Consider the following 54,645-nt stretch of genomic DNA (forward strand, 5'->3'; position numbering starts at 1 on the left):
ATCGCAGGTGCCGCCGCGCCTCAGGAAGGCGCGCCCGCCGGCTGCAAAGCCCCCGCCCCGAGCCCCAGTTCAGCCTCCGCCACGGTCCTGGCCAAGTGGGTGATCGGGACTCCGCGCTGCTCGGCGCTGGTGTTGATGTAGGCGCTGGCCCCGTCGATCGCCACCAGGACGCGGACGGCCGCGGCCCGTGGGTCGGCGCAGACGAACTCCCCCGATTCCGTACCGGCGGTGATCGCCTTCTCGATGCGCGTGCACCACAGCAGCTCCTGCGCCACGACGTGCTCGCGCAGCCCGGGCCGGTAGCGCGAGAGGTGCCGGGCGTTGAGCCACAGCCTGCTCACGTTGTCGAACTCGGCGCTGGACATCAGGGTGAAGAACCGCCGCAGGACCGCCCGCGCGGAGCCGTCACCGAAGTCGTCGCCGGAGCCGTCACCGGAGTCGTCGCCGGAGCCGTCGCCGGAGCCGTCCGGCCGCTCGGGCAGCAGGGTGTCCAGGTCGGCCATGGTGGCGGCCGTGAAGGCCTCGGCCACCAGGGTGTCGGCCGCCGGGAAGTAGTGGCCGACGAGTCCGGGCCGGACGCCGAGTTCGTCGGCGACCCTGCGCAGGGTGATGCACTCAAGACCTTCGACGAGGCCGACCTGCGCGGCAGCCGCGACGATCTCGTGGCGGCGCTCCGCGGGAGCCTTGCGCACCCGCTTGCCCGGACCTCTTGACGTCATGCCGTGAATGTTATTGAGTATGCGACCAATAAGCAATTGGTCATGTGCCCAATAAGCGTTGCTGTCCGAATCCCGTCGGCCGCGGTCCGAGAACCGCCCCTCCTCGCCCCCCGCCGACCGGTGGCCGCACGCAGCACTGTCAGGAAGCGTCAGGAGACCAACGTGGACGACACCCGCACCGATGCCGGTGAACTCGCCGAGTACGGCTATCAGCAGGAGCTGAAACGGACCCTGTCCGCGTGGGCCGTCTTCGCGATCGGGTTCGCGACGATCTCGCCCGTGGTCGGCATCTACGCCGTCGTGCAGCTGGGCTTCGTCTTCGCGGGACCCACCTGGATCTGGGCGGTCGTCGTGGCCTTCCTCGGCCAGCTGCTGGTCGCCGTGGTCTACGCCGAACTGTCCTCCCAGTTCCCGATCACGGGAGGCGTCTACCAGTGGGTGCGCAGACTGGGCGGCCCACGCCAGGGCTGGCTCGTGGGCTGGATCTACCTCGCCTCGGCCGTCGCCTCGCTGACGACCGTGGCCTACCTGGGAGCGACCTGGCTGTACATGCTGGCGGGCGACGGCGTCCCCTCGCCCGCCCTGCACGTGCTGCTCGGCGTGGTCTTCGTCGCCGTCGCGCTCGGCATCAACCTGCTCGGCGTCAACCCGGTGAAGCACTTCCTGAACGCCGGCATCATCGCCGAGGGCGTCGCCTCCATCGCGGTGAGCCTGATCCTCCTGCTCTTCGTGCGGCACAACGGCTTCGGGATCCTCTTCGAGACCCTGGGCGCGCAGGACGTCTCGGGCGGATCCGTCACGGCCGGACTGCTGACCTGCCTCGCGGTCGCCGGCTGGGCCTTCCTCGGCTTCGACGCGACCACACAGGTCGCCGAGGAGACCGAACAGCCCCGCCGCAGCGTGCCGCGCGCCCTGCTGCGCGCGTACCTCTTCGTCGCCTTCACCGTCCTGCTGACCGGTCTCGCCGTGACGCTCGCGCTGCGCCGCCCCGAGGACGCCGTCTCCGGAGCGGTCGTCGACCCCGTCTTCGAGGCCGTGACCCAGGGGCTCGGCGGCTGGAGCGAGAAGCCGTTCATCGTCGTCGTCCTGATCGCGTTCTTCGCGTGCGCCATCTCCATCCAGACCTACATCGGCCGCGCCGTCTACGCCTTCGCCCGCGACCGCCAGCTGCCCTTCTCCACGACGCTCGCGACCGTCGGCCCCCGCCAGATCCCGTACGTCTCCCTCATCGCGACCGCCGTCCTCGCCGGGCTCGGCCTGCTGCTGGGGCTGAACGGCAACGCGGCGGCCACCCTGATCGCGTTCGGCTCGGGCGGCTTCTACTTCGTCTTCCTGGCGGTCGCGGTGGTGGCTCTCGTCGCCCGGCTCTCCGGACGCTGGAACCCGGCCGCGGGCCAACTGCGGCTCGGCCGCACCGGGCTCGTCGTCAACGTGCTCGCCGTGCTGTGGCTGCTGTTCGAGGCGGTCAACATCGCCTGGCCGCGCACCGAACTCGCCCCCGTCGGCGGCAGCTGGATGCAGGTCTGGGCCGTGATCCTGGTCTTCTCCGCGCTGTTCGTCATCGGCCTCGTGTACGTCGTGGTCGCCAAGCCCCACACCAAGCTCGCCCCGCGTCCGGCCACCGACGGCCCGACCGCAGAAGAAGTGAAGGCGTCCTGATGCCGTCGAAGTCCTCCCCGGCCGTGTCCTCCACCGCCATCGTCTTCGACCCCGAGGCCGGCCTCGGTACGCGCGAGGTCACCCTGCGCCCCGCAGGTCCCGGCGAGGTCGAGATCGAGGTCCGCGCCGCCGGCGTGTGCCACTCGGACCTGCACATCGTGTCCGGCGACTGGCCCACCGACCGCCCGCTCGTCCTCGGGCACGAGGCGGCGGGCGTGGTCACCGGCGTCGGCCCCGGTGTCACCTCCGTACGGCCCGGCGACCATGTGGTGCTGTCCTGGTTCGCGCCGTGCCGCCGCTGCCGCAAGTGCGTGGCCGGGCAGGGCTGGCTGTGCACCGGCACCAAGGCCGTCGCGAACACCCTCCCCGACGGCACGACCCCCTTCACCGACGCCGAAGGCCGGGAGGTCTGGCCCTACCTGGGGCTCGGTGCCTTCACCGGCCGGCTGGTCGTCCCGGAGACGGCCGCGGTGAAGGTCCCCGAGGAACTGCCGTTCGGGATCGGTGCGTTGCTCGGCTGCTCCATCACCACCGGGATCGGCGCGGTCGTCAACACCGCAGGCGTACGGCCCGGTGAGTCCGCGGTCGTCATCGGCACCGGCGGAGTCGGGCTCTCCGTGGTGATGGGCCTGGCCCTGGTCGGCGCCGACCCCGTCGTCGCCGTCGACCTCTCGCCCGAACGCCTCGCAGCGGCACGGAGGTTCGGCGCCACCCACACCCTCGACGGGGCGCGCGACGACGTGGCCGCCTGGTGCCAGGACGAGCTCGGGGGAGTGGACTACGCCTTCGAGGCGATCGGCAGCCCGAAGGTCGTCGAGACGCTTCCGGCCATGCTCACCTCCGGCGGCGCCGCCGTCCTCGTCGGTATGGCGGCCACCGGCGCGACCGGCTCGTTCGACCTCTTCGACCTCGCCGACCAGGGCAAACGTATCCTTGGCTGCAATTATGGTTCCAGCGTCGGCGAGCTGGACATCCCGAAGCTGGCTCGCCTGTACCTCGCCGGGCGCCTGCCGCTGGACGACCTTGTCGGGAAGGTCCGCCCGCTGAAGGAGGCACCGCTCGCGTTCGACGACCTCCGGTCCAGCACCGGAGTGCGGACGATCCTCGAACCATGACGGTACGGCGGCCCGGCCCATGACTCGCGGGCCGGGCCGCGGCCCGGTAACCCTGCCCGACCCTCACCACGCAGCACCTGGAGAAAAGCATGTACGCCGTCACCGACCCGGCCACCGCAGAGGTCGTCGAGACCTACCCGACCGCCACCGACTCCCAGGTCGCCGCGGCCGTCGACACCGCCCACACCGCTGCCGCGTGGGGCCGCTCCAGTACGGTCGCCGAGCGTGCGGCGCTGCTGCGCAGGCTCGGTGACCTGCACGCCGAGCACCAGGACGAGCTGGCCGCGAGCATCGTCCGCGAGATGGGCAAGCCCCTCGCGGAGGCGGAGGGCGAGGTCGGTTTCTGCACCGAGATCTACCACTACTACGCCGACCACGCCGAGGAGTTCCTCGCCGACGAACCGCTCGACGTGACGTCCGGAGCGGGCAGCGCCGTCATCCGGCGCAGCCCGGTGGGTGTCCTGCTCGGCATCATGCCGTGGAACTTCCCCGCCTATCAGGTCGCCCGCTTCGCCGCCCCGAACCTGGCGATCGGCAACACCATCGTCCTCAAGCACGCCCCGCAGTGCCCCGCCACGGCCGCCCTGCTGGAGAAGCTGTTCGCCGAGGCGGGCTTCCCGGCCGGGGCGTACGTCAACGTCTACGCCACCAACGAGCAGATCGCCGACGTGATCGCCGATCCGCGCGTCCAGGGCGTCTCGCTCACCGGCTCCGAGCGCGCGGGCTCCGCCGTCGCCGAGATCGCCGGCCGCCACCTCAAGAAAGTTGTCCTCGAACTCGGCGGCTCCGACCCGTTCGTCGTCCTGTCCACCGACGACCTCGACGCCGTCGTCGACTCCGCCGTGGCCGCCCGCCTCGACAACACCGGCCAGGCCTGCAACGCGGCCAAGCGTTTCGTGGTCGTCGAGGACCTGTACGAGGAGTTCGTCGACAAGTTCAGCGCACGGCTCCTCGCCGGGGAAACGGGCGCGCCCCTGTCGTCCGTGGCCGCCGCCGAGAATCTCGCCCGCCAGGTGGACGCGGCCGTCGCCGAGGGTGCGACCCTGCACAGCACCGGCCGGCGCGAAGGGGCCCACTTCCCGGCCGGTGTCCTCACCGGACTCACCACCGAGGACACCGCGGCCCGCCAGGAACTGTTCGGTCCGGTCGCCATGGTCTTCGCCGCCACCGACGAGGACGACGCCGTCCGCATCGCCAACGACACCCCGTACGGCCTCGGCTCCTACGTCTTCACCACCGACCCGGCCCAGGCCGCGCGCGTCGCCGACCGGATCGAGGCGGGCATGGTCTTCGTCAACGGTGTCGGCGCCGAGGGTGCCGAACTGCCCTTCGGCGGCATCAAGCGCTCGGGCTTCGGGCGTGAACTGGGGCGGCCGGGCATCGAGGAGTTCGTCAACAAGAAGCTGATCCGCACGGTGGCGTAGCCGACCGCGACCGGTGAACCGTGACGGGAGGGTGGCGGCCTTCGGTGAAGGAGCGCCGTCCTCCTGTCACGCGCCGACCATGTTGTAGCCGCCGTCGGCGATCAGGAAGCCGCCGGTGATGTGGTGCGCGTCCTCCGTGGCCAGGAAGAGCGCGGCCCCCGCCAGCTCCTCCGGGCCCGGGATGCGCCCCATCGGAGTCGCCCTGCGCAGTTGTTCGCCGCGCCCGTTCTTCCAGTCCTCCCGGCCCAGCGTCGCGGGCGTCTCGATGAAGCCGGGCGCAAAGACGTTGACCCGGACGACGGGGGCGAAGGCCTGCGCGTACGACTTGGTCAGGCCGATGATCCCGTACTTCGCGGCGGCGTACTGAGGGGCCCGCGCGCTGCCCCGCGCCACCACCGTCGAACCGATGTTGACGATCGAGCCGCCCCCTTCCTGCTCCAGCATCCGTGCGCCGAACTCGTGCGTGCACAGCAGCGTGCCCTTGATGTCGACCGCGAGGACATGGTCGACGGACTCCTCGGTGAGGTCCCGCCAGGACATCTGCTCGCGGGCCACGTCACCGACGTTGTTGACCGCCACGTCGAGCCGGCCGAACGCCTCCCACACCTCGTCCGCCATCCGCCGGATCTGCTCGTGCCCGGCTATGTCGGCCTGGACGAGCACGGCCTTGCGGCCCAGCGCGGTCACGCGCTCGGCGGTGGCCGCCGCGCCCGCCCGCGAACTGCGGTAGTGGATCGCCACATCGGCGCCCTCCTGAGCGGCCCGGACGGCGATCTCGGCACCGAATCCGGTTCCGGCGCCGGTGACGAGGACGGTCTTGTCGGTGAAGCGCTGGGAGGTGGTCACGTCGGCTCCTTGGGGTCGCACGCCTGGAATGCCTGTGGACCGTTCCCCACGCCCTTGGAAGCGGCCCGGTGCCTGTCCGAGCCGACGCGCCGGACGAGGGTCCGGCCGCCGTCCGCGTACAGCACCTGTCCCGTGATGAAAGCGGCCTCGCCACAGGAGAGGAACAGGGCGGGACCGATCAGATCCCCAGTCCGCTCAGCCTGGCGCCCGTCCCCACACCGTTGAGGAGATCAGGGGGCGCCCAGATACTCGGTGGCCTCGACCTCGTTCAGATGGATGAGGATGTCGTGCGCCTTGCCGAGACCGATCTTGTACGTCATCGGGTCGGGCCAGCCCGCGCCGATGTTGTACGTGGCACGCGGCTTCGCCAGCCAGGCGCGGGCGGCGTTCGGAGCCGTACGCATGTCCAGGATGTAGTTCTCCTGGCGGACCTTGTCCAGGGTGTCCTCGTTGGAGCCCGCCGGAGCCGCCCCCACCCGGTAGGTCCGCATCACGTTGTCGTCGGCGCCGAACGCCGCGAACGCGCCCTGGTGGAAGCTGAATCCGATGCTGACGTAGTCCTTGCCCAACACGTCGTGCAGGAAGGCCCCTTGGGTCTTGGGGTACCGCTCGTCGAACGAGTCGTAGGACACATGGGTGTTGTGCGCCGACAACAGGACCTTGTCGCCGGTGTGCCTGCGCCACCACGCCACGTTCTCCGCCATCACCTCGTCGCGCATCCTCATCATCTTCGTGACCTCGGCCTCGTCGGTGATGTCGAGGGAGTACCCCTTGGCCATCTGGTGGATGGCCCTGGCGTGCTGCACGGCCCACAGGTGCGCCTGCCGGTCGCCGCGCGCCGGCTCCCGGTCCCGCAGCAGCTCGTACACCTTCCGGGTGCGCTCGGACCGCTCCGCGCGCTCGGCGAGAGGCAGTTGCAGGTACTGATCGCTGTAGGTGCCGGCGTCGGTCGTCGGAGCCAGTCCGCGGTACAACTCCGTGACGCGCTGCAGCAGTTGCGGGTGTTCGCGGGCCACGTACTCCGTCACCCGCTCGTACGACTCCGGACCCACGTAACCCATGTCGTTGCCCATGAACCGCACCGGGTCCTTCGGGTGACTGCGGTTGTGGTCACGCATCCACTCGATGAGGTCGATGTAGTCTTGGTTGTTCCAGATCCGGTACGCGCCCTGGAACTCCTCGCGCGCTATGTCCTTCAACTCGCCCTTGCCGTACAGCACGTACTCGTTGACCCGTACGCCGCTGCTCCAGGCCAGTTCAAGGGAGAAGGTCCGGAAACCCTTCTTCTCGACCAGGTAGCGGAAGACCCGGTGCTTCATGTGGAAGAACTCCTGCGAACCATGGGTGGCTTCACCCAGGCCCACCACATCGGCGTCCCCGACCATGCGGCCCAGCGCGTCGAGATCCCGCAGACCGCCCTGGGGATTCGTGCTCCTGAGGGTACGGGCACTGCGCTCGATGGCGGCCACCACACTCTCCAGGCTCTGCCCGGAAGCCATGCCCTGGGACGTGGTCGTGGTGGCCGGGACCGGAGCCGGGTCAGGTGTGCCCTTCACCGCGTCCGCGAGGGCGGGGGTGGCGACCGCCAGGGCACCGAGGGAGAGGAGGACCGAGGGAATGATTACTGCCTTGCTTCGCGTCATGCCCTCAGATTCCCGTGCGGACAGGGGGTGTCACGAACCCATGTGCTGCCCACTCCGAGGTACCGCAGGCACTACCGCCGACCCCCGGCAGACCCCACGTACGAGAGCCGGGCCCGGTGTCGACCGGGCCCGGCGTCACGTCACTTCACCTCATCACAGGGTCACGTGAGCGGCTCCAGGGTGATGTTGCGGAACCTCACCTTGTTCCCGTGGTCCTGCAGCCGGATCGGCCCCGTCGACGGCGTCTCCGCCCGGCCCGAGGCGGTGGGGCTGTCGAGGGTGATGTCGTCGTGGACCTTCTGGCCGTTCCACACCACGGTCAGCCGGGCGTCCGCCGTCTTCTTGCCGCTGTCGTCGTAGCGGGCGGCACGGAAGACGATGTCGTACGTCTGCCAGGTCTCGGGCGCCTTGGCGGCGTTGACGTCGGGCGCCTTCTTCCGATAGATGGCTCCGGCCTCGTTGGTGTCGAGGGTGGTGTCACCGTAGGAGTCGAGGATCTGCAGCTCATAGCGGTCCTGGATGAAGATGCCGCTGTTGCCGCGGTTCTGCCCTGTGACGTCGTCGGGCAGCAGCGGGACCCGGAACTCGGCGTGCAGCTTGAAGTCCTGGTACGCGTCGATGGTCCGGATGTCACCGCAGCACACCTCCATGGACTTCTCGTCGGCGAGCGGCCACTGAAGCCGTCGGCCGTCCGTGTGCTGCCACTGCGACTGCGAGGCCGCGGTCCCGTCGAAGAGAGCGAGGGACGCACCCTGGGGGCGGACGGTGATCAGGTCGAGGTTGACATGGCCGGTGTCCCCGGCCTCGTAACGGTAGGAGATGGTGTTGTCGCCCTTGCGCAGCTTCACCTGGTCGGTCTGCGTGGACCAGGTGTCCCAGTTGCTGGTGGAGGCGAGCTTCACCTGCCGCAGTTTCTTCCCGTTGGCGTACAGGGAGAGCGACTTGGTCCCCTCGAACGGGTTCGGGCCGTTGGAGTAGCGCAGGTTGACGTCGTACGTGCCCGACTTCTTGACCTGCACGTCGAAGGTCGTACCGACCTTGCCCTCCGTGTTGTACCGCGCGACGAAGCCGCTGCCGGAGTAGCCGACGTGATCCGTGGCGACACCGGCCACGCCCGTGAGCCGGGCCTCCTCGGCCTCGTACTGGACGGCGGCCGGCGGCTGCTTGCCGGGCATGGCGTTGAGCGTGTACCAGGCCTCGGTGTTCCACAGCGACTCACCGGACTCGGAGGTGAAGGGGCGCGGGGAGCGCAGGTGGACCACCCGGCCGGGCTTCAGGTCGTCGAGCCGCAGTTTCACGGTGCGCTTGTCCTTGGACAGCTCGGCCGACCGGACGGGAAGCACCTCCTCGGCGATCTTCGGGCCGCCGTAGTCGCTGGTCGGGGTGTACCGCCACTGCTCGGCCTTGTAGTGCTTGGCAAGCTCCTCGGCCGTCTTCGCCGACACCGGCTGGGTGTAGGTCAGGTCGAAGCCGCCCGGTACGGCACGCATCGTCTTGATGTCGAAGGTGTTGCCGCCGTTGGGCGTGAGCTTCTGCAGACCGAACTTGAGCTTGCCCTCCTGGCCCCAGTTGCCGTCCGCGCCCAGACCACCGGCGTAGATCGAGCCGTCGGGACCGTAGGTGAGGCGGTTCACCCCGGCTTCGAGGCCCTGCGTGTAGCGGAACACGGCGCCCTGGTACTGGCCCTTCACCTTCTCCAGGTACGCGCGCTGCAGACCGCCGTAGGTCACGTCACCGATCAGCATCTGGCCCTTGAACTGGCCCTTCTTCACATACAGGGGCGTCGAGGGCGAGTTGGCTATCTCGTTCTGCGGCAGCCACAGCACCGGCGCGGTCGGAGTGGCCGCGTCGAAGGCACCGGACGGCTCGGTGTAGTGGTTGAAGAAGCGGCCCTGCTTGACGTGCACGAGCTTCGACGAGGGCAGCCAGCCGCCCTGGTTGTCCGTGGCGAAGATCTCGCCCTCCGGCCCCCAGCCGATCCCGTTCGGCGTCCGCAGACCGCCCGCGATCGGACTGATCTTCCCGGTCTTCTTGCTGACCTTGTACGTGGTCCCGCGGCCCGGCGCCGGCTGCGGAACGGTGGTCGCGCCGCCGAGGTTGATGGAGACGGACAGGTTCACGTAGAAGTAGCCGTCGCGGTAGAGCAGTCCGAAGGCGAACTCGTGGAAGTTCTTGCCGTACGGCCAGGTCGCGATCTCGCGGTACTCGTCGGTGACGTCGTCGTGGTTCTTGTCGACGAGCCGGGTCAGCTGGTGCTTCTGCGAGACGTACAGCGAGCCGTCCACGTACTTGATGCCCATGGGCTCCCGCAGCCCGCTCGCCACCTTCTTGACGGTGACCTTGTCCTTGCTGGTCTCGCCGGTCACGTTGTCGAGCAGGTACACCTCTCCGGCAACGTTGTCGGAGCCGCCCCAGGTGCTGATCGCCAGCCGTCCGTCGGGCAGCCAGTCCATCCCGGTGACCTGCGGTTCGAAACCGTCGGGGCGCAGATCGGTGAGGTCCAGGTCGGGGCGTACGTCGGTGAGCGGGAGTCCGTCGCCGGGGGTGTCGCCGCTCGCCTCGCACTCCTTGCGTCCGGGGGCCGTGACCCGTACGACACCGGCGTCCGTGCTCAGCGCCTCGCGGGGCACGGTCGTGAAGTCGCTCGCGCCCGGCGGCTTCCAGGCGAGGCGCAGCTCCTGCCCGCCGTCCCGCTCGAAGTGGTCGATGCGCAGAGGGTGGGAGCCCGCCGTGAGCTGGACGGAGGCGTCCTTCGGCTCCGCGCCGTGGAGTCCGTCGTGGTCGATGACGGTGGCGCCGTCGATGCTCAGCCGGGACCCGTCGTCGCTGGTGAGACGCAGACCGTAGGTGCCGTCGCTGGGCACGACCAGATAGCCGGTCACCTCCGAGACGAACCGGTCGGAGAAACCGCCGAAGTCATCGGTCGTGGACCAATCCACCGTCGACTTGAGCGCGTCGTGGTTGGGGGTCTGGCCGGGCTTGAGGGTGCACAGCTTGCTCAGCGGTGTCTGCACGTCGAACACGCGCAGGGTGACGCCGGGCTCCTGGGGCGGGATGGCCGCGGCGGCGGGCGTGGCGGCCGAGGACCCCGGTGCGGCGAGGAGGCCGCCGGTCAGTACGGCCCCGGTCAGTAGGGAGGTGAGAAGTCTTCGGGCACGCAGGAACTGATGGTGGGACAACGGTCCTCCATGAAGCGGGACCGGACCGTGCCGGATTGCGTTCCGGTCTTCTCTGACGTGGCTGCGGTGCGCCGCCAACCTACGGGGCTTTCACTTGGCATGTCCATACTTTGTACTGTGAGTGTTCAAAGTCTTGCCGGCCGAACGAAACATGAGGGCACCGCGGTTGCGCGGTGCCCCCATGGGGCCGGTCATCGAGGTGCTGTCCGGGGTCCGGCGGACGTCAGGAGGCGCAGACCGGCACGTCGGGCAGCTTGTTGTCGGGGGAGCTGACATAGATGTTGGACATGTAGCCGCCGTACTGGGGCAGGTACGCCCACCAGTTGTTGGTGTACGGCGGTACGGAGACGGTCTCGCCCTGCTTCTGGCAGCTGATCAGGACCTCCACACCGGCGGGCAGCCGGGTCTTGGAGTCCGACCCGGTGGTGGTCGCCGTCCGGACGGCGACCCGCTCGCCCCAGGTGCCGTACCACTTCCCGGCCGGCCGGGTCGCGCCGGGCACGTCGAGACTGCGGGTCAGCCTGCCGATGTCGGTGTAGGCCTGGCCGTAGGTGGTGCCGAGCGGGTGCAGGGTGAGGACGGCGACGATGGTCCGGTCGCCCGAGCCGACCGTGCCGGTGGTGTGCAGGGCGGGCCGGGACAGGTTCACCGCCGCCGCGGCCTTCGTACCTGCGGCCTTCGTGCCCGCGGACTTCGCGTCCGTGGACTGCGTACCCGCAGACCTCGTGTCCGCCGACTTCGCTCCGGCGGCTTCCCGGCCCGCGGACTGCGACGCCGCCTTCGCGTTCCTCGCGCTGTCCGGACCGCAGGTGCCGTCCTCGTACTCGCCCGACCAGCCCTGCTTGACGGCCCAGGGCTTCTCGAAGGCGCCGGGAATGCCGAAGTGCTGGTCGAAGGAGTCCGAGGCGCAGCGCGTCGACTGCCGCAGGTTGGACATGATGAACTCCCGTACGGGCGTGGCGGCCTGTTCCAGGATGTAGCGGTAGATCTTGACCGTGTCCCGGGCCGAGATGGCCGTGTAGCCCCAGTAGCCCTCGTATCCGGCGGGCGGACCGGCAGTGTCGGTGAGACCGAGGTCGTCCTTCATGCGCCCGATGATCGCCGCGCCGCCGTTGACCTCCCAGTAGTGGCTCGCCGCGTCGTCGTCGCTGCTGCGGAGCATCGGTTCCAGCAGGGCGCGGTCGGCGGCAGGGATCGTGTAGTTCGGACCGCGGTTCCGGAAGAAGTCGAGCGCCAGCAGCAGCTTGACGACGGACGCCGACCGGAACTGCATGCTCGCGTTCAGCTGCTCGGTGAAGGCCCCCGTCTGCCGGTCGTAGACCGCGACACCGGCGGTGACGTCGGCCGGGACCTCGACCTGGGCGGTCGCGGGGGACACCGTGCCCCCGGCATCGGCGGTCGGGCCGCCCGGTGCGGCCGGAGCGGCGGAGGCGGAGGTGCCCGCTGTCGCCAGACAGAGCAGCAGGGCGCTCACCGAGAACAGTGCCCGCCGCGCCGTCTTCGGCCCGCTGCGGACGGCCGCGCCCGGCCCGCTGCGGAGGGATGAGAAGTGCCGCATGATCAGATGCCCCCTGGTGCGTACGGTGACGGAACGATCCGCCGACGCTAAGCGGGGGACGGCCGGGACCGCTCCTGACGCATGTCAGGGGCGGCCCCGGGCCCGATGTGTCAGGCCGTGTACTCCTTGAGGTTGGCGAGGACCTCGTCCACGTACGGCTGCACGGCCTTCGGTACGCCACCGGCCTCGATGACGGTCCGGTCGCTGGTGCGGTAACCGGCGGCGATCAGCGCGGGCAGGTTCTCCCGCAGGTCGTTCTGCTTGAAGCGCTGGTCGAGCCAGCAGGTGAACACGGACATCGTGCCGATGGCGTCGGCAGGTGACATGTAGTCCTTGTCCCCGTCGCGGTCGCCGTCCACCGCCCATGCCTTGAACACCGCGGGCGTCCACATGGCGATGCCGTGCTCGCCGGTGGCGGGCCGGGACGCCTTCGGGTCGAAACCGCTCTCGGCCTTGAGCATCGCGGCCAGCAACGCCGGGGTGACCTCCTCGTCGGTGCACCGCTTCGCGGCGTCGGTGATGATCCGCCGCAGCGAGACGGGCACATCGGAGTCGGCCGGGATGGCCCCGGGCAGCGCGGTGTCGGAGAGCGCGGTCGCGGTCGCCGAGGACTTCGACTTCTGCGGGGCGACCTTGCCGTCGGAGGGTACGAAGGCCACTAAGGTGCCGGCGACGGCGGCACAGGCGGTGAGACCGGCGGCGAGCAGGAACGCCGGACGCCGGTAGACGGGTCTGGGGAGGCGTTCGGCGTGCAACGCCCCGACCCGGCGCGACAGTTCACCCGCGTCCAGGGCCGCTCGGGAGGCGTGATCGGGAGCCAGACACTCCACGATCAGCTTGCGCCACTCCGGTTCGAGGGAGTCGTCCAGACGCAGCGGGGCCGAACCGTTGGCATACGCCTGGGCGGCCAGGGAGCGGGCCCGGGCCGTCCCGCCCGGGAACGGATGCAGGCCTCCCGTCAGCACCTGGTGCGCCAGTACGCCGAACGCCCAGATGTCCGCCGTCTTGCGCACGGTCGTGCCGTGGACGCCGGTGCGCTCCGACCACCACTCCGGCGGCACGTGGTCGAGCGACCCCAGTGGCGGAACGTACGCGTGCGTGCCCTCCAGCTCCACGGTGAGCCCGAAGTCCGCGAGCCACACGGCCCGTTCGGGGCCGAGGAGGATGTTCGCGGGCTTGAGGTCCGCGTGGATCCAGCCGTGCGTGTGCATGTGCGCCAGTCCGGACGCCACCCCGCTGAGGATCCGCTCGGCCTCCGGCAGCGGGCGCCCGGTCCCGCCCGCGGCCAGCAGATCCTGGAGGCTGCGCTCCGCACGGTCCATCACCAGTGCCGTCATGCCGTCCAGCTCGGGCCGCTCGGGATCCCGCAGGGTCACGACCGCATGGGTGCGTACGAGGTGGGGGTGGTCCGCCTCCGTACTGAACTGTGCCTCCTTACGGGCCAGTTCCTCCATCGACGCGCGCTGGCCCGGGGTCAGCAGGTCGGTGCGCAGGAGCTTGATGGCCACGGCCGAGCCGCCCGCGGCACTGTCGACGACCTTCTCGGCGGCGTACACACTGCCCCAGCTGCCCGAGCCGATCAGGCCGGTGATCTCCCAGTCCGAGATCCGGTATCCGGGCGCGGGGTCGAGCGGGGGAGTGGGCTGCGAGTGGTTCATCCTGGGTGAGCCTTTCGGTTCAGCGTCTGGCGGCTGGGGGGAGCAGGGCCAAGTGCTCTTCACGGACGAGATTGAACCGGAGCGCGAGGCTGACCAGCCGCTCGCGCTTGCCTCCCGCCTCGCCGTACGAACCCCCCGGGCCCTCCCGCAGCCGCAGTTTCGTGTCGGCGAGATAGTCGATGTGGTAATTGAGCGCGGACCGGGTCAGATCGTGGCAACTCGGCAGCTCCCGCAGCCGTTCGAGGACCTCGCCCACGCCCGGGACGGCCGCGCTCGAAGGAAAGCGCAGCCGCGGCTCGCACAGCGCCAGCAGGACCAGGAAATACTTGGCCGTGGGGTTCAGCGAGAAGGGGCTCGTGGTCGGTTCCCCGGCGGCGCCGTCGCACCCGGCTTCCGTATACGCATGCTGGGGTGCGAACACCTTGAATTCCATAGGGTTTTCGGCCGATGGCAGAATTACCCGGGACAGCTCGAACGGGACGGGTGCACCAATCCGTCCCGGTGCGACACGGATGTGTTCCCCCGCGCCTTCGAGGTTCTCCACGACGTACGTGGCCTCGGCGCTGTAATTCGAAAGCCGCCAGTAGTCCTCCACCGCGGTGACCTGTCCGGCGCAGCGCGACACCGCGGGGTCGCGCAAGGGGATGGGCAGCGGTGTCCCGGGGTTCCCCCGCCCGAACTCGGCGCTCTGGCCCGGGCTCAGCCGCACCAGGCGCGGCTCGGGCCTTGGGTCGTCGGAGCGGCGGACGACGGCGTCGGAAAGCTGCACGATGACGGTGGTCACTGCGAATGGTCCCCAAATGGTCAGCGGCTCAGCGGGTATTCGGTGCACGGTGCGGGGAGGTGAATGCGCGACGTGCTCCGGTCTTGGTGAAATGTCAAGCAAAGTGCCGGGCGGCAAGCCCGATACGTTTGACGCCGTGCGTGCGGCAGTAGTTCCCCGGAAGGCCGCCTGAGAAGGGTGAATCGTGTAGCCCCCGCGGAGGGAAAACGCTTTCCGCAGCACATGTGTGCAAAGCGCCCTCTGTGCGTTCGGTAACGGTTGCGGCCGTGCACGTGCAGTAGGTCCCGTCTCCTCCTCGGGCAGGAGATGTGCGCGACAGTTCGTGCCTGGTCGTCGGAGAGCATGGCCCGTAGCCGAACGATGCCCCGCCGCATCCGTCAGGTCAGGCCGGGGAAGGTCACGGCCGGCCGCCGTCGCCGACCTTGCTCGTGACGGCGGTGACGATCAGGTCGAGCGCGTACTCGAACTCCTCGTCATGACGGAAACGGGCCAGGTACGGGGCCGCTTCGACGAGCACGGGCAGGCCTGAGTCCTCCAGGTCGCGCCGGCGTGCCGCCGTGGCCTCCGGGCCGACCACCCCGAAGGTCGGACCCGCCGAGACCTCCCGCAGCAGGGTGCCGATGACCGAGGCCAGCAGCGTCCTGAGCAGGTGCACCGCCTCGTCGGGTCCGCAGCCGGCGGCGCGCAGCACCGACAGGACCGTGGCGACCGGCCGCAGACCGGCCGAGGAGGAGAGCTGCCGGGTCAGTACGAGGGCTCCGGCGCGGGGATGCGCGAGGGTGGCGGCGCGGAACGTCCTCCCGATGGCGCGCAGATCCGCGTCGAGCGATCCCGTCGGCTCCGGGAGTGCGACCCCGACGAGGATGTGTTCGGCGACGGCGTCGAGGAGGTGGTCCTTGCCGTCGACGTAGTTGTAGAGACTCTTCGCGTCGACTCCCAGGCGCCGGGCCACGGTTCGCATGCTGACCCCCTCGACGCCCTCCTCGTCGATGACGGAGATCGCGGCCCCGATGACGGCGTCCCTGGTCAGCGTTCCGGCACCTTTACGGGGTCGGCCGCGCCGGGGCGGGGTTCCGGGCTGCTTGTCGGCGGGCGCCGTCCGATGCGTCACCGCTTCATCATGCCCCATCCTTGCGGAAAACCCACGGCGTGGACTATGACTGTCCTGCGTCATACCCACGACGTGGAATTCACCCGATGGAGACCGGCATGCAGCCCTTTCCCTGGAACACGTCGAACGTGGCCGACCTGCCGGACATCGGTACTCAGGTCGACTCGCTCACCGATCCGAGTCGCATACCGGGCGGGCCGGGCGCACGTCTGGCGGCGGCCCGCGCCGAAGGGCTCGTCTTCAAGCGCGAGTTCGCGACGACGGGTACGCCCGACAGCATCACCACCTGTGATCTGGTCACGCTGCCCTACCCGACGCGGTTCGGCCTCTTCCGTGCCTCGCGAGCCGTCGCGCCCTTCCTGTCCATCACCAACCGCATGCTCGTCATCCGCTGGCACGAGAGCGACGGCCGCGCCCGGGTGCTGCTGTTCGAGCCCAGTGACGTCGAACTCGGCCAGTACACCCCGTACTTCGACCGGCTCAGCCGGCGGACACCGGCCCCCGTCGCCCGGCTGATGCTGACCCGGTACGCCACGGTCCTGGAGCATCTCGCCGGGCTGGGCATCGCACCGCAGGACGTCGACTACCTGTTGTTCGACCACCTCCACACGCAGGATCTCCGGCGCTGGGTCGGCACGACGGCGTACCAGGAGGACCTCGGCGGCCGTCCGGAGGCGGCCTTCCCGAACGCCAAGGTCATCGTGCAGCGCGACGAACTCGCGGGCATGGCCGAACTGCACCCGCTGCAGAAGCCCTGGTACCAGCCCGCCGCCTACCGTGACGTACCGCCCGAGGCGTTCCTCCCGATCGAGGGGTCGGTGGTCCTCGGCCCCGGGGTCGCCGTGGTGAAGACACCGGGCCATGTGTTCGGCAACCAGAGTCTGGTCGTCAACACCTCCACCGGTATCTGGGTCAGCAGCGAGAACGTCATCGCCGCCGAATGCCTGACGCCGGAACACTCCAAGCTGCCGGGGCTGGCCAGGTGGAGCCGCGAGTGGGGGCACGAGGCCGTCCTCAACGCCAACACCATCGAGACCACGGCCGACCAGTACAACTCGGTCGTCCTGGAGAAGACGCTCGCCGACCCGAGCCCGCAGGACCCGCGTTTCCTGCAGTTCTTCCCGTCCAGCGAGCTGACAGGCGCCTGGACGAACCCCGGCACGAAACCGACGTTCAGCCACCACGCCCTCACCCACACCCGTTAGCGAGACCGACCGTGAACCGCTTCGTGCTGCCCGACGAGTCCGTGCTCCGCGCCCGGGAGACACTCGTCCTCGACCACTTCCGTGACGAGGTGGCCCAGGACTGGGACGCCACCCTGTCCACCTTCCCGCACCCGCACTACGAACTCATCGCGCAGATGAAGGTGCACGACGGCGACGCGGACGTGCGCGCGTACTACGACGACACCCGTGTCGCCTTCCCCGACCAGCGCCACGAGATCATCGCGTTCCGGCACAGCGTCGACGCCGTCATCGTGGAGTTCTGGCTGCTGGGCACCCACCGCGGCCCCCTCGGCAGGATCCCGCCCACCGGCGGCGAGCACCGTACGCGCATGAACGCGTTCTTCGTCTTCGACGAGGACGAGAACCTCGTCACCGAGCGCATCTACTTCGACCAGCTGACCATCCTCAGGCAACTGGTGGCGGGCGTCGACAAGCGCAAGCCGAGCGGCCTGCTCAAGCTCGCCCGCATCGTCAGGGGAGTCCTGTCCATGGCGGGCGGCACACCGGACCCACGACTCGTCGAGACCACCCCGCCCGACTTCACCAAGTGATCCGCCCCCGAAGGTCATGGCGGAGATGACGGAGGCTCTCGGGTGAAGGTCCACCACCTCAACTGCGGCACGATGCGCCTGCCGGGCGCCCCGCTCGTCTGCCATGTCCTGGCTGTCGAGACAGGGAAGGGACTGGTCCTGGTCGACTCGGGCTTCGGGACGCGGGACATCGCCGAACCGGCCCGCCGCCTCGGCGGCGTACGCCACCTCGTCCGCCCCGCCCTCGATCCCCACGAGACCGCGCTGCACCAGATCGGGCAGCTCGGCTTCCGGGCGGAGGACGTCACCCACATCGTGGTGACCCACTTCGACCTGGACCACATCGGGGGACTCGCCGACTTCCCGGACGCACAGGTCCACGTCACGGCGGCGGAGGCACGCGGGGCCCTGTCACCGGCCACACGCCTGGAGAAGAACAGATACCGGCGCGTCCAGCTGTCCCACCACCCGAAGCTGGTCCGGCACGAGCCGGCCGGAGAACGGTGGCGGGGGTTCGCCGCCGCCGAGCAGCTCACCGGGATCGACGACGGGCTCGTCCTGGTGCCGATGCCGGGCCACACCCGAGGACACGCCGCTGTCGCGGTCGACGCGGGCGACCACTGGGTCCTGCACTGCGGGGACGCGTTCTACCACCCGGGCACACTCGATGGCACGCCCCCTGTCCCGGCCGCGCTCCGGATCCAGGAACGTATCGTCGCCCACGACATCAAGGCCCTGAGAGCCAATCAGGCACGTCTCGCCGCACTCCGCGAAAGCGGCGAGAAGGACCTCGCGGTCGTCTGCGCCCACGATCCCGCCCTGTTCGAAGCCGCTCGCGCTCGTGGCAGGGGCGCTAGCATGTAATGCATGCCTATCGATATCGACCCTTACGAGTTGCGTGCGGGTGTGCCCTCCGTTGAGGTCTTCCGGCGCCTGCGCACCGACGCCGGCCTCTCGGACAAGGCCCCGGAGGCGGTCGCCCTGGCCCTGCCCAACACCTGGTACGGGGTCGTTCTCCACCACGCGGGCGAGCCCATCGGGATGGGCCGTGTCACCGGCGACGGAGGCACCGCGTTCCAGATCGTCGACATCTGCGTACACCCCGCACACCAGGGACGCGGCCTCGGCAAACACATCATGGCCGCGCTCACCGAGGAACTGGACCGCCGGGCACCCGCCACGGCCTACGTCTCCCTGATCGCGGACGGACCCGCCCGCTACCTCTACGAGAAGTTCGGCTTCGCCGACACCGCGACACATGACTCGATCGGCATGTACCGGCTGATGGGCGGCGGCTCCGAGACGGCTGGGTCTGCGTCGGCTTAGGGTCGTCGACCATGGAGGAGCCGGACGCCAACCCACCGCCGAAGAGGCGTTGGGTTCCCGGTCGTTGCTGCGATAGTCGCACATGGGTGTGACACAGCACTTGTGAGTGGTCAGGGGCTTAAGGCGCCGTGAGGGCAGGGGTACTGAATGCGTGTCGTATTGGCGGCCTATGATTCGCGCGGCGGTGTCGAGCCGCTGGTCGCGCTCGCCATGGAACTGCGGGGGCTCGGCGCCGAGGTGTGTGTCTGTGCGCCGCCCGATGAGGAGTTCGCGCAGCGGCTGGCCGGGGTCGGGGTGGAGATGGTGCCGACCGGGCAGTCGGTGCGGCGCTTGGTGACCGGCAGGACACCGCCGACGGCAGGCGGAGTCCCCAAGCGCGCGGCCGAGTTGGTCGCCGCCTTCCACGAGAACGTCATGGCGGCGGGCGCGGGGGCCGACGCGCTGCTGGCGACCGGTCTCGTACCGGCTGTGGCAGGGGTGAAGACCGCCGCCGAGAAGCTGAACGCCCGCTATGTGTACGCAAGTTACCAGCCGGTCAGCCTGCCGTCGCCCCACCACCTGCCGATCCCGCGGCCGGGGAAGCCGCTGTCGGCCGACGTGACCGACAATCAGGCGCTCTGGGAACAGGACGCCCGTGACGCGCAAGCCGTGTTCGGTGAAGTGGTCAACAGTCACCGGGCGTCGATCGGTCTCCCGCCGGTCGACAACGTTCGCGACCATGTCTTCACCGACCGTCCCTGGCTGGCGTCCGACCCCGTCCTGGCCCCGTGGCAACAGCCGTCGGACCTGGACGTGGTGCAGACCGGCGCGTGGCTCGTGCCGGACGAACGCCCGCTGCCCGCAGACCTGTCGGCCTTCCTGCACGCGGGCACGCCCCCGGTGTACGTGGGTTTCGGTAGCGTTCCCATGGGTGATCCGGTGGAGGTCGCCCGGGTGACCGTGGAAGCGGTCCGTGCGCAAGGCCGCCGCGTGGTCGTCTCCCACGGCTGGGCCGGACTGGCTCCGGTCGACGGCCAGGACGACTGCTTCGTCGTCGGTGAGACCAACCATCAGGCCCTGTTCCGCCGGGCAGCCGCCGTCGTCCACCACGGGGGCGCCGGTACGACCACGACGGCGACCTGGTCCGGCGCACCTCAGGTGGTGGTGCCCCAGGCCGGTGACCAGCCGTATTTCGCCGCCCGCGTGGCCGAGTTGGGGATCGGCGCGGCCCACGACGGTCCTGTTCCGACCGTCGAGTCCCTGTCGGCCGCACTCAGGACGGCCCTGGCTCCCGGGACACGCGACCGGGCCACCGCCGTGGCCGGTACGATCCGCACCGACGGAGCGGCGGTGGCCGCCAAGCTCTTGCTGGCCGACAGCGACTGATGCATGGAACCTGACGGGCGGCAAGCGGCTCAACTGGGCTGTGACACCTGGTAGTAGCTGATCTGCCAGCCCTCCTCCGTGTGCCGCACCAGCACGCCGAGGTTGACCGTGAGTGTGGGGCGGTCCGTGAACGAGAAGTCGACACTCAGATAACCGAGTACGAGGTCGCCGGCCGGGCGCCGGGTTTCGAGGATCCGGTACTCGGCCGTCAGCCCGGGGGGCTGGGACGCGTAGTAGGCCGCCACGCCCGGCCTTCCGACGCTGTGCGGGCGCAGTCCCTGAAAGATCGCGTCCTCGGTGAACTGCGCAGCGACCCGCTGCGGTTCGTGCTGGTCGACGGCGGCCTTCCACCGGTCGAGCACACCGCGCAGGACCGCCGCACTGTCTGTCATGTCACTCATCGGAGTTCTCCTGTCGCAAAGGCCGGGCGGCTGCTGCCGCGGCGGGACGGTCGGGGTGGGTCAGTGGCCCGCGCTCATGCCGCCGTCGACGTGCAGGATCTCGCCGGTGACGAACGGGGCGTTCTCCAGATAGAGCACCGCGTCGACGATGTCGCTCTCCTCGCCGAGCCGGCCGACCGGCTGCAGGGCGGCGAGGGCTGCATGGCTCTCCTCGGGGTGCATCGGGGTCTTGACCGTGCCCGGGGCGACCGCGTTGGCACGGATGCCGCGGGTCGCGTACTCGATGGCGAGGGACTTGGTCGCGGACTGCAGACCGCCCTTGGTCAGCGAGGCGAGTACGGAGGGGACCCTGGAGTCCGCGTTGTCGACCAGGCTGGTGGTGATGTTGACGATGTGGCCGCCGCTGCCCTGGGCGAGCATGCGCTCGACGGCCAGCTGGGTGATGCGGAAGAAGCCGGTCAGGTTCACTCCGGTCACGGTGGCGTAGTCGGCGGCGGTGTAGTCGGTGAAGGGCTTGGCGACGAAGAGACCGGCGTTGTTGACGAGGGTGTCGATCCGTCCGAACTGCTGGATACCGGCGGCGACGACGCGCTCGGCGGTGGCGGGATCGGCGATGTCACCCCGCACGGTCACGACGCCCGCGTCACCGGAGAGTTCGATGGTGCGCGAGGTGGCGACGACGGCGTACCCGAGCTTGCGGTAGGCGTCGACGAGCGCGGCGCCGATGCCCTGCGACGCACCGGTGACGATGGCGACCTTCTGGTCCTGGGAGTTCATGACGACCTTCTTCGGGCTGAGGTGGTTTCTCGATGGCTTGTCGATGGGTTCTCGGCCGACTTGCTAGCCGACCGGTCGACTATCGAGAATGTAGGTCGCTCCGTCAGGGGAGTCAAAGGCGGAAGGGGCCCTGGTCAGGACCGGCTTTCTAGCTGCTGATAGGCGCGGCCTTCCAGCGCATGTCAGCGGTACGGCGTCGTTGTGGGAGGCCCCGGTGACGCGCTCTAGCGGTGCGGGTCGCCCTCGGGCAGCCAGGCATCAGGGGTGTGCAGACCGAGGTCGTCCACGCCGTCGCAGAGCGCGTCCACGAGGGCGAGTACCGCCGGACGGTCCTCGCTCTCGCGCCGCACCAGCGACCAGGTCCAGTGGATCTCCGGCGCGACGACCGGACGCCGGACCAGGTCGGCCGGCAGGGGAGTGGTCTGTCCCTTGGGCGAGTTGACGACCGGGCGGTCGCTGCGGCGCACATGGTCGAAGAACGCGGGGCCGGTGATGCCGCCGTCGGTGATGTGCACCGCGCGGGCCCCGGTGTCCCGGGCCAGCAGTTCGGCGTAGGCGTTCCAGGACGACCAGGAGGTGGTGTCGTCGTCGATGAGGACGGCGGTGTCCCGGGCCGCCACACTGTCCGTGCCGTCCCCGGTGGCGACGGCGTAGAGCCGGTCGGCGCCGATGAGCCGGGCGCGCAGCCCGCGTCGTGCCAGGTCCTCGGTCCTGACCCAGCAGACGGCGAGGTCCAGGCTGCCGTCGGCGACCCGGGCGGCCTGGGTGTGCGAGGGTGCGATCCAGGCGTCGATGTGCAGCTGGGCCACCGCCGCGGCCCGCGTGGTCAGGTCCGGCGGGAGCCAGTTGACGTAACCGAGCCGTACAGGTTCCGATCCGGCCAGCCGGCCGGCCCGCCGCTGGAGGTCACCGGCTCGTTCCAGCAGGGCGCGGGTGTGCGGGAGCAGGGCCGAACCGGCCGGGGTGAGGGACACCGAGCGGCGGTCACGGTCGAACAGCCGCACACCCAGGTCGCGTTCGAGGGCCTTGATCTGCTGGGACAGGGAGGGCCCCGCGATCAGCAGGCGCTCGGCGGCCCGGCCGAAGTTCAGCTCCTCGGCGACCGCGACGAAGTACCGCAGTTGGCGCAGCTCCATGCCCGTCATGCTACGTGGGTGACAGGCCACGCCTGCCGGCGCCGGGAGCCTACAGTGATGACGTCGGGGCCGATGTCTCTGACACCGGTACCTCCGACGCAGATGCCTTTGACATGGAGCTCGTCATGACCACACCGCGCGATTTGTTGATCACCACCATGGACGTGGCGTCCAGTGGTCCCGTCGGGCAGGGGGACCTGTCACTGGCCCTCGCGGGCGCCGAGCTGATCGATCTCGGCGAGGCTCAGGCCCTCACTCTGGACGACGACCGCATCGTGCCGGGCCCGCAGGGATCCTTCGGGGACCGCCTGTTGGACGAGGCCGTCTCGGCGCTCGTCCGTGAGGCGCCGTACGAGACCGTCGAGGACTGGCTGTGGCGCCGGGGGCGCGGTCTGTCCTCGGCCTATCTCGACGTCCTGGGCGCGGAGGGGGAGACCACTCGCCCCCGGCACCAGTGGATCCCGTTCCGGAACGACGCGACGACGCTGACCGACTCACCGGCCCGTAGCCGGGCGGCCGACCGCTGGACGTCCGGCGAGCCCGTTCTCGCCTTCCTCGCGGCGGCCGTGGGCGTCCACGATGAGCCCGCCGAGGACGCCGCCACCCTCGTCGACGACCGGGTGGTGACCGTACTGGCGGCCGTCAACGACGCGGTGCGGGAACTGGAGGCCGTACGGCAGCGGCGGAGCATCGAGAACGCGGCCTTCGACAACATCTGGCGCGGCCAGTGACGAAGAAGTGACGCCCCCCGGGTGGCCGCCGCGGCCCTGAGTCCCGCGGTGGAGGTCAGGCTCCGGCCGTGACCTCACCGGCCGTGCGGACCCCGAGCAGGGCCAGGCAGTTCGTCCACAGCGAGCCGAGGCGGCGGGTGTTGTTGTAGAGCTTCGCGAACAGCACCTGCCCCTCCAGCTGCGCGACCACCGAACGCGCGGCCTCCCGGGTGTCGGTCACGGTGACCTCCTGGCGTTCGAGGGCCTCGACGACGACCGCCTCGACCATCGTGACCTGGGCCTCGAAGATCTCCTGGAGCCGTGCGCGGACGGACTCCGTCCGGTTGCTCATCTCCAGCGTGAGATTCCCGAGCAGGCACCCCGCGACGCTGCCGCAGCTCTCCTGCCCGGCGAGCTGTGCGGCTTCCGTCTCCTCGAACAATCGGTGCAGTCGGTCCAGCGGGCCCGCGTCCGCGCCCAGGATGCGCTCCCAGGTGCTCTGCTGGCCCGTCCAGTGTTCGTCGATCACCGCCAGCGAGAGAGCTTCCTTGGATTCGAAGAAGTAGTAGAAGCTGCCTTTGGGCACACCGGCCGCCTTGCATATCTCGGCCACACCCAGGGCCGAGTATCCGCGCAGCTCGATGAGCGACCGGGCAGCGTCGAGGATCTTCCCCCTGGCCTCGCTGGTCCGTCCCATGAGAGCGAGTGTACGACCGGTCGTCTACGGGCCGACGGGCCGTGCGGACGACCCGGGGCGGGTGCGTGCCTCCTGGGGGCACAGGGGGCCGTGGCCGTGGGCGCAGGTGACGACCGTGTGCACGGGTTCGCCGCAGTCCTTGTGGAAGACGTCGAGCGGTGGCCCGTCCGGGTCGGCGGTGTAGCGGTCCCCCCATCCCTTGAGGGCGAGCATCACGGGCCACAGGTCCCAGCCCTTCTCCGTGAGCCGGTACTCGTGCCGGGTGCGACGGCCCGACTCCTGGTAGGGCCTGGTGTCCAGGACCCCCGCCGCGACCAGCTTGCGCAGCCGGTCCGCCAGCACCGCGTCCGAGAGACCGATGTGCCGCCGGAAGTCGTCGAAGCGCCGGACTCCGTTCATGGCGTCCCGGAGCACGAGAAGCGACCATTTCTCGCCGATCACGTCCAGCGTCCGCTGGACCGTGCAGTTCTCGGTACTGACCTCGACCCACTCCATGCGACGACCCTAGGCCTGCTTCGCCATTGACAGCCAGAGGACGGACTGGCTAGCTTCGATAAAAATAGTCAGCTGGGGAAATGACGGGTGGAGTCGGGGTCATGGACAGAACGCGTATGTTCACCTGGGAGGATCCGGCCGTCTCGGCGGGCGCCGTGGGACAGGCGACCGGCCTGGACTTCCTGCGCGACATCGTCGCCGGACGCCTGCCCGCCCCGCCCGTGTCCGCCGCCCTGGGCTTCGCCCTGGAGGAGGTCGAGCCGGGCCGGGCCGTCTTCGTCCTGGAGCCGGGCGAGGAGCACTACAACCCGATCGGCAGCGTCCACGGCGGTGTCTACGCCACGCTGCTCGACTCGGCGGCCGGCTGTGCCGTCCAGTCGGTGCTCCCCCAGGGCATGGCGTACACCTCGCTCGACCTCTCCTTGAAGTTCCTGCGCCCGATCACCGTGGACACGGGCAAGGTCCGCGCTGTCGGCACCGTCCTGAACAGTGGCCGCCGTACCGCCCTCGCACAGGCCGAACTCCTCGACTCCACCGACCGGCTGCTCGCCCACGCCACCAGCAGCTGCCTGCTCTTTCCCCTGCCGGCGGCAAGCTGATCGCGCGGGCCTCCCCTGTGATGCGCGACGGAGGCGCCGCCGGCCTCCGCGCGCGGGGCGACCGCGTGCGCCTAGGGCCCGTCAGCCGCTGCTACTGCTGCTCCGGCGACCGCGGTACGAGGCCGCCGCGGCGAGTACGAAGATCAGGGGCGCCCCCACCCCCATGACCAGGAACGGTGTCAGGACGGACGCCAGCCACTCCGGCAGGTCGACGAAGAGGGGCAACAGCATCAGGACGGTCAGCGGGATGAACGCCAGCATCACGGCGGCGAATCCCGTCATGAAGGCCGCCTGACGGTCGTCGCGCCGGTCGATGAGGAAGGCGGCCTGCGGGTCCGGGGCCCAGTCGTCGCCGCGCAGTTCCTCCCAGGCGCCGACCAGCAGTCCCAGTTCGCGTTCGACGTTCACATGAAGGTCGTCGACGAACGGCAGCAGCACCTTGCTGCCGTCCCTGCCGTAGGCGTGCACCAGGATGTTGGCCGCACCGCTCTGCACCGCCGAGGCCGGATTCGGCTCGGCCCTGATGTCCTGGATGTCCTCCCAGGCGAGCCGGCGGCGCTTGGCCATGCCGCGTACGTGGATCGCCTTGATGTCAGCGGCGGTCCGGCAGCGCAGGGTGGCCCAGAAGAGCCATCCCATGAGCGCCACCCATACCAGGAGGACGGGGTACCGGACGGAGTCGGACAGGTCGTCGGCGCTCCACAGGGGCAGTGCCAGGCTGAGTGTGCCGATGGCGATCACCCAGAGGAACGCGTTCTTGCGGGACCGTCTCATCCGGTACTCGCGCGGCAGTCGTTCGTATCCCATGGCCACCCCCGGCTCGCCCCGCCGGTCGGCAGCACCCTGCCGACCCATGATGTGCGCACCATGGTGAGGTCCCAACTCCGTTGTGTCCAGAGTCATTTGGGATGTCGTCACAGCCTTCGGGGGATGCCGTGACGTCCTTGTGGTGAGGGGGCCGGTGCGCCGGCCGTCCGGCTCAGGCCTGCCGCGGCTGCCGCAGTCCCAGGAGCAGCAGTTCGATCAGCCGCCGCGGGTCGTAGCGCGGGTCGCTGTCCCGTCCGATGCAGAGGTTGCCGATGCCGCGCATCAGCTCGTAGGGCTGCGTGCCGGGCCTGATGTCCCCGGAGTCGACCGCCGCCGTGAGCAGTTCCGTGCAGACGGGGCCCAGGCGGTCCAGGAAATAGGTGTGCAGCGCGGTGAAGCGGCTGCTGTCCGACTGGAGGGCGTCGGCGAGCCCGTGCTTGGTGACCAGGAAGTCGACGAAGAGGTCGATCCACTGACGGAGGGCGTCGAACGGCGAGTCGGCCTCGGCCAGCAGGCGCGGACCGGCTTCCGCGCACGCCTCGATCTGGTGGCGGTAGACCGCGGTGACGAGATCCGCCCGGGTGGGGAAGTGGCGGTAGATCGTCCCCATCCCGACGCCCGCCTTGGCCGCGATCTGGCGGATCGGCGCGTCGACGCCCGAGGTGACGAAGACCTCGGCGGCGGCGGCGAGCAGCGTCTGCTGGTTGCGCACCGCGTCGGCCCGTTTGGTGCGGGCCGACGCCTTCCCGGTGGGGTTCTCGGTGGACACCAGGCTTCCTTCCGGCTGCGGTTGACAAAGCGGAGCGCTGTTCCGAATATTATGCGGAGCAACGTTCCGGTTCAGGTTAGCCGAGACCGGACCTGCCTGACCAGCCGACCAGAAGGGAACCGCTCATCATGAGTGCGTACACCGACACCGCTGCCGCTCCCGTCTCACCCGCGCCCGTCCTCTCGTACGGCCCGGTGGTGCTGCCCGTGCCCGGGCGGCCCGTGGACCTGCACGTGCGCGTCTCCGCGCCGGCGACCGGGACCGATCTGCCCGTGATCCTCCTCTCCCATGGCCACGGCGGGTCGAACCACCTCTCCTCGCTGTACGGATACGCGCCGCTCGCCGACTTCTGGGCGGCGCACGGCTTCGTGGTCGTCCAGCCGACCCACCTCAGCTCCAGGACACTGAGCGACGTGCTCGCCGGTGCACCCGGCGGACCGTTCTTCTGGCGCTCGCGGGCCGAGGACATGACGCACATCCTCGACCGGCTCGATGCGATCGAGGCTGCTGTGCCGCAGCTCGCGGGGCGGATCGACCACGAGAAGGCCGCGGTCGCGGGCCACTCGCTCGGCGGCTTCACCGCCGGACTGCTGCTGGGGGCCCGCGTCACCGATCCCGGCACCGGGGAGGAAGTGGACCTCGCCGAACCCCGTATCAAGGCGGGTGTGCTGCTGGCCGCTCCCGGCAGGGGCGGTGACGTGCTGAACGGTCCCATGGCCAAGGCGCTCCCGTTCTTCAAGGTGATCGACTTCTCGACCATGACCACACCGGCGCTGGTCGTCGCCGGGGACAAGGACGACTCGCGGCACTTCACGGACATGGGGCCGGACTGGCACAAGGACCCGTACACCCTCGCGCCCGGGCCCAAGACCCTGCTCACCCTGTTCGACGCCGAACACGGGCTCGGTGGGATCGCCGGGTACGACGTCGCCGAGACCACGGACGAGAACCCCGGGCGGGTCGCCGCGCTCGGACGGCTCACCGCGGCCTACCTCCGGACCCGGTTCAACACCGGCGACGACGCGTGGCAGACGGCGCGGGACGCGCTGACGACCGGCGCGAAGGCGTGGGGGCGGGTCGAATCCAAGGAGAGCGCCCGGTGATCCTCCGGGCGGTCCTCCCAGGACTCCGCCGCGACGGTTTTCGCAGGAGTCAGGGCTCGCTTGCTGGGAACCCGGCCCCCGCACGATGGCCGGCCCGACCGCGAGCAGGAGATGTCATGACGGAGAACGACAGCGACCGTGAAGCACACCGTCGCTGCAAGGTGTGCGGCAGCAGGCCCGCGGCGAACGCCACGGTGTGCGAGCACTGCAGAGCCGTACTCGAACTCCCGGATCCGTCCGGTCTCGTCGAGGACGAAGGCGCGGCCGTACGACGGGACTTCGAACACCGTGGCGGTCGGCCGGGAACCGGGGGGACGCGCACCGATGACCGGTGAGACGCGGAGTATCGGGGGTACACGGCCCGGCATGGCACCGATGAAAGATCACTCCATGCCCCTGAGGGCCGTACGGCAGCTGCACCGGATGCGCACCTTCTACGCGGCCGCCGTCCTGTTGTGGGCGGCATCCGCCGGCTGGGTGGGCTGGCAGCATCCCGGAAGCCGGCAGATGTGGGTGTCCGCGCTCTTCACGCTGGTGTTCATGGGCCTGCTGACCGTGACATCGCTGTGGCTGCACCGTCTGCAGGGCACGGGCGCGGACAGGCCCGCACACCACGCCGCTCCGCGCGGGACGCCCGCGCACCGCCACGCCAACGCCTGAACAGCGCCCCGTCACTCAGGTGTTCGCCAGTTCGCCGAGCAGTTTCCAGGTACGCCGCCGGTCGGCCTAGCCGGCCAGGTCCGTCGAGGTGAACACCACTTCCGTAGCTCCGGCCTCGCGGTAGCGGCGTACCTCGGCGGCGACGGTCTCCTCGTCGCCGATGACGGCCAGGTCGACGGCGCGGGTTCCGCCGGACAGCCCGATGACCCGCTGGTAGGAGGGGAACTGCTCGTAGAAGGCGAGTGTCTCGGTAGCGGTCTCCCGTACCGCCTCCACGTCGGCGGTGACCACGCCCGGCACGAAGGCCACGATGCGGGGCGACGGACGGCCCGCGGCCTCGGCCGCGGCGGTGACGGCCGGGACGATGTGCTCGGCGAGCGCGCGCGGCCCGGCCAGCAACGGCAGGATGCCGTCCGCGAGTTCGCCCGAGACACGCAGCGACTGGGGCCCCATGGCGGCCACCAGGAGCGGCACCGGCGGTTCGGCTCCCGGTACCCGCGCCGACAGGGGAGTGGTCGCGGTCAGCAGCTCGCCGTGGAAGTCGGCGCTCCCCGTCTCCAGCAACTGGCGCAGGGCGATGAGGAATTCACGGAGCCTGCCGATGGGCCGCTCGTACGGGATGCCGAAGCCCGCCTCCGTCAGCTGTTTCGTACCGAGCGCGAGCCCCAGGTGATAGCGGCCCCCGGTCGCCGCCTGCGCCGTCTGCGCCTGACTGGAGACGACCAGCGGGTGCCGGCCGAAGACAGGGATCGCGGCGGTCCCGACATGCAGTCCCGGCACCTCGCGGCCGACGATCGCGGCGAGGGAGGGGGAGTCGTAGCCGAAGGTCTGCCCGAACCACGCGGAGCGCAGTCCCGCTTCCTGGGCCTCCTGGGCGAGTCGCACCGTACTGTCGATCCGGTTCTGGGGTGAGAGTGCTGCTCCGACGGTCATACCCAGGGCAACGGGCCGGCGAGCGCCCGCCATTCCGTCCCTACGTGACAGGCTCATGGCGGCTGTGTAACGGAACTCGGTGTGGTGCGCGCCGACTTCGAGGCCGTCGGCTCCAGCAGTCCGCGGAACGGCAGCCGACTCGGGGCAGGCGGCAGGAGCACTGAGGGCGGGCGGCAGGAGCGGCGGACGTACTTGGTCCCAGGTAGTGGGACACCTCTTGGTGAAGTGCCTCGGCTGCTGTACAAATGGGCCCCATGAATCACGAACCGCTGGTGCGACGCCTGGTCATCGACCTGTGCCGACGCCCCGTTTCGTGTTGTTCGTGTTGTGCATGTTGTTGATTCCGCGCCTCTGACGCGCCCCGCCGTCCGGTGATGTGCCCGGCGGCGGCCTCCGCTGTCCGTTCTCCCGCACCCCGGTGCGTTCTCTGAGTCATCCCGGCCCCCGGTCGGCCTCGACCGCCAATCTTCCTGCGCCCATGGCGCCCACGGAGGCCCCGTCCCCATGTCCACCATCCCGTCCCCGCCACAGACCGAACTGGCTCCGCTGCCCGACGAACCGCCCGCGCGGCGACGTCGCCGCGGCACCGCCCGCGTACGCCATGTCGCCCTGCCCTTCGGCTCGCTCCTGCTGTTCCTCCTCCTGTGGCAACTGCTGGCCGCGAGCGGAACATGGAGCGAGACACTCGTCCCGCCCCCGGCCAAGGTCTGGAGCGCGTTCATCGACGTGTCCACGACCCACGACGGCGTACGCGGCTACAACGGCACCACCCTCATCGAGCATCTCGGCATCAGCCTGCGCCGCATCGCGTTCGGCGCCGGTATCGGCATCGCGCTCGGGGTGGTCTTCGGCCTCGTCATGGGCACCGTCGGCTGGGTCCGTTCGCTCTTCGAGCCCTGGATCACCTTCCTGCGGACCCTGCCGCCGCTGGCGTACTTCTCGCTGCTCATCATCTGGCTGGGCATCAACGAGGAGCCCAAGATCACCCTGCTGGCCGTGGCGGCATTCCCGCCGGTGGCGGTGTCCACCACCACCGCGGTGACCGCCGTGTCGCAGAGCCTGGTCGAGGCGGCCCGTGCCCTGGGCGGATCCCGGTGGGACGTCGTCAAGGACGTCATCGTGCCGTCCGCCCTGCCGGAGACACTGACCGGCATCCGGCTGGCCGTGGGCGTCGCCTACTCCTCCCTCGTGGCAGCCGAGCTGGTCAACGGACTGCCCGGTATCGGCGGCATGGTCAAGGACGCCGCCAACTACAACAACACCCCGGTGGTGCTCGTCGGCATCATCGCCATCGGGATCTCCGGACTCATCATCGACGGACTGCTGCTCCGGCTGGAACGCGCGGTCGTGCCCTGGCGCGGACACGTCTAGAGGGCCTGCGACACCGGCCGGCGGCAGCCCCGGCCCGCTTCTCCTCCCGACTCCCGACCCTGCCACCGACTCCCGGCCCTGCCCCCGACTCCCGACCCTGCCCCGCCTCCTCGCACAGAACTCCGCTCGCGCAACTCCGCCTACAGAACTCCGCTCACGGAACTCCGCTCACAGAATTCCTCTTACAGAAACGGCCCAGCCATGTCTCGCTCCACCCCGCAAGGCCCATCCCGACGCCTGCTGCTCGCCGGCGCCCTGGCAGCGGTGTCCGCGGCGGCCACCGGCTGCTCCTCGGACAGCGAGGCATCCTCGTCCGGCGGTTCCAAGCGGCTGCGCATCGGATACTTCGCCTTCCCCAGCGGCGACCTGCTCGTGAAGAACAAGAAGCTGCTGGAGAAGGAGCTGCCCGACTACAAGATCACCTGGATCAAGTTCGACTCCGGCGCCAGCGTCAACCAGGCCTTCCTCGGCAAGTCCCTGGACATCGCCGCGCTGGGCTCCAGCCCGTTCGCCCGTGGTATCTCCGGGAGTTCACCGATCCCGTACAAGGTCGCGTTCGTCCTCGACGTGGCCGGCGAGAACGAGGCTCTGGTGGCCCGCAAGGACGCCGGCATATCGGATGTCGCCGGTCTCAAGGGGAAGACGATCGCCACCCCCTTCGCCTCGACCTCGCACTACAGCCTGCTCGCGGCGCTGGAGACGGCCGGCCTCAAGACGTCCGACGTCAAGCTGGTCGACCTGCAACCGCAGGCGATCATCGCCGCCTGGCAGCGCGGTGACATCGACGCCGCCTACGTCTGGCTGCCGACCCTGGACGAACTGCGCAAGACCGGCACCCAGCTCACCAGCAGCAAGGAGATCGGGGCCGCGGGCAAGCCGACCCTCGACCTGGCCGTCGTCTCCGACGAACTCATCTCCAGGGACCCGAAGGCCATCGACACCTGGCGGAAGGTGGAGGCACAGGCCCTGAGCCTGCTCAAGTCGGACCCCGACGGTTCGGTCAAGGCGGTCGCCGCCGAGCTGGGCATCAGTGCGGCGGACGCCAAGGCCCAGCTCGCGCAAGGGGTGTTCCTCACTCCTGACGAGGTCGCCTCCGCCGACTGGCTGGGCACCGAAGGCAGTCCGGGCAAGCTGCTGGGCTATGTCACCGACACCGCCGAGTTCCTCGCCGGCCAGAAGCAGATCGATGCCGCGCCGTCCGAGGACGCCGTCCGCAAGGCCTTCTATCTGAAGGGACTTCCCGATGTCCTCAAGTGACACGGTGCCCAAGGGAGTTGAGACCGAGGGCGGTGCCGGGCGGGCCGGGTCCGTCCGGCTCGACCACGTCACCCACCGGTACGGCCGGGGCGGCGAGACCGTCACGGCCGTGGGGCCGGTCGATCTGACCGTCCCCGCGGGCGAGTTCCTGGTCCTCGTCGGTGCGTCCGGCTGTGGCAAGAGCACGCTGCTGCGGCTGATCGCCGGGTTCGAGCAGCCCACCCACGGCTCGGTGCGCGTCTCCGGCGCCGCGCCGCGTCCGGGCGAAACGGCGGGGGTGGTGTTCCAGACACCTCGGCTGTTCCCCTGGCGGACGGTGCAGGGCAACATCGACCTCGCGCTGCGGTACGCGGGGGTCGACCGCGCGCAATGGCCCGAGCGGCGGGCGGAGTTGCTGGCCCGCGTCGGCCTCGAAGGGACGGGAAAGCGGCGGGTGTGGGAGATATCAGGCGGTCAGCAGCAGCGCGTCGCCATCGCCCGCGCCCTCGCCGCCGAGAACCCGCTGTTCCTGCTCGACGAGCCGTTCGCGGCACTGGACGCGCTGACGCGAGAGCGGCTCCAGGAGGACGTCCGGCAGGTGACTGCCGAGACGGGGCGGACCACGGTGTTCGTGACCCACTCCGCGGACGAGGCGGTGTTCCTCGGCTCCCGCATCGTGGTCCTGACCAAGAGTCCCGGTACCGTCGCCCTGGACCTGCCGATCACCCTCCCGCGAGGTGCCGTCGACGCGGACGAGCTGCGTGAGTCACGCGAGTTCGTCGACCTGCGCGCGCAGGTCGCCCACGCGGTCAAGTCGGCAGCCGCCGCCTGATGCCTCACTGCGCGTCCCGCCGACTCTCCGCGAGGCCGGCCGGCGGGACGCCTGATCCATCACGTCGGGCCGCGGCCTCGTAATGCGTCGCCCGTGACGTGTCACCCGCAACGCATCGCCCGTGACGCGCCAAATGCCCATCCGACGCACTGAGTTGGAGTGTGTTTACACTCTCGCCCATGATCTCTCTGGACGACTCGCGCTGGCCCGCCCTCGACCACCGGGGCTGGTCCGAAGGACGGGGTGCGCCGGACGCGCCCTTCGTCCCGGACGAGTTGCGGCAGCTGGTGGCGGATCCCACCGACGGTGAGCGGTTCTCCGACCTGTGGCCCTACCTGTGTTCCGAGGGAACCGCCTGGTCGGCCGCCTACGCCGCCGTACCGCACCTCGTCACCCTCGCGCGCGGCCTGCCCGCGGCCCGCTCCGAGCGCGACGACTACCTGTACGTCGTCGGTCTCGTGGCCATCTGCTCCGGCGAACTCGCAGAAGTGCCTGACGACGTGCCCGGCGACATCGCGGACGCCTACCGGCAGGCCCTGCCCGAAGCCCTGGGTCTCCTGGCCGAGACGCTGGCCACGGCGGAGCACGACCAGACCTCGACCCGCTACCTGCTCGCCGCCATGGCCGCGCTCAAGGGCCATCCCGAATACGCCGAGATCCTCAACGAACTCGACGTCCACGCCGAGTGCCAGTCCTGCGGCGAACCCATGCTCGAACTCCCGGAGTAACCGCTTTTCGGGCCACGCCCGGCACGGACGTCATCCCGCCAGGCTCCGCCTGACGATTGCGGGCCTCGAACGGACGGTCCCATACTGTGGCTGGCCGTACGGGGGGAGGCCGGTGAGTTGAGTGGGAGACGCGCGCCCGAAGCAGTGCGTGGAACCGCGCACCACGGACTGGTGCTGGGGGCCGCGGGCCTCGCCGTGCTGCTCGCCGCCACCGTCCTCGCCGCGCTCGCGGCACTCACCGAGAAGGCCGTGGAAGGCGGGACGCAGCGGCGGCTCGCCCGCGACCCGGAGGCAGTGGTCGAGGTCTTCGGACCGTACCGGCCACGCGGTGCCGGTGACGTCGACGGTCTCGTACGCGCCGCCGTCGGCCGTGCCTTCGACGGCGTACCGCACCACACCTGGTCCGTATTACGGGTCCCGGCCGGCCGCTCCGCCGCGCTCAGCGTGACGGAGGCGGACGGCCGTCGGCGCGACGACACCCTGGTCACGCTCGTCGCGATCCAACAGATCCCGCGGCACGCCGAGTTGGCGACGGGCCGCTGGCCGCGGGCAGCGCGCGCAGAGACCGTCGAGACCGCGCTGAGCGAGGTGCTCGCCGCCGAGCTCGCCGTGCGGCCCGGCGACGAACTGCGGGTGCAGCCCGACAGCGGCCCACAGGTGCGCATGCGGGTGGCCGGCCTGTACCGGGCTGGCGGCCGCAGCCCGGCCCTCTGGGCGAGCCTGAGCCCCACCTTCGGCACCCCCGACTCCATGATGCTGGTACCGCGTCAGGCGATCGCGACGACTCCGGGCCTGGCCAAGGACGCCGACGCGCTGTGGCTGGGCGTGCCGGACACCGGCGGACTGCGGCTCGGCGACATCGGGCCGCTGGCACGGCGTGCCGACGCCTTCAGCGGCAGTGACACCGCGCTGTCCGTGTTCCGTGGCGCACCCGTCACCACCGAACTAGACGTCAGGTCCACCCTCGACAACGCCCTCGACGAGCTGACGACCCCCATCGCCGTGGCCCGCGCGGGACTCTACGTCCCGGCGACCCTGCTCGCCGCCCTGGCCGCCGCCGCCCTCGTCCTCACCGCACGCCAGCTCGCCGAACACCGCCGGCCCGAACTCGCGCTGCTCGCCGCCCGCGGCGCCGGAACCCCACGGCTGGCCTCGTCGACGGCAGCACAGTGGGCGGCCGTGGCCGTACCGGCGGGACTGGCCGCGCCCTTCCTCGCCGGACCCCTGCTGCACCTCCTCGACCGGGCCGGGCTGATCCCCGGCGACGTACCCACCACGGCGACTTCGACGGCGGGCTGGACAGCCGCGCTGCTCGCCGTCGCGGTGCACGGCGTGGCCCTGCTGCTGCCCACCGTGCGGACCGTGCGGGACCGGCAAGCGGTGCGCCGACTGCGGCTGCGGCTCGGGCGGTTCGCGGGGGCGCAGCGGCTCGGCGCGGATGTGGCACTCGCCGCCGTCGCCGTGGTCGGCTGGCTGCAACTGCGCCAGTACCGCTCGCCGGTGACCGGCGGCGGTATCGACCCCGTGCTGATCCTCGCGCCCGTCGCGATGACCTGCGCGGCGGCGCTGCTCGTCTTGCGGGCGCTGCCGCTGGCCGCCCGGGCCGCCGACCCGCTCGCCCGGCGCGGCACCGGACTCGTCCTGCCCCTGGGCGGCTGGCAGATCGCCCGGCGGGCCGCACGGCACGCCGGTCCCACCCTGCTGGTGACCCTCGCACTGGCCGTCGCCGCGCTCAGCGGCACCGCCCTCGCGATCCTGGACCGCGGCGACCACGACCAGGCGGTCTTCCGGGTCGGCGCCGACCTGCGGATCGACCCCGGCCGACGGCTGCCCGTCGCCGACCGCCGTGCCGCGTACGCCGCACTGCCCGGTGCCGGCGCCGTCACGCCCGTGGTGGACGCGAACGGCTACCTCGGCCAGAGCTGGACGACCGTCACCGGCATCAACACCGCACGCGGCCCCGCACCCGCCCTGCGCCCCGATCTCGCCGACCGGCCGGTGTCCGCACTCGTCGCCCCGCTCGGCCGGAACATCCCCGCGTACGGTCTGCCGCTCGGCGGCCCGGCGCGCGAACTCCCCCTGCGCGTACGCCTGTCCGCCGACGGGCCGGGCACCCCGGTGCCGGTCGTGCTCACCGTGCACTTCGTGGACGCCGACGGCCTCACCCGCGCGAGCGAAGCGGTCCTCACGGACACCGGCGGCGCGGCCCGTACCGTGCGGCTGAAGGTCCCGGTCGACGGTGACGGCGCACGTATCGTCCAGCTCGGCCTGAGCATGACCGGCGAGACGGTACGACGCACCTACCGGCTCTCCGTCGACCGCGTGCCCGGCCTCACCCGGCCCGCCGCCTGGCACGACCTGCGCGCCGACGCCCCCGACCGGAGTATCGCCGGATGTCCGGGCGCCGCACCGCGCCGACCGCCCACGAGCGCTCCCGGACCCGTGCTCTGCTCCGACCGCCCGGCGCCCGGCACGCTCCTGGACGCGGTGCTGCGCGGACCGGACACCGAACTCAGGTACCCCACCTGGAGCGTGCGGCTCGGCACGGACCGCGCCGAGGGGAGTCCGGCCATGCCCGCGCTCGCCGACCGCGTGCTGCTCTCCTCCGGCACGGCCCGCGTGGGGGACACGGTCACCCTGCAGCGTGCCGGCGGTGGCAGCGCCCGCCTCAGGATCGTCGGCGCGATCGACGCCGTGCCGGGCGCCGAACGCGACCGGCCGCGGCTCCTCGTCGACTCCCGGGCCATGGCCGCCCAGTTCGTCCTGGGCGGCACCCTGCCCGTCACCGAGTCCGCCTGGTGGGTGGCCGCCGACCACGGGGACGCGACGGCAGCCCTGGACGCCGTCCGCGCCGATCCCCGCCTCGGCACGGCCGTCGACGTGCCCCGGATGCGGGCCCGGCTCGCCGCCGATCCCCTGCGGCAGGGGGCACGCGGAGCACTCACGCTGTGTCTCGTCCTGGCACCGGCGTTCGCCGTCGTCGGCTTCACCCTGCACACCGCTCTCTCGGCACGCGCCAGAACGGGCGAGTTCGCGCTGCTTCGGGCGCTCGGTGTACGACGCGGTCAACTCGCCGCGTATCTGTGGACGGAGCAGCTCGCACTGGCCGCGGTCGCGGCGGTCCTCGGCACCCTGCTCGGCACCGCGCTGGCCGCCACGATCATGCCGGTGGTCACGGTCGACGACACAGGCAGACCGGTCTACCCGGGCCTGCTCACCGCCGTCCCCTGGACCCGCGTGACCCTCACCGCGGGCGCCGTGACCCTCATGATCTGCGCGGTCGTGACCGTCGCTGCCCGCTTCCTGGGCCAGGTCGACCTGGCCCGGGTGCTGCGGGCGGGGGAGGACCGATGAAGCGGCCTTCGCGAGCCCTGCGCTCCTCCGGCGTGGCGCCCGACGGGGGAGCAGGGGCGGAGCGCTCCTCCCGAGCCCTCCGCTCCGTCGGCCTGCGCGAGGCGCGTGCCGATCTGCCGTTGTTGGTCTGCCTGGCCGTGCTGGTGGCGCTGCTCACCGCGGTGGCCGCGGCCACTCCCGCGCTCCTCGACCGGCTCGCCGGACGCGCCCTCGCCTCCCGGCTGGCCCAGGAACAGCGGGCCGAGCCCGGAATCCAGCTCGGCGCGCAGTTCGAACCGGCGGAGGGACAAGGCTCCGACGCCTGGGCGAGCGACCTGGCCGAGGACCTGCTCCCGGTCACCGATGTGATCGTGAACGCGGCCCCCGCCGCCCTGAACGGCGGCCTCGTGCACGACTCGACCCGCGTCGCCCTGCCGACCCTCGCCACCACGACGGCAGCCGGAGAGGTGGGACTCGGCCTGGTGTACGCCTCCGACGCGCCGGGGCGTGCCTCCTACACCGAGGGGCGACCGCCCGCCCCGGACGCTGAGCGCGTCGAGATCGCCCTCTCCGTCCGGACCCGCGACGCGCTGCGCCTGCGGCTCGGACAGCAACTCCCCTTGCGCCCAGCCGCGTTGAGGAACGTCGAAGCCACGGCCGTCGTCGTCGGCTTCTTCACGACGGACGGCGGAGGCGGCGACTCCGGGAGCGCCGAGGGGAAGGGCGCCGAGGGCCCGGGTGGTAACCCTGGCAGTGGTTCGGCCAGCGCCCCGGTCAGCGGCAGCGGCAGCCGCAGCGGAATTGGCAGTGGCAGTGGAAGCGGCGCAGCCGGCGACAGGGGCGCGCGCACGGGCAGCGACCGGCTGTGGCGTGAACAGCCCTCGCTGGCACGCCCGTCCAGGTATCCGCCGCGCAGCGCCTCCGGGTTCGACTGGGAGGTGCGCGCCCTGGTCGCACCCCGCACCGTCACCGCTCTCCAGACACAGGCCGGCGCCACGCTCACCGTCACCTGGGGATTGCGCCTGGACCTCGACACGGGCACCGCCGCGCGCTTCGCCGACGACCAGGGACAGCGCGAACTGCAGCGACTGCTCACCGCCTACCCGGACGACGCCCGGTCCGTCTTCTGCGGCGACATCGCCGACTTCGGCGGCATGTACTGCGCGATCGGCCCGCACCCCGCCTCCACCCTGCGGCACGGCACACACCTGCCCGAAGTGCTCACCGACTTCGGCCGGCAGTGGCGACAGGGCCGTGTCGTCATCTCCTTCGCGCTCGCGTCCCTGCTGGTCGTCGGTCTGCTCGCCGCCGCCGTCACCGCGCTGCTCGCGGTACGCCGCAGCCTCGACGCCCACCGGCTGCAGCGCGCCCGCGGTGCCTCCGCGACCGGCCTCGCGCTGGCGAGAGCGGCCCAGACCGCGCCGGTCGTGCTGCTCGGACTCCTGGCGGGCATGGCCGCCGCCCGCTCGCTGCCCGGCCCCCAACCCGCTTACCGGCAAGGGCTCTTGGTCGCCGCACTCGTCTGGCTGCTGCTGCCCGCTCTCACCTGGCACGCCCTGCGCGAGCGCGCCGTCCGCGCCGGGCACGACCAGGTCCCGTACGCGGCAGGACGCCGCGTCGTCGCCGAGGCGGCGGTACTCCTCCTCGCCGCGGCCGGTGTGTTCGCGCTGCGGACCCGGGGCACCGCCGGAGAGGCCGGGCCGGACCCGCTGCTCGCCGCCGCACCCGCCCTGCTGGGACTGGCCACCGTCGCCGTCCTGGTACGCGTCTATCCGCTCCCCGTACGGATCCTGGCGCGCCGGTCGGCGCGGCGGCGAGGTGTCGTGACGCTCGTCGCGCTCTCCCGGGCCGCGAAGGAAGCGCACGCCCGGGCACTCGCGCTGCTGGTCCTGGTGGTGACGCTGGCCGGAGCGGTGTTCGGCGGTCTGGTGGCCGGGACTCTGGCGGACGGACGCCGGGCCGCCGCCGCATGGCAGGTCGGCGCCGACGCCTCCTACCTCGGCGCGGGTCGCGACCCCGTCCTCGCCGAGCGGCTCGGCCAGGCGCGCGGAGTGGAACACACCGTCGGCGTACGCCAGTTGCGTGTGGACCCGACGAGCGCGACCAGCGGCAACCGGTACGGCGTGGCGAGCCTCGTCGGCGTCGACGGCGCCCGGCTGCGGGCGGCGGCCCCCGGCTCGACGGCGGCGCGCACACTCGACGACGCCGGCCTGACCGGCCCCCGGACGGGCGAGGACATCCGGGTCCTGGCCACCGGGGCCCGCACCGGCGACCTGTTCACCATCGCCTCCCACGGCAGAGAACTGCGGCTACGTGTCGTCGGCGCCCTCCCCGAGGACGTACGCCACGACCCGGCGCTGGGCCCCGTCCGCGGCACGACGCCCGCCCGGGAACGCATGCTGCTCACCGACAACCGTGACCTCGCGGCCATCGGGGCGAGCGACTTCGAGGGCACCTCACTGCTGCTGTACGGCCCGCGCCTGGACGTGGCGGCCCTGCGGTCCCTGGTGCCGCGCGCCACCGGCGACAGCGCCCTCGGTGAACTGCGTATCCGCTCCGAGGAACAGGCCGACGCCGCGGCCGACGGCATGATCGACGTCCTGCGGACCGCGCACACCGCATGTACCGCGCTCGCCGTGCTCCTCGCCCTGCTGGCGCTGGTCCTCGAACTCCTGCTGTCCGCTCCGGCACGTGGCCGCACCACCGCGTATTTGCGCACACTCGGCCTCGGCGACCGGGCCACCTCGGGACTGCACCTGCTGCAACTGCTGCCGATGGTCCTGGCGGCCGTGACGGGCGGCATCGCCCTGGGGCTGGCACTGCCCGCGCTGCTCGGACCCGCCCTGGACCTGCGGGAGTTCACGGGCGGGCCCGCCGCCCCCACGCCCCACCCCGACCTGCTGCTGACCGCCGCCCTGGGAGCGGGGCTCGGCGCGCTGGTGCTCGCGGCGGTCGGCGTGGAGACCTGGATCGGACGGCGCCGCGGGCTCGGCGCGGTCCTGCGACTGGGGAGAAACGGTGACTGACCCGCACGGGGACCGCCAGGGGAGCGGCTCGTCGCAACTCGGCGAGCCGGTGCGATCCGGGTCACCGGGCAAGCCTGGAGACCAGACACGACTCGGCGAACCGGGACTGCCCGACGACCCGCCGCAGGTGAGCGATCTGCGGCGGCTGGAGGAGCGGGCCCGAGACGCCCGCCGACCGCACACGGGCGCCGACGACGGGCTCGTCGTCTGCGACAACCTGGTCCGCGTCTACCGCACCGACGAGGTCGAGGTCCAGGCGCTACAAGGCCTCGACCTCGTCGTCGAGGAGGGCGAGTGCATGGCCCTCGTCGGCGCCTCCGGCTCCGGCAAGTCGACCCTGCTGTCCATCCTCTCCGGACTCGACCTGCCCACGGCGGGCCGCGCCCGCGTCGCCGGTCACGACCTGCTCGCCCTGCGCCGGCGCGAGCGGCTCGGCTACCGCCGGCACACCGTCGGCTTCGTCTGGCAGCAGACAGGACGCAACCTGCTGCCGTATCTGACGGCCCTGGAGAACGTGGCGCTGCCGATGAAGTACGTGCGCGTACCGCGCCGCGAGCGGGCCGCGCGCGCCGCCGAACTCCTCGACGTGCTCGGCGTCGCGTACTGCCGCGACCGGCGTCCCGCCGAACTCTCCGGCGGCGAACAGCAGCGCGTGGCCGTCGCGGTCGCCACGGCCAACGCGCCGCGGGTGCTGCTCGCCGACGAACCCACGGGCGAACTCGACACCGCGAGCGGCGAGGAGGTCTTCGCCGCACTGCGCCGCGCCAACGAGGAACTCGGCGCCACCGTCCTCGTCGTCACCCACGACCCCCTCGTCTCCGACCAGGTCCGCCGCACGGTCCGTATCCGCGACGGCCGTACGTCGACGGAGACCCTGCGCGGGCCCGACGGCGGGGGCGCCGAGGAGTACACCGTCCTGGACCGCGCCGGCCGCCTCCAGCTGCCCCGGGACCACGTGGAACGCTACGGGCTGCGGGGCCGCGTCCGCCTGACGGCCGAACCGGACCATGTGGGCGTCTGGCCCGACCGGACGCGGCACGGGACCGGACACTCGGCCGACTCCGACCCGGACTCCCCGGTGTGAGCGCCGGTGCGGCGGCGAAAACCCGGATGCGGGTGAGGCGGGCGCACGCCTAGGCTCGCGTGCGAGGCGCCGAGCACGCGCCCTGCCGTCAGCTTCAGTCAGGGGGACCGGGGATGGACCGGGATACGAGTGGTCAGCTGTTCGCGCTCAGCTTCGACGCGAACGAACCCGAGGGTCTCGCGCGGTTCTGGTCACGCTTCCTCGGCTGGGAGACGGTCGACGACCCGCAGGACGGAATCCTGCTCCTGCCCGCTGACGACACCGGATTCCGCCTCCGTTTCCTGCCGTCGCAGGAGCAGAAGACCGGCCAGAACCGGATGCACTTCGATCTGACGAGTACGTCCCTGGAGGACCAGCGGCGCACGGTGGACCGGGCGCTGGCACTCGGCGCACGGCACATCGACATCGGCCAGCTCCCGGAGGAGGAGCATGTGGTGCTCGCGGACCCCGAGGGCAACGAGTTCTGCGTCATCGAGCCGGGCAACAACTTCCTCGCCGACTGCGGCTTCATCGGAGCGCTGGCCTGCGACGGCTCGCAGGAGGTCGGGTACTTCTGGAGCAAGGCGCTCGGCTGGCCCCTGGTCTGGGACCAGGACCAGGAGACCGCGATCCGCTCTCCGCACGGCGGGCCCAAGTTCACGTGGGGGGGACCGCCGGTGGCGCCCAGGACGGGCCGGGACCGGCTGCGCTACGACCTCGCTCCCCGCGCTCACGGTGACCTGCGGACGGAGGTCGACCGGCTGCTCGCCCTCGGGGCGAAGCGCCTCGACACCGGTCAGGACGAGCCCGGCAGCGTGGCGATGACCGACCCCGACGGCAACGAATTCAGCGTCCTGACACCGCGGTAGTGCCGGTAGCACCATTGGTCCCGGTGGCGGGCGGCAGCATCTCCAGGACGGTGGAGACCGCGATGCGGTGCCAGTCCCCGGCGCGGCGGAGCATGGCGTGGTCCCCGCCCGCCATGTCCACGAACGCCGCCCGGGCGCCCGCGGCACGGGCCCGGTTCACGAACGCCCTGGACAGAAGGGGATCCGTGACCCGGTCGCGGTCTCCGTGCAGCACGACGACCTCCTTGTCCCGCAGCTGGGCAACCGGCTCGCCCTCGGGGCACCAGGGAGCCAGCGCCAGAACGCCGCGGACCTGCGCCGCGCCCCCGGCACGCAGCGCCGCCCGGCCGCCCATCGAGTGGCCGACGAGAACGACCGGGACGTCCGGAGCCAGGCGCCGGAGTTCTTCGAGTGCCCGCCGCGCGTCCCGCAGGGAGTCGGCGTCGCCGCCGTTCCAGCCCCGTACGCGGTAACGCACCTCCGCCAGCAGGACGTCGTCGTCCGGTATCGCACGGGCGACGGCGCGCAGGAAGGGCTTCATGCGCACGGCCGCGAGGTGCCAGGGACGGGACGGCGCCCGGCTGTCGGACCTGCCGCCGTGCAGGAACAGGACGGCCGCACGGGGCGAGCGGGCCGGCCGCCGCACCACCAGCGCGGGGGCGTGCGCGCCCGCCGACTCATCGGTGGATGCCTGTTCGTGCACTGTCATTCCCGCTCCCGTCTGTCGAGCCGCCGCAGCTCACCGGACCTGTCTCACTCCATATTCGTTGCCGACCGGCCCACGGCTTGGTCGGCGGCTCGGCCGGCCGTGGCCGGCCGCCGGTCGGGACAAAACCGTACGCCCTTCGTCCGTCTGCCCGCGCAGTCCGGCTTCACCTGGGATTTCATGGGTGTCAGGGACCAATCCGCCGCGGCTCCGGCGTCGGATTACGTCCGGAGATGTCCTGACGGACGTCCCACGGATGTCTCGACGGATGTCCCGACGACGGAGGACCCCGGTGAACGAAGTCGCCCAGATCGGCAGGCACCACTCGGCCGAACCTGATCTGCAGGAACTGCTGCGGCGTGTGGCCCTGGGCGACGAGCAGGCGTTCGCCTCGGTGTACGACGCCGTGGTGAGCCCGGTCCTCGGTGTCGTCCGCGCGGTCCTGCGGGACCGCGCCCAGTCGGAGGAAGTGGCTCAGGAGGTTCTGGTGGAGGTGTGGCGCACGGCCCCGCGCTTCCGCACGGACCGCGGCACGGCCATCAACTGGATCCTCACGATGGCCCATCAGCGGGCGGTCGACCGGGTGCGCTCGGTGGAGGCCTCGGCAGCACGGGACCACAAGGCGGCCCAACTGGACCGCACGCCCGAGTACGACGAGGTGAGCGAGCAGGTGGAGGCACGGCTGGAGCGGGAACAGGTGCGGCGGTGTCTGCGCACCCTGACCGACATCCAGCGTCAGGCCGTCGACCTCGCGTACTACCGCGGGCTCACCTACCGCGAGGTGGCCGAAGCCCTGGCGCTTCCGCTGGGCACGGTAAAGACCCGGCTCCGGGACGGCCTCATCCGACTGCGTGACTGCCTGGGGGTGACCGCGTGACCACTGCGGATCTGCACACACTGACCGGCGCCTACGCCCTGCACGCCCTGTCCGACGAGGAACGCGAGGCATTCGAGCGGCACCTCGCGGACTGCGAGCCGTGTGCGCGGGAGACGGCCGAACTGTCCGCCACCGCCGCCCGGCTGGGACTCGCCGTCTCCCAGCCGCCCCGCCCCGCCATGCGGGAGGACGTGCTGCGGCGGATCCGGACCGTCCGGCAGGAGGGGCCGGGTGGCCCGGCCCTGCCGCACCGCGCACGGACGACCGCGCGCGGGCGTCCGGTGTCGCGCTGGGCGCTGGCCGCCTGTCTCGCGGCGGCCGCCGCACTGGGCGGTACCGCGGTGTGGCAGCACGAACGCGCCGAGGACGCCCTGGAGCAGGCGCGCCGGGCCGACCGGGGAGCGAACGACATCGCGGCCGTGCTCACGGCCCCGGACGCCAGGAGCCGGACCACGAAGCTGGCCGGTGGCGCCACGGGTACCGTCGTCGTCTCCGACAGCCGTGACAGGGCCGTCTTCCTGGCCTCCGGGATGACCGAGCCGCCTCGGGGCAAGGTGTACCAGCTCTGGTTCGACGACGACGGCTCCATGCGGTCCGCCGGCCTGATGGACCCCGCCCACACCAGCCAGGCCGTCCTGATGAAGGGCGCTGTGGCCGGGGCGTCGGGCATGGGGGTCACGGTCGAGCCGAAGGGCGGCTCCGAGCAACCGACCTCCACTCCGCTCGCCCTGCTGAACCTCCCCGCGTGACGCGTGACGCGGCAGGCCCGCGGTCGCGGAAGCGGGTTTCCTGACCGCAGCCCGACCTCACCGCCGGACCCAACCGTCGAACCCAACTGCTGGACCTCACCGCCGGAGCCGACCGCCGGATCTCACCGCCGGATTTCACCGTCACCGGTCAGGCGTCACACCTGGCCGGTGACGGTCACGGTGACCCGTGCCGGTGCGGGCTCGGCCGGGAACGTCTCGACCAGATGGGCCTCGACGCGACGGCGTGCGGCACGGGCCACGTCCAGGGCTCGCGCCTGTCTGAGCGCGACGAGGTGGATCTCGACATGGCGGCGCCCGGTGCCGTCCGGCCGACTCAGCCGCACGCCCGCCGCCGACCCTCCCGCGGCCGACCCTCCTGCCGTCGGCACTCCCGTCATCGGCACGCCCGCGGTCAGTACGCCCGCTCCCGGAGCCCCGTCCTTGCCGCGCTGCGGCCGTACCCGCGTCGGGCGCAGTCGGCCGGCGAGCCCCGGCCTGAGGAAGGCCACCCCCGGCACGCTCTCCACCGCCCGGGCGATCTCCTCGGCCAACGAGGTGTGTGCGCTGTCGCGGGTCATGACGTACGACCTTCCTGGCTGTCGTCCGCGGTGTCGATCAGGTCGGTGACATGGACGTCTATCGTCGCCACCGCCACGCCCAACTCACGGTCCGCCGCCTCCCGGACCCGTCTGCGCACCTCCTCGGCCAGCTCCGGCAGCGAGACGCCGGCCGGGGCGTGGATGCCGAGACGGACCTCCACCGGCCCGTCGGCGGTGCCGGAGGTGGAGTGGGAGAGGAGTCGGCAGGAACCCGCCCGGACGCCGTGCACGGTCTCGGCCGCCGCACGCAGGGCGCGGGCGGCGACCGCCTCCATGATCCACAGATCCTCGTCGGGCTCGCCGAGAGGCACGGGGCGGCCGGGACGCAGTTCGAGACGCACGACCTCCATGACGCGGCGGGTCAGCGACGTGGCCTCGGACGCGTAGCCGTCCGCCGTCTCCTCGCGCAGGCCGCGTACCGCGATCTCCAGGTCGTCGAGGTCGAGGACGGCCCGCCGGCAATGCGGGCAGGTCTGCCGGTGCGGGTCGTCGGTCTGCTGCTCCCAGTCGTCCCAGACCCGGGACAGCAGCCTGCCGCACGGCAGTTGCTCGTCGTCGACGCCGCCGGTCTCCGCGGTGGGCGGGTCGGTGTGAGAGGTCATCGCCAGGCCCCCATTGCTTGTGTCAGGCAGCGTCGTGCGCGGAAGACACGGGCACGCACAGCCTCCTGGCTGATGCCGACCGCGTCCGCGATGAATTCGTAGGACTGACCGTCCAATTCTCGCAGCACCCAGCAGGCGCGCTGCTCGACCGACAGCTGATCGAGAGCCTCGCCCAGCTCTCGGACCGCGTCGCGCGCCTCGGCGATCCGGGCCGGGGAGGCCGAGTGCTCGGGCGCCGCGATCTCTCCCGCGGCCTCCAGAGGCGCCACCGGCTTGCGGGCGCGCAGCACGTTCAGACAGCGGTTGGTGACGATCCGGTACATCCATGTGCCGAACGACGACCGGTGGTGGAACTCCGGCAGCCGTCGCCAGGCGCTGATGAACGCGTCCTGCACGGCGTCCTCCGCCTCCGCGCGCCCGCCCAGCAGGCGGGTGGCCAGCCGGATCAGGGCCGGGGCATGGGTCTGTACGAGCACGGCGAAAGCGTCCTCTTCCCCCTCCGCGGCCCGTACCGTCAGCAGGGCGTCCTCGGTCTCGCCCCGGGCCTCCGGTGGCGCGTTCTCTCTGCGGGCCCCCGCCACTGAGCGGCTCCTCTCATCCGGTTCCGCAGGTTCGACACCTCCGTGCCGCCCGCTGTTACGCGGCTTCCGCCTCTTGTTTCGCGTGACCCGTGAAACGGCCGGGGGCCGGTGTGTCCCTATGCATGATCCGTTGCCGGCACCTCCGCGGATGGCCCGCGAACGGCCGGACACCCGTCGGACATTCATGCGGGACATATCGATGAGACGGACACCCTGTCCGGAGCTGAGCGGAGATTTTCCGGGTATCCGCGTCACAGGCGCGGCCGCGGCGGGTCCATCCCAGTGAGAGCAGCCGACCGGCTACAGGAAGAAGGACGTGCCATGACCACGCAGACCGTACCGACCGCGTCGACCCGCAAGGACGTATCGGCACCGCAGGGCAGCAAGGCGGCGCCGACGACGACTGCGTTGTCCGGCGGTGTCACCGGCGTCGACCAGCCGGCGGCGGACCGCGGACGGACATCGATCGCCGATGTCGTCGTGGTGAAGGTCGCGGGGATCGCGGCCCGGGAGATCCCGGGTGTGTACGACATGGGCGGCGGCCTCTCCCGCACGATCGGCGCGGTGCGCGACCGGGTGCCGGGCGGCCGTCCGAACGTGGGACGCGGAGTGAAGGTGGAGGTCGGCGAGCGGCAGACGGCCATCGACCTCGACCTGGTCGTGGAGTACGGGGTTCCCATCACGGACGTGGCCCGCGATGTCCGGGAGAACGTGATCTCGGCGGTGGAGCGCGTCACCGGCCTCGATGTGGTGGAGGTGAACGTCACGGTCAACGACGTGCATCTGCCCGAGGAGGACGGTGAGACGCCGACGACGGACTCCCGCGTGGAGTGAGCGGGCCGTCGCACACAGCAGGGCGCCCAGCCGGTGCATGACGACTGGTGCAGGACGACTGGTACATGGCGGCCCGTGCACGAGGACCGGTGAAAGAGGAATGGTGAAAGAGGCCAGGACATGGACGTGACCACGTGACCGCAGCATTCGTCGGGATGATCGCAGGGATGGCGCTGGCCTTCGCCGGTTTCTTCGGAGGCTTCGGGGCGTTCCTGCTCGTGGCCGCGCTCGGCGGCCTGGGGTGGGCCGTCGGCCACTGGTTCGACGGCGGGGGCCGTCTGCAGGATCTGCGCGACGGCTATGAGCGGAGCCGTCGATGACCACCGCGGACCGGCGCGGCACCACGACCGTCTCGGAGAAGGCGGTCCGAAGGATCGCCGAACGGGCGGCCACCGAGGCCGTGCCAGGCCCGGCTGCCGGGACAGGGACCGAGTCCGGCACAGGACCCGCTGCCGGACCCGCCGCCGGGGCCGGAGCCGGAACCAGAGCCCGCGCCTCGAAGGGCTCGGCCGCCGTGCACGGTCGACGGGCGGACGTGAGCGTCGACGTCACCCTGCCCTACCCTGCCCCACTGCCGGAGGCGGTCCGCCGGCTCCAGGACCATGTCACCGCCCGTACCCATCAGTTGACCGGCCTGGACGTCACCAGGGCACGCGTCGGCGTCACCGCTCTGGTCCCGGGACCGGCACCGGCATCGACGCCGGTCCCGGGGCCGGACGTGGCGAAGAGCGCGCCGTCGGCGGGGGCCGCCACGGACGGCCCTGTCACGGACAGGGCCGACACGGACGAGCCTCCCGTGGGCGAGCCCTCCCAGCCGCTGCCGCACTCGCGGACGCCACTGAGGTGGTGGTCCGCGCGGCGGCTGCCGACCCTGCTGCTCGCCCTGTCGGCCTTGGCGGCCTGCGGCGCACTCGCGGTCGACCTGATCCTGGTGCACGCCGCCGGCCGCCCGGCGGCGGCCTGGCGCGCCGACGCACTGCACTGGCTCGCGCGGCACGGCCCCGGTGAGGCGACCGTCACGGCCTGCGCCGTCGCCGTCGCGCTCCTCGGTCTGATCATGGTCGTCCTGGCCCTCACCCCAGGACATCGCGGCCTGCTCACGGTCACCACGCCCGCTCCGAACCTGTGGGCGGCCATGGACCGTACGGCAGTTGCCGCGCTCGTCAGGGACGCGGTGGGCCAGACGCAGGGGATAGGGGCCGTGAAAGTGCGGGTGCGCCGCCGCACTGTCAGCGTCCGGGCCGCTCTCGCCTTCGGCGACCGTGCGCGCGCGCTCGACGAGGCACGGCACACGGCCCGCCGGGCACTGGAGAGCTGCCATCTGCGTCGCCCACCGCGACTGCGCATAAGGGTCCGGCCCGGGGCCGCCTGGGATCCCGGTGCGACGACGGTTGGGGACGGCGGGGGAGCGCAGCGTACGCTCACGGCCGGTGCCGACGACACGGCCCTCGAAGGAGTCACCCGCTGATGCGACGTTCCCGTACGGTCCTCGACCGGACCGCCCTCGCCGTGACCGGCCTGGTGTTTCTTCTCGGCGGTACCTGGCTCGCACTCGCCCGAGCGCCCTGGGCCACGCGTCTTCCGGCCTGGTGGCCCGAGCCCGGCGCCCGTGCGGTGCTGGCGGATCCGGCCGGACTCGCCGACCTGCGCTCCACGGGCTGGTGGACGCCCTCGGTCATGGCCGCGTCGATCGCCGCGACCGTGCTTCTCACACTGTGGTGCGTGCGTCTGCTGCGCGGCGGGGCCCGCCCGTCGCTGCCGCTGCCCGCGCCCGGCGGCACGCTGCGCACCCGGGCGCTGGAGGACGTCGTGACCCGGCACGCGGCCGGGATCGGCGGTGTCAGCCGCTGCCGCACCCAGGTGCTCGCGCGACACAAGCAGGTGCGGGTGCGCCTGCATGTCCGGCTCCAGCCCGATGTGGCTCCGGCCGCCGTCCTGCCCGCCCTCGCGGAGCTCGCCGCCCGGACGGAGAGTTCCCTCACCCCGTACAGCGTGCGTACGCGCGTCCGTTTCTCCACCCGACCGCACCGTAGGCCTCATGTCCGCTGAACCCCGGCCCGTCGTCACCGGCGGCGGCCCGCGCGCACTGGAGCCGGTATGGCGCCGCACCCGGACCCCGGCTGCCTGGGGCGTCGCGCTGCGCCGTACGCCGCTGTCGATGTGGCGGGACGACGTGTCGGACTACGCAGCCGCCCTCACCTACTACGCGATCCTGGCGGTCCTGCCCTCCCTGCTGGTGACCGTCATCGCCTTCAGCATGATCAGCCCGGGCACCGCCGAGGACTTCATCGCCCATGTCACCGCCTACGCCCCGGACCAGTCCGGCACGCAGCTCCACGACGTGCTGACCCATACGCTGAAGGACGGCTCGGCCGCCTGGACACTGCTGGGCGGGGGCATCGTGAGCGCACTGTGGTCGGCCTCCAGCTACCTGGCCGTCTTCCGCCGCGCCCTGCACCGGATGCACCACGAGGCCGACCACCGGTCGCCCTGGCACACGGCACCGCGCATCCTGCTCACCGCCTTCGCCCTGCTGGGCCTGCTGCTCGTCAGCGCGCTCCTCCTGCTGCTGACCGGCCCGATCGCCGAGACCGCCGGCCGCCTTCTCGGCTTCGACGCGGTGGCCGCGTGGGCCTGGAACCTGCTGCGCTGGCCACTCCTGCTGTGCCTGGTGGCGCTGCTGGTCGTCATCGTCTTCCACACCGGGCCCCTGCCGGCCCGCCGCCGCAAACACAGCGTCCCCGGCGGGATATTGGCGGCGGGCCTGTGGCTCGTCGTCTCCGGAGGCTTCGCCCTGTACACCTCCGCGCTCGGCACCTACAGCAAGCTCTACGGCTCCCTCGCGGGCGCGGTGGTCTTCCTCATCTGGCTGTGGCTGTCCAACCTCGCCCTTCTCGCCGGGGCGCAGTTCACGGCCGAACTGAACGGGCTGAGCAGAGGAGAGCGACCGGCCCCGCCCCCGGCGGAAGGCGCGCCCGAAGCGGCCTGAACCCAGCGATGTGATCCCGGCGCGACAGTCCGGAGCACCAGGGCCGACCCGCGACCCCCGACCCGCGGGACGGGCCGCGGAACCCCATCACGACGGGATGCCCATCAGGTCGGGGTGTCCGGGCTGTCGGGGCGGGCGGTGTGGTCGCGGTGGCCCGTCGTGCGGCGGTCCTCCTTCATCTCGGCCTCGTAGAGGTGGTCGCGTCCGTCCGCGAGGTCGCGCAGGGCACTTCGTTCAAGGTCTTTGAACGGCTGGTAGTAGGTCCCGTTGTAGGCCTCGACGATCTGGAACGTCCAGTGGCCGGGGATCACATTGCGGCCCAGGACCTCGTGCTCCACACGGTCGGCGTACTCGGTGTGGCCCGCCTCGCGGAGGAGCGCGACCGCGCGGTCCAGCTCCAGGTCTGCCCCTCCGGTCAGCTGGTGGAAGGAATACAGGTGTCCCCGGGCCCGCTCGGTGGTCTCCAGTGCCTTGGACAGCGCGCCGAGCGCTTCCACGGTCTTGTCGCTGACTCCCTCGGGACGCCGGTGGGCGCGGTCGGGGCCGTCGTTCGGTTGGTTCATGCCCTGCCGCATGCCCGCGGAACGCGGACACATATGCGGTTTCGGCGGTACGAGTGCCCGGATGGCTCACGAGCCCCGGCGGCGAGGTCAGCGCCCGCAGCGATGCGGCGGTTCCCCACTCCGCCGTGCCTGCGGGCGCCGCCCCTCAGCGCGGTGACCGTCCGCGGATCACGGCGCCTGGTCGCCGCCGTGGTCGGTGTCCCCGGTGAACATGGCGATCAGGCTGTGCGGTGTCCTGTCGCCGTAGAGGAGGTCATGGAGTTCGGTGCCCTCGGCGGCGGCCTCGGCGCCACGGGTGAACATGGCCTGCTCGTACTCGGCGAGGGCGCCTTCGACGTCGTCGGGGCGGGCGGCGAGGGCCTTGCCGAGTTCGGCGCCGTCGTACATGGCGAGGTTGGCGCCTTCGCCGTTCGGGACCGAGAGGTGGGCGGCGTCGCCGAGCAGGGTCACGCCCGGCACCCTGTCCCACCGGTGTCCGACGGGCAGGGCGTTGAGGGGACGCAGGACCGGCGCGGTCTCGCCGTCGGTGATGAGCGCGGTGAGTTCCGGTGCCCAGCCCTCGAACTCCTCCGCGATCCGCGCGGTGGCCGCGGCGGAGTCGCCGAAGTCGATGCCCGCGAACCACTCCCGTGACTCGCTGAGCATCACGTAGGTGTGGAGGGTGCCGCCGTTCTCCCGGTGGGCCAGGATCGCCCTGCCCGGCGTGAGCGCGAACATCGAGCCGCCGCCGACCGCTTTCGCGCTGGCCGGGTGCCGGGCGTCGCTGTCGAACAGGTAGGTCTCGACGAACGACATGCCGGCGTACTCCGGGGTGACGGCGGTGAGCAGCGGCCTGACCCGGGACCACGCGCCGTCCGCGCCGACCAGCAGGCTCGTGACGACGGTGGTGCCGTCGGCGAAGGTCACCTCGTGCCGTCCGTCGCCGAGCGCACGGGTACCGCTGACCTTGTGCCCCCACCGGACGGTGCCGTCCGGGAGCGAGTCGAGCAGGATCCGCCGCAGCTCGCCGCGCAGCACCTCGGGGCGGACGCCCGTACCGTCGTCGGCCTTGTCGAACAGGACGGACCCGTCCACGTCGAGGACACGTATCGCTTCGCGGCCCTCCAGGATGAGCTCGCGGAACTCGGCGAGGAGGCCTGCCGTCTCCAGGGCCAGTTGGCCGTTGTAGTCGTGGATGTCGAGCATTCCGCCCTGGGCGCGCGCCGTCGGTGAGGCCTCGGCCTCGTAAACCGTGGCCGGGATGCCGTGGACGTGCAGTACGCGGGCCAGGGTGAGTCCGCCGAGCCCGGCGCCGATGATCGTGACGTAAGTGCCCCCAGCGTTCTCCGCGCTGGCGGCGTTCTGCGTGCCTGGAACGGCCTGAGTCGTCATGGTGGGGATTCCTTGCCTGTTGTACGCCTGCCGGAAGTGCGCCCGGCGGATCTCCAGCAAGGTGTCAGTCCGCGCCGACAAGCCGCTGACACCGGACCGACAGCTCCCGAAGACCGGCTACAGATGACCGACACGCGCCGTCGGCACCGGGTCGGCAGCAGACGTTCACAGGTCGACGGTCGTGCCCCACCCCTCGCGCACGGCGACAGCGTGGGCGACGTGCGCCGCGGCCACGTCCAGGGCGGCGTGCCCGGTGGACTTGAACAGGGTCAGTCCGGTCTCGTCACGGCGGCCGGGGTGCGTGCCGGAGAGGACGGAGCCGAGGAGGGTGACGGTCTTCTCCTCGGGCAGGTCCTGCAGTTCGTGCGCGCCCGCAGGCGGTGCGGCGGCGCGGGCGCCGGGCCACTCCGCGAACAGGAGGGCGTCCCGGACGGTGTCGGCGTCCACCTCGGGGCCGTGGGAGCCGCCCACCGAGCTGACATGGGCGCCGGGAGCGAGCCAGTCCCGGCGGATCACCGGCCGGACGGCGCCGGTGCAGCAGAACACCACATCGGCACCGCGCACGGCCGTTTCGGCGCTCGGTGCGGGCTCGGCCGCGGGATGCAGAGCGGCGGCGTCGCGGACTCTCCGCGGATCCCGGCCGGCCACGGCGACGGGAGTCGTCGGGTCGAGGAGCGCGAGCAGGGCGAGTTGGGCCCGTGCCTGGGCCCCGGTACCGATGACGGCGATCCGGCCGGGCCGTGGCACGGCCAGGGCGAGGGCGCTGTGGGTGGCAGCCGCGGCCGTACGGATCTCGGTGAGGGACTCGGCGTCCAGGAGCGCCAGCGGGCGGCCGTCCTCGGGGTCGAAGAGCGCGACGATGCCACGGTGGCTGCTCCGCCCGGCCCGCGCCGGGTCCGCGAAAACGGAGACGAGCTTGGCCGCGAGACCGAGCCCGGGAACGTAACCGGGCATGACACCCAGGAGGCCGCCGGGGGCGCGGGCGGCGACGCGCGGTGGTGCGGAGGCCTCGCCCCGGCTGACGGCGATCAGCGCCTGTGCCACCGCGCCCATGACCCGGTGCGGGTCGAGCGCGGCGCGGGTCCGGGCGCGGTCGAGGACGAGGACACCACTCATGCCGGTCCGTTCGCTGGTTCGGAGGAGGCCGCGGACGCGCCGGGGGCGGTCAGGAGCCGTTGCAGTGTGTCCGTGGCCTCGCGCAGGTGTTCCCGCAGGTCCAGGAGGCGGGAGGGGGTGAACTCGGCGTCCAGGCCTACGACGGTCAGCGCGCAGATCGGCGCGCCTGACATCGGCGCGCCCGACATCGGTGGGACGGCGCGGCCGAGGGAGGCGACGGGCTGTTCGTTGCGGCCGTGTTCGACGGCGAATCCGGTGCGTTCCGCGCGTTCGATGTCGGCGAGCAGTCCGTCGGGACCCTCCAGCGGGTGACCGGCCGCTTCGGCGGGACGCAGGTAGGGGGCGCGGGCGGCGGGGGCCAGCGCGGCGACCAGGGCGAGGGGGCCCGCGAACCGGTGGACGGGCAGCCCCTCGCCGATCAGATCGGTGATCATCGCGAGCCGCTCGGGCCGTACGGCGTCGATCACCCGCGACCGGTCGTCCTCCAGCACCTGGAGGTTGGCCATCATGCCGGTGCGCGCGGACAGCTCGGTGAGCACCGGGCGGGCGATGGCCGTCAGTGAGTTCCTGGCCGCGGACGACGACAGCTGGAGCACCGCGGTGCCGGGCAGGTAGCGGTCACCGGTCCGCAGTACCCATCCCCGGCGTACGAGATCGAGGAGGACGCGGTAGGCGGTCGCCCGATGCAGCCCTACCTCCTCGGCCAGGTCGGTCAGGCGCGGCGGGTGCGGCGCCCGCGCGACGGCCTCGACCAGGTCCAGGGCCTTGTCCACGGCGCTGCGGGGTGCTTCGGGCACGTCCGACCACTCCTTGTGGCGTCGGGGCACGGCGGCGTACGGTGATGCGTGTTGCAGGAGACGTTACATGTGTTACGCACAGTGCAACAACCCGCACAGCCATCCTGAGCACGACGAGCGAGAGGCGAAGATGACGAACGAGGCCTCGGGAGCGCCGACCCCGCACGCTCCGCCGGCGGCCGGGACGGTCGCCGTGTATCGCGGTGCCACGCTGTTCGACGGCACCGGGCGGGCGCCCCGTCCCTCGACGTCGATCGTCGTCGACGGCGCCATGATCCGGGCCGTCGGTGACGACGCGGAGATCACCGCCTCGCTGCCCGCCGACGTGCAGGTCCACGACCTCGACGGACGTTTCGTCATGCCGGGCCTGATCGACTCCCATCAGCACATCGCGACACCGCCCGACCGGCCCGCCGCCGAGGCGGTGCTCGACCGGCTCGTGCACAGCGGCGTCACGGCGATCCGCGACATGGCGGACGACCTGCGACAGGTCGGCGACCTCGCGCGGGCCACCCTCGTCGGCGAGATCCCCGGCCCGGACATCCGCTACGCCGCACTGATGGCCGGACCCGGCTTCTTCGACGACCCGCGCACCCACCAGGTCTCCCAGGGGGAGACCCCGGGAGCCGTGCCGTGGATGCAGGCCATCACCCCGGACACCAACCTGCGCGTGGCGGTCGCCCTGGCACGCGGCACACACGCCTCCGCGATCAAGGTCTACGCGGACCTGGACCACGGCACGGTCGCCGCGATCACCGCCGAGGCACACCGCCAGGGCATCCCCGTCTGGGCCCACGCCGCCGTCTTCCCCGCCACGCCCCGGCAGGTCGTCGAGGCGGGGGTCGACAGCGTCTCCCACGTCACGCTGCTCGCCTTCGAGGGCGCCGACGGGCCGCTGACGACGTACAAGAACAAACCGACGGTCGACCACCAGCGGTTCGCCGCCGAGGACGATCCCCGGCTCGACGCGCTCTTCGCGCTGATGTGCCGCCGCGGAACCGTGCTCGACGCGACCGCCGGCATGTGGGAGAGCGACGAACTGACGGGGGAGGGGCCCGAGGACGCCGCACGCGCGCAGGCCAACGCCCGACTCGCCGCGCACATCACGGCGCAGGCGTACCGCGCCGGTGTGGACCTCTCGACCGGTACGGACTACGAGACCGACCCCGAGGACCCTTTCCCCGCGCTGTTCGA

At 71.5% G+C, this 54,645-nt stretch carries 53 protein-coding genes (1 of these 53 only partly in view); 29 read left to right on the plus strand and 24 right to left on the minus strand.

What is annotated here, in order from left to right; all coding sequences use genetic code 11:
* Positions 1-20: 20 nt before the first annotated feature.
* Positions 21-719, minus strand: a complete 699-nt coding sequence (locus tag ACFWGJ_RS03935; RefSeq protein WP_387320773.1) for a TetR/AcrR family transcriptional regulator — start codon at positions 717-719, stop codon at positions 21-23.
* 162 nt (positions 720-881) lie between these two features.
* Between ACFWGJ_RS03935 and ACFWGJ_RS03940 the strand changes: the two genes are divergently transcribed.
* The 3 genes from ACFWGJ_RS03940 (at position 882) to ACFWGJ_RS03950 (ending at position 4,917) form a co-directional block, all read left to right on the plus strand.
* Positions 882-2,378 (plus strand): APC family permease, encoded by a 1,497-nt coding sequence (locus ACFWGJ_RS03940; RefSeq protein ID WP_387320775.1) that lies wholly within the window; start codon positions 882-884, stop codon positions 2,376-2,378.
* The gene (locus tag ACFWGJ_RS03945) at positions 2,378-3,493 is read left to right on the plus strand and encodes an alcohol dehydrogenase catalytic domain-containing protein (RefSeq protein ID WP_387320778.1); all 1,116 of its coding nucleotides are present in this window, start codon (positions 2,378-2,380) and stop codon (positions 3,491-3,493) included. Before ACFWGJ_RS03940 ends, ACFWGJ_RS03945 begins: the two co-directional genes overlap by 1 nt.
* Before the next feature lie 89 nt (positions 3,494-3,582).
* The gene (locus tag ACFWGJ_RS03950; RefSeq protein ID WP_387320779.1) at positions 3,583-4,917 is read left to right on the plus strand and encodes an NAD-dependent succinate-semialdehyde dehydrogenase; all 1,335 of its coding nucleotides are present in this window, start codon (positions 3,583-3,585) and stop codon (positions 4,915-4,917) included.
* A 66-nt stretch (positions 4,918-4,983) separates the two neighbouring features.
* Here ACFWGJ_RS03950 and ACFWGJ_RS03955 read toward each other — a convergent pair whose 3' ends face one another.
* From ACFWGJ_RS03955 to ACFWGJ_RS03985, 7 genes are all read right to left on the minus strand, one after another.
* A complete protein-coding gene (locus ACFWGJ_RS03955; RefSeq protein WP_387320780.1) occupies positions 4,984-5,763 on the minus strand; it encodes an SDR family NAD(P)-dependent oxidoreductase in 780 nt (259 codons plus the stop codon).
* 230 nt (positions 5,764-5,993) lie between these two features.
* Positions 5,994-7,406, minus strand: coding sequence for an erythromycin esterase family protein (locus ACFWGJ_RS03960; RefSeq protein WP_387320782.1), 1,413 nt, complete (start codon positions 7,404-7,406; stop codon positions 5,994-5,996).
* 161 nt (positions 7,407-7,567) lie between these two features.
* Positions 7,568-10,585, minus strand: coding sequence for a family 16 glycoside hydrolase (locus ACFWGJ_RS03965; protein WP_387320784.1), 3,018 nt, complete (start codon positions 10,583-10,585; stop codon positions 7,568-7,570).
* A gap of 223 nt (positions 10,586-10,808) precedes the next feature.
* Positions 10,809-12,143 carry a hypothetical protein gene (locus ACFWGJ_RS03970; protein ID WP_387320786.1) on the minus strand — a complete coding sequence of 445 codons (1,335 nt, stop codon included), beginning with the start codon at positions 12,141-12,143 and terminating at the stop codon, positions 10,809-10,811.
* A 110-nt stretch (positions 12,144-12,253) separates the two neighbouring features.
* Complete coding sequence (locus tag ACFWGJ_RS03975) at positions 12,254-13,801, minus strand: protein kinase (RefSeq protein ID WP_387320788.1); 1,548 nt, start codon at positions 13,799-13,801, stop codon at positions 12,254-12,256.
* A 19-nt stretch (positions 13,802-13,820) separates the two neighbouring features.
* Positions 13,821-14,585, minus strand: coding sequence for a serine/threonine protein kinase (locus ACFWGJ_RS03980; protein WP_387320789.1), 765 nt, complete (start codon positions 14,583-14,585; stop codon positions 13,821-13,823).
* Between the two features lie 397 nt (positions 14,586-14,982).
* Positions 14,983-15,696 carry a TetR/AcrR family transcriptional regulator C-terminal domain-containing protein gene (locus tag ACFWGJ_RS03985; RefSeq protein WP_387320791.1) on the minus strand — a complete coding sequence of 238 codons (714 nt, stop codon included), beginning with the start codon at positions 15,694-15,696 and terminating at the stop codon, positions 14,983-14,985.
* A 98-nt stretch (positions 15,697-15,794) separates the two neighbouring features.
* On the opposite strand from ACFWGJ_RS03985, the gene ACFWGJ_RS03990 reads away from it, so the two are divergent.
* The 5 genes from ACFWGJ_RS03990 (at position 15,795) to ACFWGJ_RS04010 (ending at position 20,143) form a co-directional block, all read left to right on the plus strand.
* A complete protein-coding gene (locus tag ACFWGJ_RS03990) occupies positions 15,795-16,901 on the plus strand; it encodes a hypothetical protein (protein ID WP_387320792.1) in 1,107 nt (368 codons plus the stop codon).
* A gap of 11 nt (positions 16,902-16,912) precedes the next feature.
* Entirely contained in the window at positions 16,913-17,473 is a 561-nt protein-coding gene (locus tag ACFWGJ_RS03995) for an ester cyclase (protein WP_387320793.1), read from the plus strand.
* Between the two features lie 42 nt (positions 17,474-17,515).
* Complete coding sequence (locus ACFWGJ_RS04000; protein ID WP_387320795.1) at positions 17,516-18,316, plus strand: MBL fold metallo-hydrolase; 801 nt, start codon at positions 17,516-17,518, stop codon at positions 18,314-18,316.
* A 3-nt stretch (positions 18,317-18,319) separates the two neighbouring features.
* Positions 18,320-18,778: a GNAT family N-acetyltransferase gene (locus ACFWGJ_RS04005; protein WP_387320797.1), complete on the plus strand. Its 459-nt coding sequence runs from the start codon at positions 18,320-18,322 to the stop codon at positions 18,776-18,778.
* 147 nt (positions 18,779-18,925) lie between these two features.
* Complete coding sequence (locus ACFWGJ_RS04010) at positions 18,926-20,143, plus strand: glycosyltransferase (protein WP_387320799.1); 1,218 nt, start codon at positions 18,926-18,928, stop codon at positions 20,141-20,143.
* A gap of 29 nt (positions 20,144-20,172) precedes the next feature.
* On the opposite strand, the gene ACFWGJ_RS04015 is transcribed toward ACFWGJ_RS04010, so the two are convergent.
* The 3 genes from ACFWGJ_RS04015 to ACFWGJ_RS04025 form a co-directional block, all read right to left on the minus strand.
* Positions 20,173-20,544, minus strand: coding sequence for a YybH family protein (locus ACFWGJ_RS04015; protein WP_387320800.1), 372 nt, complete (start codon positions 20,542-20,544; stop codon positions 20,173-20,175).
* 60 nt (positions 20,545-20,604) lie between these two features.
* Positions 20,605-21,321: an SDR family NAD(P)-dependent oxidoreductase gene (locus ACFWGJ_RS04020; RefSeq protein WP_387320802.1), complete on the minus strand. Its 717-nt coding sequence runs from the start codon at positions 21,319-21,321 to the stop codon at positions 20,605-20,607.
* A gap of 224 nt (positions 21,322-21,545) precedes the next feature.
* Complete coding sequence (locus tag ACFWGJ_RS04025; protein ID WP_387320804.1) at positions 21,546-22,466, minus strand: LysR family transcriptional regulator; 921 nt, start codon at positions 22,464-22,466, stop codon at positions 21,546-21,548.
* 116 nt (positions 22,467-22,582) lie between these two features.
* Here ACFWGJ_RS04025 and ACFWGJ_RS04030 point away from each other — a divergent pair, with 116 nt between their 5' ends.
* Complete coding sequence (locus ACFWGJ_RS04030) at positions 22,583-23,188, plus strand: GPP34 family phosphoprotein (protein WP_387320805.1); 606 nt, start codon at positions 22,583-22,585, stop codon at positions 23,186-23,188.
* Between the two features lie 55 nt (positions 23,189-23,243).
* Here ACFWGJ_RS04030 and ACFWGJ_RS04035 read toward each other — a convergent pair whose 3' ends face one another.
* Together ACFWGJ_RS04035 and ACFWGJ_RS04040 are read right to left on the minus strand one after the other, a co-directional pair.
* Complete coding sequence (locus ACFWGJ_RS04035) at positions 23,244-23,864, minus strand: TetR/AcrR family transcriptional regulator (RefSeq protein ID WP_387320806.1); 621 nt, start codon at positions 23,862-23,864, stop codon at positions 23,244-23,246.
* A 24-nt stretch (positions 23,865-23,888) separates the two neighbouring features.
* Positions 23,889-24,359, minus strand: a complete 471-nt coding sequence (locus ACFWGJ_RS04040; protein WP_387320808.1) for a winged helix-turn-helix transcriptional regulator — start codon at positions 24,357-24,359, stop codon at positions 23,889-23,891.
* 101 nt (positions 24,360-24,460) lie between these two features.
* Here ACFWGJ_RS04040 and ACFWGJ_RS04045 point away from each other — a divergent pair, with 101 nt between their 5' ends.
* Positions 24,461-24,958 carry a PaaI family thioesterase gene (locus ACFWGJ_RS04045; RefSeq protein ID WP_387320810.1) on the plus strand — a complete coding sequence of 166 codons (498 nt, stop codon included), beginning with the start codon at positions 24,461-24,463 and terminating at the stop codon, positions 24,956-24,958.
* A gap of 81 nt (positions 24,959-25,039) precedes the next feature.
* Here ACFWGJ_RS04045 and ACFWGJ_RS04050 read toward each other — a convergent pair whose 3' ends face one another.
* Both ACFWGJ_RS04050 and ACFWGJ_RS04055 read right to left on the minus strand, forming a co-directional pair.
* Positions 25,040-25,813 carry a PH domain-containing protein gene (locus ACFWGJ_RS04050; protein ID WP_387320812.1) on the minus strand — a complete coding sequence of 258 codons (774 nt, stop codon included), beginning with the start codon at positions 25,811-25,813 and terminating at the stop codon, positions 25,040-25,042.
* A 124-nt stretch (positions 25,814-25,937) separates the two neighbouring features.
* Positions 25,938-26,534 (minus strand): TetR/AcrR family transcriptional regulator, encoded by a 597-nt coding sequence (locus ACFWGJ_RS04055; RefSeq protein ID WP_387320813.1) that lies wholly within the window; start codon positions 26,532-26,534, stop codon positions 25,938-25,940.
* Between the two features lie 128 nt (positions 26,535-26,662).
* Here ACFWGJ_RS04055 and ACFWGJ_RS04060 point away from each other — a divergent pair, with 128 nt between their 5' ends.
* The 3 genes from ACFWGJ_RS04060 (at position 26,663) to ACFWGJ_RS04070 (ending at position 28,297) form a co-directional block, all read left to right on the plus strand.
* A complete protein-coding gene (locus ACFWGJ_RS04060; protein ID WP_387320814.1) occupies positions 26,663-27,637 on the plus strand; it encodes an alpha/beta hydrolase family protein in 975 nt (324 codons plus the stop codon).
* Between the two features lie 116 nt (positions 27,638-27,753).
* Positions 27,754-27,972, plus strand: a complete 219-nt coding sequence (locus tag ACFWGJ_RS04065) for a hypothetical protein (RefSeq protein ID WP_387320815.1) — start codon at positions 27,754-27,756, stop codon at positions 27,970-27,972.
* Between the two features lie 55 nt (positions 27,973-28,027).
* A complete protein-coding gene (locus ACFWGJ_RS04070; protein WP_387320817.1) occupies positions 28,028-28,297 on the plus strand; it encodes a hypothetical protein in 270 nt (89 codons plus the stop codon).
* A gap of 66 nt (positions 28,298-28,363) precedes the next feature.
* Here the strand turns inward: ACFWGJ_RS04070 and ACFWGJ_RS04075 are convergent, their stop codons facing one another.
* Positions 28,364-29,230 carry an LLM class F420-dependent oxidoreductase gene (locus ACFWGJ_RS04075; RefSeq protein WP_387320869.1) on the minus strand — a complete coding sequence of 289 codons (867 nt, stop codon included), beginning with the start codon at positions 29,228-29,230 and terminating at the stop codon, positions 28,364-28,366.
* Positions 29,231-29,734: 504 nt separating this feature from the next.
* Here ACFWGJ_RS04075 and ACFWGJ_RS04080 point away from each other — a divergent pair.
* The 8 genes from ACFWGJ_RS04080 (at position 29,735) to ACFWGJ_RS04115 (ending at position 41,688) form a co-directional block, all read left to right on the plus strand.
* The gene (locus ACFWGJ_RS04080; protein ID WP_387320819.1) at positions 29,735-30,601 is read left to right on the plus strand and encodes an ABC transporter permease; all 867 of its coding nucleotides are present in this window, start codon (positions 29,735-29,737) and stop codon (positions 30,599-30,601) included.
* Positions 30,602-30,802: 201 nt separating this feature from the next.
* On the plus strand, positions 30,803-31,858 hold the full coding sequence (locus ACFWGJ_RS04085; protein ID WP_387320821.1) for an ABC transporter substrate-binding protein: 1,056 nt from the start codon (positions 30,803-30,805) through the stop codon (positions 31,856-31,858).
* Positions 31,845-32,669: an ABC transporter ATP-binding protein gene (locus tag ACFWGJ_RS04090; RefSeq protein WP_387320822.1), complete on the plus strand. Its 825-nt coding sequence runs from the start codon at positions 31,845-31,847 to the stop codon at positions 32,667-32,669. Before ACFWGJ_RS04085 ends, ACFWGJ_RS04090 begins: the two co-directional genes overlap by 14 nt.
* Positions 32,670-32,848: 179 nt before the next feature.
* Entirely contained in the window at positions 32,849-33,397 is a 549-nt protein-coding gene (locus tag ACFWGJ_RS04095) for a hypothetical protein (protein ID WP_387320823.1), read from the plus strand.
* Between the two features lie 117 nt (positions 33,398-33,514).
* Complete coding sequence (locus ACFWGJ_RS04100; RefSeq protein WP_387320825.1) at positions 33,515-36,751, plus strand: FtsX-like permease family protein; 3,237 nt, start codon at positions 33,515-33,517, stop codon at positions 36,749-36,751.
* Entirely contained in the window at positions 36,748-39,756 is a 3,009-nt protein-coding gene (locus tag ACFWGJ_RS04105) for an FtsX-like permease family protein (RefSeq protein ID WP_387320827.1), read from the plus strand. Before ACFWGJ_RS04100 ends, ACFWGJ_RS04105 begins: the two co-directional genes overlap by 4 nt.
* A gap of 106 nt (positions 39,757-39,862) precedes the next feature.
* Positions 39,863-40,840, plus strand: a complete 978-nt coding sequence (locus ACFWGJ_RS04110) for an ABC transporter ATP-binding protein (protein ID WP_387320871.1) — start codon at positions 39,863-39,865, stop codon at positions 40,838-40,840.
* Between the two features lie 113 nt (positions 40,841-40,953).
* A complete protein-coding gene (locus ACFWGJ_RS04115; protein WP_387320828.1) occupies positions 40,954-41,688 on the plus strand; it encodes a VOC family protein in 735 nt (244 codons plus the stop codon).
* Here the strand turns inward: ACFWGJ_RS04115 and ACFWGJ_RS04120 are convergent.
* On the minus strand, positions 41,666-42,376 hold the full coding sequence (locus tag ACFWGJ_RS04120; RefSeq protein WP_387320830.1) for an alpha/beta hydrolase: 711 nt from the start codon (positions 42,374-42,376) through the stop codon (positions 41,666-41,668). The two genes, ACFWGJ_RS04115 and ACFWGJ_RS04120, sit on opposite strands and share 23 nt — an antisense overlap.
* Before the next feature lie 265 nt (positions 42,377-42,641).
* Here ACFWGJ_RS04120 and ACFWGJ_RS04125 point away from each other — a divergent pair, with 265 nt between their 5' ends.
* Positions 42,642-43,250 (plus strand): sigma-70 family RNA polymerase sigma factor, encoded by a 609-nt coding sequence (locus ACFWGJ_RS04125; RefSeq protein ID WP_387320832.1) that lies wholly within the window; start codon positions 42,642-42,644, stop codon positions 43,248-43,250.
* A complete protein-coding gene (locus ACFWGJ_RS04130; RefSeq protein ID WP_387320834.1) occupies positions 43,247-43,999 on the plus strand; it encodes an anti-sigma factor domain-containing protein in 753 nt (250 codons plus the stop codon). Before ACFWGJ_RS04125 ends, ACFWGJ_RS04130 begins: the two co-directional genes overlap by 4 nt.
* Positions 44,000-44,154: 155 nt before the next feature.
* Here the strand turns inward: ACFWGJ_RS04130 and ACFWGJ_RS04135 are convergent, their stop codons facing one another.
* The 3 genes from ACFWGJ_RS04135 to ACFWGJ_RS04145 are packed head-to-tail and all read right to left on the minus strand — an operon-like array spanning position 44,155 to position 45,781.
* Positions 44,155-44,577 carry a hypothetical protein gene (locus tag ACFWGJ_RS04135; RefSeq protein ID WP_387320836.1) on the minus strand — a complete coding sequence of 141 codons (423 nt, stop codon included), beginning with the start codon at positions 44,575-44,577 and terminating at the stop codon, positions 44,155-44,157.
* On the minus strand, positions 44,574-45,200 hold the full coding sequence (locus ACFWGJ_RS04140) for an Asp23/Gls24 family envelope stress response protein (RefSeq protein WP_387320838.1): 627 nt from the start codon (positions 45,198-45,200) through the stop codon (positions 44,574-44,576). Before ACFWGJ_RS04140 ends, ACFWGJ_RS04135 begins: the two co-directional genes overlap by 4 nt.
* The gene (locus ACFWGJ_RS04145; RefSeq protein WP_387320840.1) at positions 45,197-45,781 is read right to left on the minus strand and encodes an RNA polymerase sigma factor; all 585 of its coding nucleotides are present in this window, start codon (positions 45,779-45,781) and stop codon (positions 45,197-45,199) included. Before ACFWGJ_RS04145 ends, ACFWGJ_RS04140 begins: the two co-directional genes overlap by 4 nt.
* Positions 45,782-46,102: 321 nt before the next feature.
* Here ACFWGJ_RS04145 and ACFWGJ_RS04150 point away from each other — a divergent pair, with 321 nt between their 5' ends.
* From ACFWGJ_RS04150 to ACFWGJ_RS04170, 5 genes are all read left to right on the plus strand, one after another.
* Positions 46,103-46,615, plus strand: a complete 513-nt coding sequence (locus ACFWGJ_RS04150; protein WP_387320842.1) for an Asp23/Gls24 family envelope stress response protein — start codon at positions 46,103-46,105, stop codon at positions 46,613-46,615.
* A gap of 134 nt (positions 46,616-46,749) precedes the next feature.
* Positions 46,750-46,935: a hypothetical protein gene (locus ACFWGJ_RS04155; protein ID WP_387320877.1), complete on the plus strand. Its 186-nt coding sequence runs from the start codon at positions 46,750-46,752 to the stop codon at positions 46,933-46,935.
* A complete protein-coding gene (locus ACFWGJ_RS04160) occupies positions 46,932-48,083 on the plus strand; it encodes a DUF6286 domain-containing Asp23/Gls24 family envelope stress response protein (RefSeq protein WP_387320844.1) in 1,152 nt (383 codons plus the stop codon). The genes ACFWGJ_RS04155 and ACFWGJ_RS04160 overlap by 4 nt, the downstream gene beginning before the upstream one ends.
* On the plus strand, positions 48,083-48,664 hold the full coding sequence (locus ACFWGJ_RS04165) for a hypothetical protein (RefSeq protein WP_387320846.1): 582 nt from the start codon (positions 48,083-48,085) through the stop codon (positions 48,662-48,664). Before ACFWGJ_RS04160 ends, ACFWGJ_RS04165 begins: the two co-directional genes overlap by 1 nt.
* Complete coding sequence (locus ACFWGJ_RS04170; RefSeq protein ID WP_387320848.1) at positions 48,654-49,604, plus strand: YihY/virulence factor BrkB family protein; 951 nt, start codon at positions 48,654-48,656, stop codon at positions 49,602-49,604. The genes ACFWGJ_RS04165 and ACFWGJ_RS04170 overlap by 11 nt, the downstream gene beginning before the upstream one ends.
* Before the next feature lie 104 nt (positions 49,605-49,708).
* Here ACFWGJ_RS04170 and ACFWGJ_RS04175 read toward each other — a convergent pair whose 3' ends face one another.
* From ACFWGJ_RS04175 to ACFWGJ_RS04190, 4 genes are all read right to left on the minus strand, one after another.
* Positions 49,709-50,167, minus strand: coding sequence for a hypothetical protein (locus ACFWGJ_RS04175; protein ID WP_387320849.1), 459 nt, complete (start codon positions 50,165-50,167; stop codon positions 49,709-49,711).
* 168 nt (positions 50,168-50,335) lie between these two features.
* A complete protein-coding gene (locus ACFWGJ_RS04180) occupies positions 50,336-51,538 on the minus strand; it encodes an FAD-dependent oxidoreductase (protein WP_387320851.1) in 1,203 nt (400 codons plus the stop codon).
* A gap of 165 nt (positions 51,539-51,703) precedes the next feature.
* The gene (locus ACFWGJ_RS04185) at positions 51,704-52,654 is read right to left on the minus strand and encodes an ornithine cyclodeaminase family protein (RefSeq protein WP_387320852.1); all 951 of its coding nucleotides are present in this window, start codon (positions 52,652-52,654) and stop codon (positions 51,704-51,706) included.
* Positions 52,651-53,451 carry an IclR family transcriptional regulator gene (locus ACFWGJ_RS04190; RefSeq protein WP_387320853.1) on the minus strand — a complete coding sequence of 267 codons (801 nt, stop codon included), beginning with the start codon at positions 53,449-53,451 and terminating at the stop codon, positions 52,651-52,653. Before ACFWGJ_RS04190 ends, ACFWGJ_RS04185 begins: the two co-directional genes overlap by 4 nt.
* A 67-nt stretch (positions 53,452-53,518) precedes the next feature.
* Here ACFWGJ_RS04190 and ACFWGJ_RS04195 point away from each other — a divergent pair, with 67 nt between their 5' ends.
* Positions 53,519-54,645 carry the 5' portion of an amidohydrolase family protein gene (locus ACFWGJ_RS04195; protein ID WP_387320854.1) on the plus strand. Its footprint extends 247 nt past the window's final position, so 1,127 of the gene's 1,374 nt are visible here — the first part of the coding sequence; the start codon lies at positions 53,519-53,521; its stop codon lies off the right edge, out of view.

Origin of the sequence: Streptomyces sp. NPDC060205 (assembly GCF_042728395.1) — a bacterium.
Classification (GTDB): Bacteria; Actinomycetota; Actinomycetes; order Streptomycetales; family Streptomycetaceae; genus Streptomyces.

What these genes read in the sequence shown, in the direction of transcription:
- ACFWGJ_RS03935 (WP_387320773.1), bottom strand. Translation starts at nt 719, where the DNA reads ATGACGTCAAGAGGTCCGGGCAAGCGGGTGCGCAAGGCTCCCGCGGAG.
- ACFWGJ_RS03945 (WP_387320778.1), top strand. Translation starts at nt 2,378, where the DNA reads ATGCCGTCGAAGTCCTCCCCGGCCGTGTCCTCCACCGCCATCGTCTTC.
- ACFWGJ_RS03950 (WP_387320779.1), top strand. Translation starts at nt 3,583, where the DNA reads ATGTACGCCGTCACCGACCCGGCCACCGCAGAGGTCGTCGAGACCTAC.
- ACFWGJ_RS03960 (WP_387320782.1), bottom strand. Translation starts at nt 7,406, where the DNA reads ATGACGCGAAGCAAGGCAGTAATCATTCCCTCGGTCCTCCTCTCCCTC.
- ACFWGJ_RS03970 (WP_387320786.1), bottom strand. Translation starts at nt 12,143, where the DNA reads ATGCGGCACTTCTCATCCCTCCGCAGCGGGCCGGGCGCGGCCGTCCGC.
- ACFWGJ_RS03975 (WP_387320788.1), bottom strand. Translation starts at nt 13,801, where the DNA reads ATGAACCACTCGCAGCCCACTCCCCCGCTCGACCCCGCGCCCGGATAC.
- ACFWGJ_RS03990 (WP_387320792.1), top strand. Translation starts at nt 15,795, where the DNA reads ATGCAGCCCTTTCCCTGGAACACGTCGAACGTGGCCGACCTGCCGGAC.
- ACFWGJ_RS04005 (WP_387320797.1), top strand. Translation starts at nt 18,320, where the DNA reads ATGCCTATCGATATCGACCCTTACGAGTTGCGTGCGGGTGTGCCCTCC.
- ACFWGJ_RS04010 (WP_387320799.1), top strand. Translation starts at nt 18,926, where the DNA reads ATGCGTGTCGTATTGGCGGCCTATGATTCGCGCGGCGGTGTCGAGCCG.
- ACFWGJ_RS04015 (WP_387320800.1), bottom strand. Translation starts at nt 20,544, where the DNA reads ATGAGTGACATGACAGACAGTGCGGCGGTCCTGCGCGGTGTGCTCGAC.
- ACFWGJ_RS04020 (WP_387320802.1), bottom strand. Translation starts at nt 21,321, where the DNA reads ATGAACTCCCAGGACCAGAAGGTCGCCATCGTCACCGGTGCGTCGCAG.
- ACFWGJ_RS04025 (WP_387320804.1), bottom strand. Translation starts at nt 22,466, where the DNA reads ATGACGGGCATGGAGCTGCGCCAACTGCGGTACTTCGTCGCGGTCGCC.
- ACFWGJ_RS04030 (WP_387320805.1), top strand. Translation starts at nt 22,583, where the DNA reads ATGACCACACCGCGCGATTTGTTGATCACCACCATGGACGTGGCGTCC.
- ACFWGJ_RS04035 (WP_387320806.1), bottom strand. Translation starts at nt 23,864, where the DNA reads ATGGGACGGACCAGCGAGGCCAGGGGGAAGATCCTCGACGCTGCCCGG.
- ACFWGJ_RS04040 (WP_387320808.1), bottom strand. Translation starts at nt 24,359, where the DNA reads ATGGAGTGGGTCGAGGTCAGTACCGAGAACTGCACGGTCCAGCGGACG.
- ACFWGJ_RS04045 (WP_387320810.1), top strand. Translation starts at nt 24,461, where the DNA reads ATGGACAGAACGCGTATGTTCACCTGGGAGGATCCGGCCGTCTCGGCG.
- ACFWGJ_RS04050 (WP_387320812.1), bottom strand. Translation starts at nt 25,813, where the DNA reads ATGGGTCGGCAGGGTGCTGCCGACCGGCGGGGCGAGCCGGGGGTGGCC.
- ACFWGJ_RS04060 (WP_387320814.1), top strand. Translation starts at nt 26,663, where the DNA reads ATGAGTGCGTACACCGACACCGCTGCCGCTCCCGTCTCACCCGCGCCC.
- ACFWGJ_RS04065 (WP_387320815.1), top strand. Translation starts at nt 27,754, where the DNA reads ATGACGGAGAACGACAGCGACCGTGAAGCACACCGTCGCTGCAAGGTG.
- ACFWGJ_RS04070 (WP_387320817.1), top strand. Translation starts at nt 28,028, where the DNA reads ATGCCCCTGAGGGCCGTACGGCAGCTGCACCGGATGCGCACCTTCTAC.
- ACFWGJ_RS04075 (WP_387320869.1), bottom strand. Translation starts at nt 29,230, where the DNA reads ATGACCGTCGGAGCAGCACTCTCACCCCAGAACCGGATCGACAGTACG.
- ACFWGJ_RS04080 (WP_387320819.1), top strand. Translation starts at nt 29,735, where the DNA reads ATGTCCACCATCCCGTCCCCGCCACAGACCGAACTGGCTCCGCTGCCC.
- ACFWGJ_RS04085 (WP_387320821.1), top strand. Translation starts at nt 30,803, where the DNA reads ATGTCTCGCTCCACCCCGCAAGGCCCATCCCGACGCCTGCTGCTCGCC.
- ACFWGJ_RS04090 (WP_387320822.1), top strand. Translation starts at nt 31,845, where the DNA reads ATGTCCTCAAGTGACACGGTGCCCAAGGGAGTTGAGACCGAGGGCGGT.
- ACFWGJ_RS04095 (WP_387320823.1), top strand. Translation starts at nt 32,849, where the DNA reads ATGATCTCTCTGGACGACTCGCGCTGGCCCGCCCTCGACCACCGGGGC.
- ACFWGJ_RS04105 (WP_387320827.1), top strand. Translation starts at nt 36,748, where the DNA reads ATGAAGCGGCCTTCGCGAGCCCTGCGCTCCTCCGGCGTGGCGCCCGAC.
- ACFWGJ_RS04115 (WP_387320828.1), top strand. Translation starts at nt 40,954, where the DNA reads ATGGACCGGGATACGAGTGGTCAGCTGTTCGCGCTCAGCTTCGACGCG.
- ACFWGJ_RS04120 (WP_387320830.1), bottom strand. Translation starts at nt 42,376, where the DNA reads ATGACAGTGCACGAACAGGCATCCACCGATGAGTCGGCGGGCGCGCAC.
- ACFWGJ_RS04125 (WP_387320832.1), top strand. Translation starts at nt 42,642, where the DNA reads ATGTCCCGACGACGGAGGACCCCGGTGAACGAAGTCGCCCAGATCGGC.
- ACFWGJ_RS04135 (WP_387320836.1), bottom strand. Translation starts at nt 44,577, where the DNA reads ATGACCCGCGACAGCGCACACACCTCGTTGGCCGAGGAGATCGCCCGG.
- ACFWGJ_RS04140 (WP_387320838.1), bottom strand. Translation starts at nt 45,200, where the DNA reads ATGACCTCTCACACCGACCCGCCCACCGCGGAGACCGGCGGCGTCGAC.
- ACFWGJ_RS04150 (WP_387320842.1), top strand. Translation starts at nt 46,103, where the DNA reads ATGACCACGCAGACCGTACCGACCGCGTCGACCCGCAAGGACGTATCG.
- ACFWGJ_RS04160 (WP_387320844.1), top strand. Translation starts at nt 46,932, where the DNA reads ATGACCACCGCGGACCGGCGCGGCACCACGACCGTCTCGGAGAAGGCG.
- ACFWGJ_RS04165 (WP_387320846.1), top strand. Translation starts at nt 48,083, where the DNA reads ATGCGACGTTCCCGTACGGTCCTCGACCGGACCGCCCTCGCCGTGACC.
- ACFWGJ_RS04170 (WP_387320848.1), top strand. Translation starts at nt 48,654, where the DNA reads ATGTCCGCTGAACCCCGGCCCGTCGTCACCGGCGGCGGCCCGCGCGCA.
- ACFWGJ_RS04175 (WP_387320849.1), bottom strand. Translation starts at nt 50,167, where the DNA reads ATGAACCAACCGAACGACGGCCCCGACCGCGCCCACCGGCGTCCCGAG.
- ACFWGJ_RS04180 (WP_387320851.1), bottom strand. Translation starts at nt 51,538, where the DNA reads ATGACGACTCAGGCCGTTCCAGGCACGCAGAACGCCGCCAGCGCGGAG.
- ACFWGJ_RS04185 (WP_387320852.1), bottom strand. Translation starts at nt 52,654, where the DNA reads ATGAGTGGTGTCCTCGTCCTCGACCGCGCCCGGACCCGCGCCGCGCTC.